General features: G+C 46.0%; 41 protein-coding genes (1 of these 41 running past the window's edge). 23 read left to right on the top strand and 18 right to left on the bottom strand.

The window, feature by feature from the left end; all coding sequences use genetic code 11:
- Both B0E43_RS28040 and B0E43_RS28035 read left to right on the top strand, forming a co-directional pair.
- Nucleotides 1-671, top strand: partial view of a hypothetical protein gene (locus tag B0E43_RS28040; RefSeq protein ID WP_139352692.1) — the 3' portion only. 118 nt of this gene lie to the left of the window's left edge; the window shows 671 of its 789 coding nt (coding positions 119-789); its start codon lies off the left edge, out of view; its stop codon occupies nt 669-671.
- A gap of 5 nt (nt 672-676) precedes the next feature.
- Nucleotides 677-1078: a hypothetical protein gene (locus B0E43_RS28035; RefSeq protein WP_077348062.1), complete on the top strand. Its 402-nt coding sequence runs from the start codon at nt 677-679 to the stop codon at nt 1076-1078.
- Nucleotides 1079-1315: 237 nt separating this feature from the next.
- On the opposite strand, the gene B0E43_RS28030 is transcribed toward B0E43_RS28035, so the two are convergent.
- Complete coding sequence (locus tag B0E43_RS28030) at nt 1316-1534, bottom strand: hypothetical protein (protein WP_139352691.1); 219 nt, start codon at nt 1532-1534, stop codon at nt 1316-1318.
- 106 nt (nt 1535-1640) lie between these two features.
- Here B0E43_RS28030 and B0E43_RS28025 point away from each other — a divergent pair, with 106 nt between their 5' ends.
- The 5 genes from B0E43_RS28025 (at nt 1641) to B0E43_RS28005 (ending at nt 17692) form a co-directional block, all read left to right on the top strand.
- Nucleotides 1641-4154 carry a hypothetical protein gene (locus B0E43_RS28025; protein WP_139352690.1) on the top strand — a complete coding sequence of 838 codons (2514 nt, stop codon included), beginning with the start codon at nt 1641-1643 and terminating at the stop codon, nt 4152-4154.
- Nucleotides 4155-4260: 106 nt separating this feature from the next.
- Nucleotides 4261-7839: a DUF6603 domain-containing protein gene (locus B0E43_RS28020; RefSeq protein WP_077348056.1), complete on the top strand. Its 3579-nt coding sequence runs from the start codon at nt 4261-4263 to the stop codon at nt 7837-7839.
- A 19-nt stretch (nt 7840-7858) separates the two neighbouring features.
- Nucleotides 7859-11014, top strand: a complete 3156-nt coding sequence (locus tag B0E43_RS28015) for a hypothetical protein (RefSeq protein WP_077348055.1) — start codon at nt 7859-7861, stop codon at nt 11012-11014.
- A 31-nt stretch (nt 11015-11045) separates the two neighbouring features.
- Nucleotides 11046-15917 (top strand): hypothetical protein, encoded by a 4872-nt coding sequence (locus B0E43_RS28010; RefSeq protein WP_077348053.1) that lies wholly within the window; start codon nt 11046-11048, stop codon nt 15915-15917.
- A 5-nt stretch (nt 15918-15922) separates the two neighbouring features.
- Entirely contained in the window at nt 15923-17692 is a 1770-nt protein-coding gene (locus B0E43_RS28005) for a hypothetical protein (protein WP_077348051.1), read from the top strand.
- 16 nt (nt 17693-17708) lie between these two features.
- On the opposite strand, the gene B0E43_RS28000 is transcribed toward B0E43_RS28005, so the two are convergent.
- Nucleotides 17709-18131, bottom strand: a complete 423-nt coding sequence (locus tag B0E43_RS28000) for a hypothetical protein (protein ID WP_077348049.1) — start codon at nt 18129-18131, stop codon at nt 17709-17711.
- Nucleotides 18128-18682 (bottom strand): hypothetical protein, encoded by a 555-nt coding sequence (locus B0E43_RS27995; RefSeq protein ID WP_139352689.1) that lies wholly within the window; start codon nt 18680-18682, stop codon nt 18128-18130. The genes B0E43_RS28000 and B0E43_RS27995 overlap by 4 nt, the downstream gene beginning before the upstream one ends.
- Before the next feature lie 324 nt (nt 18683-19006).
- Here B0E43_RS27995 and B0E43_RS27990 point away from each other — a divergent pair, with 324 nt between their 5' ends.
- Together B0E43_RS27990 and B0E43_RS27985 are read left to right on the top strand one after the other, a co-directional pair.
- A complete protein-coding gene (locus B0E43_RS27990) occupies nt 19007-20890 on the top strand; it encodes a cytochrome-c peroxidase (RefSeq protein ID WP_254423377.1) in 1884 nt (627 codons plus the stop codon).
- Nucleotides 20891-21010: 120 nt separating this feature from the next.
- The gene (locus B0E43_RS27985; RefSeq protein ID WP_217349142.1) at nt 21011-22621 is read left to right on the top strand and encodes a metallophosphoesterase family protein; all 1611 of its coding nucleotides are present in this window, start codon (nt 21011-21013) and stop codon (nt 22619-22621) included.
- A gap of 257 nt (nt 22622-22878) precedes the next feature.
- Here B0E43_RS27985 and B0E43_RS27980 read toward each other — a convergent pair whose 3' ends face one another.
- Entirely contained in the window at nt 22879-23547 is a 669-nt protein-coding gene (locus tag B0E43_RS27980) for a YiiX/YebB-like N1pC/P60 family cysteine hydrolase (protein ID WP_077348041.1), read from the bottom strand.
- Between the two features lie 574 nt (nt 23548-24121).
- On the opposite strand from B0E43_RS27980, the gene B0E43_RS27975 reads away from it, so the two are divergent.
- The 3 genes from B0E43_RS27975 (at nt 24122) to B0E43_RS27965 (ending at nt 25620) form a co-directional block, all read left to right on the top strand.
- On the top strand, nt 24122-24394 hold the full coding sequence (locus B0E43_RS27975) for a zinc ribbon domain-containing protein (RefSeq protein WP_077348037.1): 273 nt from the start codon (nt 24122-24124) through the stop codon (nt 24392-24394).
- A 51-nt stretch (nt 24395-24445) separates the two neighbouring features.
- Nucleotides 24446-25375: a hypothetical protein gene (locus tag B0E43_RS27970; protein WP_077348035.1), complete on the top strand. Its 930-nt coding sequence runs from the start codon at nt 24446-24448 to the stop codon at nt 25373-25375.
- 74 nt (nt 25376-25449) lie between these two features.
- On the top strand, nt 25450-25620 hold the full coding sequence (locus B0E43_RS27965; RefSeq protein WP_217349141.1) for a hypothetical protein: 171 nt from the start codon (nt 25450-25452) through the stop codon (nt 25618-25620).
- A 661-nt stretch (nt 25621-26281) separates the two neighbouring features.
- On the opposite strand, the gene B0E43_RS27960 is transcribed toward B0E43_RS27965, so the two are convergent.
- The 5 genes from B0E43_RS27960 to B0E43_RS27940 all read right to left on the bottom strand — a co-directional run bounded on the left by B0E43_RS27960 (nt 26282) and on the right by B0E43_RS27940 (nt 31416).
- Nucleotides 26282-27145 (bottom strand): DUF5777 family beta-barrel protein, encoded by an 864-nt coding sequence (locus B0E43_RS27960; RefSeq protein WP_139352688.1) that lies wholly within the window; start codon nt 27143-27145, stop codon nt 26282-26284.
- 256 nt (nt 27146-27401) lie between these two features.
- Complete coding sequence (locus B0E43_RS27955; RefSeq protein ID WP_077348031.1) at nt 27402-27950, bottom strand: YceI family protein; 549 nt, start codon at nt 27948-27950, stop codon at nt 27402-27404.
- A 195-nt stretch (nt 27951-28145) separates the two neighbouring features.
- Nucleotides 28146-28532, bottom strand: coding sequence for a 2-polyprenyl-6-methoxyphenol hydroxylase (locus B0E43_RS27950; RefSeq protein WP_077348029.1), 387 nt, complete (start codon nt 28530-28532; stop codon nt 28146-28148).
- A 1116-nt stretch (nt 28533-29648) separates the two neighbouring features.
- The gene (locus B0E43_RS27945) at nt 29649-30878 is read right to left on the bottom strand and encodes a hypothetical protein (RefSeq protein ID WP_077348027.1); all 1230 of its coding nucleotides are present in this window, start codon (nt 30876-30878) and stop codon (nt 29649-29651) included.
- Complete coding sequence (locus B0E43_RS27940; protein ID WP_077348293.1) at nt 30847-31416, bottom strand: RNA polymerase sigma factor; 570 nt, start codon at nt 31414-31416, stop codon at nt 30847-30849. The genes B0E43_RS27945 and B0E43_RS27940 overlap by 32 nt, the downstream gene beginning before the upstream one ends.
- Nucleotides 31417-31830: 414 nt before the next feature.
- Between B0E43_RS27940 and B0E43_RS27935 the strand changes: the two genes are divergently transcribed.
- From B0E43_RS27935 to B0E43_RS27915, 5 genes are all read left to right on the top strand, one after another.
- Nucleotides 31831-32715 carry an AraC family transcriptional regulator gene (locus B0E43_RS27935; protein ID WP_077348025.1) on the top strand — a complete coding sequence of 295 codons (885 nt, stop codon included), beginning with the start codon at nt 31831-31833 and terminating at the stop codon, nt 32713-32715.
- 276 nt (nt 32716-32991) lie between these two features.
- On the top strand, nt 32992-35679 hold the full coding sequence (locus tag B0E43_RS27930; RefSeq protein WP_254423376.1) for a sigma 54-interacting transcriptional regulator: 2688 nt from the start codon (nt 32992-32994) through the stop codon (nt 35677-35679).
- Between the two features lie 42 nt (nt 35680-35721).
- Nucleotides 35722-36186 (top strand): hypothetical protein, encoded by a 465-nt coding sequence (locus B0E43_RS27925; protein WP_168171906.1) that lies wholly within the window; start codon nt 35722-35724, stop codon nt 36184-36186.
- Nucleotides 36187-36196: 10 nt separating this feature from the next.
- On the top strand, nt 36197-37987 hold the full coding sequence (locus tag B0E43_RS27920; protein ID WP_077348021.1) for a sensor histidine kinase: 1791 nt from the start codon (nt 36197-36199) through the stop codon (nt 37985-37987).
- 71 nt (nt 37988-38058) lie between these two features.
- The gene (locus B0E43_RS27915) at nt 38059-39498 is read left to right on the top strand and encodes a sigma-54 dependent transcriptional regulator (protein WP_077348289.1); all 1440 of its coding nucleotides are present in this window, start codon (nt 38059-38061) and stop codon (nt 39496-39498) included.
- A 20-nt stretch (nt 39499-39518) separates the two neighbouring features.
- On the opposite strand, the gene B0E43_RS27910 is transcribed toward B0E43_RS27915, so the two are convergent.
- From B0E43_RS27910 to B0E43_RS27875, 8 genes are all read right to left on the bottom strand, one after another.
- Nucleotides 39519-40301 carry an MBL fold metallo-hydrolase gene (locus B0E43_RS27910; RefSeq protein ID WP_077348019.1) on the bottom strand — a complete coding sequence of 261 codons (783 nt, stop codon included), beginning with the start codon at nt 40299-40301 and terminating at the stop codon, nt 39519-39521.
- 426 nt (nt 40302-40727) lie between these two features.
- On the bottom strand, nt 40728-41309 hold the full coding sequence (locus B0E43_RS27905; RefSeq protein WP_077348017.1) for a protoglobin domain-containing protein: 582 nt from the start codon (nt 41307-41309) through the stop codon (nt 40728-40730).
- A 27-nt stretch (nt 41310-41336) separates the two neighbouring features.
- Nucleotides 41337-41969 carry an isochorismatase family cysteine hydrolase gene (locus B0E43_RS27900; protein ID WP_077348015.1) on the bottom strand — a complete coding sequence of 211 codons (633 nt, stop codon included), beginning with the start codon at nt 41967-41969 and terminating at the stop codon, nt 41337-41339.
- 6 nt (nt 41970-41975) lie between these two features.
- Nucleotides 41976-42950 carry an alpha/beta hydrolase gene (locus B0E43_RS27895; RefSeq protein WP_077348287.1) on the bottom strand — a complete coding sequence of 325 codons (975 nt, stop codon included), beginning with the start codon at nt 42948-42950 and terminating at the stop codon, nt 41976-41978.
- A gap of 105 nt (nt 42951-43055) precedes the next feature.
- Nucleotides 43056-43970, bottom strand: a complete 915-nt coding sequence (locus B0E43_RS27890) for an alpha/beta hydrolase (RefSeq protein ID WP_077348013.1) — start codon at nt 43968-43970, stop codon at nt 43056-43058.
- Nucleotides 43971-44006: 36 nt separating this feature from the next.
- Entirely contained in the window at nt 44007-44915 is a 909-nt protein-coding gene (locus B0E43_RS27885) for an alpha/beta fold hydrolase (protein WP_077348011.1), read from the bottom strand.
- A 59-nt stretch (nt 44916-44974) separates the two neighbouring features.
- A complete protein-coding gene (locus B0E43_RS27880; RefSeq protein ID WP_077348009.1) occupies nt 44975-45760 on the bottom strand; it encodes an alpha/beta hydrolase in 786 nt (261 codons plus the stop codon).
- A 182-nt stretch (nt 45761-45942) separates the two neighbouring features.
- Entirely contained in the window at nt 45943-46644 is a 702-nt protein-coding gene (locus B0E43_RS27875) for a hydrolase (RefSeq protein ID WP_077348007.1), read from the bottom strand.
- A 244-nt stretch (nt 46645-46888) separates the two neighbouring features.
- On the opposite strand from B0E43_RS27875, the gene B0E43_RS27870 reads away from it, so the two are divergent.
- The 6 genes from B0E43_RS27870 (at nt 46889) to B0E43_RS27845 (ending at nt 56586) form a co-directional block, all read left to right on the top strand.
- Nucleotides 46889-48679, top strand: coding sequence for an amidohydrolase (locus B0E43_RS27870; RefSeq protein ID WP_077348005.1), 1791 nt, complete (start codon nt 46889-46891; stop codon nt 48677-48679).
- Between the two features lie 81 nt (nt 48680-48760).
- The gene (locus B0E43_RS27865; protein ID WP_168171905.1) at nt 48761-50068 is read left to right on the top strand and encodes an alginate export family protein; all 1308 of its coding nucleotides are present in this window, start codon (nt 48761-48763) and stop codon (nt 50066-50068) included.
- A 249-nt stretch (nt 50069-50317) separates the two neighbouring features.
- Nucleotides 50318-51388, top strand: a complete 1071-nt coding sequence (locus tag B0E43_RS27860) for an adenylate/guanylate cyclase domain-containing protein (protein ID WP_077348001.1) — start codon at nt 50318-50320, stop codon at nt 51386-51388.
- Between the two features lie 269 nt (nt 51389-51657).
- Nucleotides 51658-54084, top strand: coding sequence for a sensor histidine kinase (locus tag B0E43_RS27855; protein WP_077347999.1), 2427 nt, complete (start codon nt 51658-51660; stop codon nt 54082-54084).
- Nucleotides 54085-55170: 1086 nt separating this feature from the next.
- Nucleotides 55171-56181: a HipA domain-containing protein gene (locus B0E43_RS27850; RefSeq protein ID WP_139352687.1), complete on the top strand. Its 1011-nt coding sequence runs from the start codon at nt 55171-55173 to the stop codon at nt 56179-56181.
- A 3-nt stretch (nt 56182-56184) separates the two neighbouring features.
- Complete coding sequence (locus B0E43_RS27845) at nt 56185-56586, top strand: HipA N-terminal domain-containing protein (protein ID WP_077347995.1); 402 nt, start codon at nt 56185-56187, stop codon at nt 56584-56586.
- A 240-nt stretch (nt 56587-56826) separates the two neighbouring features.
- Here B0E43_RS27845 and B0E43_RS27840 read toward each other — a convergent pair whose 3' ends face one another.
- Nucleotides 56827-57555, bottom strand: a complete 729-nt coding sequence (locus B0E43_RS27840; protein ID WP_077347993.1) for a hypothetical protein — start codon at nt 57553-57555, stop codon at nt 56827-56829.
- Nucleotides 57556-57671 lie beyond the last annotated feature (116 nt).

Here is a 57671-nt window from a genome sequence, read left to right as displayed (position 1 = left end):
AATATGAATTCAATCGGGTTTTAGAATGTCCCTGTGAGTTGTATGTGGAGGCAGACAGCGTTACCCAGATTATGTATCAGGCCATCGGGGGGTACTTTGAGGGATTGGGGAATCTTTCGCAAAATGAATTGACTACATACAGTACCGATGCAGTAGTCAATTCTATGACAGCACAGGAACTGGGGCCTCTGGCTATTGATGCAAACATGGCCAAGGCCTATTCCACACTTTCTAATATCCTATTGAGAAGTGCTACCGATTTTTACCGAAGGAGGAAAATTGCAGGGTATATAACTGAAGCTAATGAACCGCTTCAAGTCCTGCTGAGTGCATTTCAGGGGATTATCCGTACCAATCTCAAAGGGGAGCTGAGGTTTAAAAAAGAGCGGATGTACACCTACTACATGGATATGAAAATGAACAATACCCTCCAATCTGACTATGAAAAGGGCAAAGCGACTGGGGACTATTACCGGGTTCTCGAAGAAATTCAAACAAAAGAAAAGCAAATGGATCTTTTTGCCGAAGCTCTTAATGCGATTGCCAAAGGGCATCAGGTACTTTATGACGGACGGGATAAGCTCTCAGACAAGGATCTGACCAAAGCAATAAATGGTAATTCCGCTCAGGTCAAGAGGCTGCTTTCTGAATTCAACAAACTTAATCCCTAAAAACTATGGCTAATTTGACTTCTGAACAGGCAAACCAATTATCCGACGATTTTTTTTATTTGGCAATGGCTATCGGGGACTTCAGATATGCAAACTGGGAACGCTTGACTTTGGAGGAAAACAAGGAGCTAAGTGAGATACAAGGGGCTATTCTGAGCTGTGGCGAAGATATTCTTGCCTTTTCCACTACTTTGGTAATGGATGAAGTCGGGGAGTCACTGGCCAAGATCAGATCTATTACAGGGGAGATAAGAGGTACCATCAAGGGCCTCAAATCTATCCAAAAAGGACTTGATGCCGCCTCAACAATACTAATCCTGGGGGTTGCAATTTTAAAAAGGGACCCGATGGGGATAGGGAATTCAATCAAGGATCTTTTTATGGTTTGGAAGGGAAGCCCGGAATAGTATTCCAAGGCATTTTTTTCCTCCCTCACTCCAGACCTTGAGGCTCATGGGCACTGAGCGCTTGTGGTGAACTAGATAGGATGGCACTTCGAATTATGCTGAAATGTTTTCAAGAGGTAATTTCGCTACCGGTGTCAATGCGGACTTCGTCGTAAGTTTATATACACCTTAGGGTATAAGACTAAAATGAATTTCGTTTCGAAAAAAAGTTTAAAAAAAACACGGTTTTGTTAAAGATTATTTGCTAAGCTTAACATATGGGTCTAAATTAGAATCCATTACATCTTTTGATTTTTGAACTTCATTGGAGTCCTTTTTTGAATTCAAACCGGGACTTTTGATTCGGTACTGGATACCCGCCCATTTTGTTGGAATGCCTGTTTTTGTTTGTTGGGTGGATTTTGATTCAGTTTCATAGGTACAGACAATCGTCAACTTGATTTGGATTTCTTCCATCTGCCTTTTGGACAGGATTTCCTGACTCAGGTTTTTTAAAAATTTTGAATTAAAGATTTTTAATATGGCATTCCAGAAAATGATTTGTGGGCCAATCCTCCGTAGGGTGGAAAAAAACAAGGTCTCGGTATGGGCAGCGTTCATGTCCAACCATAGCATCACTTTGAAAATCTGGGAAGGAGATAACATCGAACATACGAGCGGTTCGCTTTTCACCACAAGCAATACGCCAATTGCAGAAGCGGGGACTCATACACTTCAGTTTGGAGTGAATCTCTGGATTGCGCTGGTGACTGTTGACGTTCCGAGTCCCGGCCTTGATCCCACCAAAGTGTACAGCTACAATATGGTCTACCATGAGATCGATGATCCTAATGAATCCGATTTTTTAAAGGACAAATTTCTGGAAGATGGGAAGTCGGAAGGTGAGCGACCTCAGCTTGCCTTAGGGTACAAAAAGAACGTATTACCCTCATTTTGTCTTCCTGGAGAGACTCCCGATAAGCTAAACATCATTCATGGAAGTTGCAGAAAAATGCATGGCCATGGGCAAGATGCCTTGGCATTGCTGGACAGTAAGATTAAGGATAATGTGGATAAACCGGACAAACGGCCCCAGGCACTTTTTCTCACAGGAGACCAGATCTATGCAGATGAAGTTCCGGGTTTTTTCCTGAGAAGTATTGCTTCAATGGATGGAGGTTCCCTTTTTGGTCCCAATACCGAAAAGATGAAAATCAATGCCGATGGTGGAGCGGCTCAGGAGTTTGAAGCGGATATGGTCAACTATCCGCCTTATTTTCGTCAAAGGCTGGTAAATAAATTTGCAGGATTTTCAAGTCAGGCTGCCGCCAATCACCTGCTCAGCTTTGAGGAGTATGCAGGGACTTACCTGAGGTATTGGAACATCCGGTCCTGGAGCAGTTCCATGATTACCGAACTCGACAAAATTACTAAGGCAACCCCCGAGCAGCTTTCAGCCAAATTGGATGAAGTCATCACCAAATTTGTGGATGGAGCTGGCGTCGATGCAGATACCAACCTGGTCAATCTCATCCGAGGCAACCGTCCCACAGAAGCATTTGTCTTCAGTGAAGACAGCATCACCAAAGCCCAATTCAATGATTCAAATTCTGAAAAATTCAAAGACTGGCTAAAACAGACTAAATCCTCCCTTCGTCATGAATTGGTGGATATGGCGGCTTTTATGAAAAAGCTCCCTGAGGTAAGCCGGGTTCTGGCTAATGTTCCCACCTACATGATCATGGATGATCACGAGGTGACCGATGACTGGGCTATCACTAAGCGTTGGAACAATCAGGTGCTTTCCAAACCGTTCGGAAGGGACATCATCAGAAATGCAATGATGGCGTATGCGGTCTTCCAGGATTGGGGAAACAGCCCGGATGAATACAAGGAAGCGATCAGTATGATCTTTGACGACATGACTGACAGCACAAAAAAGAAAGCACAGTTTCTTTTGTATGCAGGCGAATATGCCTTCCGCTATGCAAACAACAGTCATCTAAATACCCTTCGGACTGAGGTCATTGAGAAGATGGAAAACATGTTGGGCATGGGTAGCCAACCTACTACACTGAAATGGAACTACTCCATAAAACTTGGAGCTACTCAGGCAATTGTGCTGGATACCCGCACCCAACGACACTATGAAAGTCTCAATACTGTGCCGGAATTGATCTCTGAGAGCGGGCTATCTGCGCAGACTCCGGATACGCTGACTGATAATCCTCCCTTTGTTTTTGTCGTTTCTCCCTGTCCGATATTGGGTCTGCCCAATTTTGAAGAGCTGGTGCAGCCAGCAGCTGCTGCAGTTATAGCATTGAAGGGAAAGAGTGAGGCCAACCCTGGCATTATCGGTGGTTCATTGGATTTTGATTTTGAGGCTTGGGGCTTCAGTGTACCGGGTTTCGAACGGCTGATTGCAAGACTTGATACCTATAAGAAGGTGGTCCTGCTTTCCGGAGACGTGCACTATGGAGCAACCACGGTCATGGATTATTGGAAAGGAACTGCCGCCGCTCCTACCAGCCGGATTGTACAGCTGACTTCCAGCGCACTCAAGAACGAGTGGCTTCCTAATGTGCTCATACTGAAAAGTGCCGTAGTACAACGAATCCTGACCAGTTTCGGAGATGGACTTTCCAAGTTTGGCTGGAAAAACAAGCTGATCTCCACCAATGGAGCAGTAACACCCCGCAACAGACAAAGACTGAGACATACCACGGCTACGGTTCCAATAGAGGGTTGGACGCCGGGAAGTACAGTGAATCCCGCTCCTGATTGGAGATGGAAAGTTCAGGTACTTAAGGATAAAAAAGGACTGGAAGATGACCCCGTAGGCACAACGGATCTCGTGATCGGCAACGCCACTTCGATGAAAGATGGCTACTTCAATATCGTTTCCAGACATCAAAAAGCATACATGGAGGGCAAGTCACCAAGGATAGCCTGGAACAGCAATGTCGGCTGGATCACTTTCACCGCTGATGGCGACAGTTGGAAAGTAAAACACGAGTTATTGGGAGCAAAAATGGAGTATGAAGTTCCCTTGAAAACCCCGGCGGCAGAACAGGCCAAACCGGAATTGCCGACCTGATGGCATTTGGGTTCCGACTTAGTACCAAGTAAAATTTACTGAAAGGCAGTGTCGGATTAACATAGGATTGAAGTAAAAAAAGAGTTCGCATGTAAACTGAAACAAAATGGCAGACGACGAGAGCCAGGATTTTTTCCAGCAAATACTCAAGCTTTTTTACGATATCATCAAGCCAGGTTTGGATATTTTTTCCGACGATCAGGCAAGGAATGAACTACTTGGATCTCTGGGTCTTCCTCCTACAGGAGCACCAAGTATCCCCATTGGCAGTGGTTTGGAGGAATATGTGAACAAGGCCAGTACTGAAGTGGAGCCTTTTAAGCTGGCTGGAGCGATAGCCGATATGACGGCAATTGTAGTCGCGATCGAGGGAATAGTGCAGGCGGCCATAGCAGCCAGCGATGGGGAAGAGGAGCGGACAGCGAATGAGATCGTCACTGCCATCCTCAATCTGCTGACGCTCGAATATCTGAGACGTAGAATGCCTGCAGTACATTCGGTCATCAGCCTGCTCAATGCGCTCGACACCAAGATGGCCGCGGCCGGAGGATCCTCCAATTTTATTGTAGACGATATCGGAGGTTTTCTGAAAAGTCTGGGACGGGGACTTGAAGATGAAGAATCTGCAAACGCGCTCTCTGATTCGCTGTTTTTGGGTATTGCAGGTGGTTTGTTTTTGCTGGATCACTTTCTGAGAAAAGGTGGAGTAGAAGACCTCACCATCGGATCTAATTATGGCTACGAAGGAGTTGGGTCCAGCACAACGCCGATTGCCGACCGAATTTCCAATCGAACTTTTACTTATGGGGTGGATGCTAGGATTGCCGGTGAAGTCCCATTGAAGCTTTACAACACCTTACTTTTTGCCCCTAAAGACCATGGAGGCATTGCTTTCGTGACCAAGCTCCTCGGCAAAAGTGCCCGCACATTTAACATTGGGGAAGGGGACAAACACTCCGTTGGATATGATGTCACCGGAGACGGACTCTTCAGGATAGGGACATCGCCCGAAGCCAAGGGAGGTCCTGCCAACAAATTTATCGTATTCTATAGCTACAATACCCCCAAGCCTACCAAGATCGCGCTTCTGGATAAGCCGGTGATTAAATTTGCCTTTGGCACAGCCAAAATGGGGGTGATGGTGCAGCCGGATGACCTTCTGGTCAAGGGGATTCTCAATATCCACTACCAAGTCGGAAAGGGTGGTTTGACGGGATTTCCTTTCAGCCTGATCCCGGATTTGGACGACAAATTTCCACTGGGGATAGGCTATTCGCTCAAACATGGATTCATCGTTGACGGCAACGGAAATATCGGGATAGACGAACCGAAGAAAACCACACCAGCAGGCGATGCACCGGCCGGGGGCGATTCCTCCTCAGGTGGCGGCGACTCGTCGGCAGCCTCAGGCGGTGATGCGCCAGCAGCTTCCGGAGGTGACGCCGAACCCCTGGCCAAGATCCTCGGTACTTTGCTCAATGCGCTAAATATGCGCCTTCCACTCCACAAAAACCTCGGAGACATTATTGGTTTGGAAGTGCTCACCATCAAGGTGAATGTGAGTGAAGACATGAGTACCATCGAGCTGGAAGTGTCACTGGATTTCTGGATCAAATTCGGTCCTCCTGTGACTCTGACCATCAATCGGCTTGGGCTTAACCTTCAGGCGAAAAAGCTGGAAGGAAATGGAGGAGTCTTCGGATATGACCTGGTTCCTGCCATCAAGTGGCCAACAGGAGCAGGGATTAGAATCAATGCCGGCGTGGTGACTGGGGGAGGATTTTTATACCTGGATCCAGACGCAGGAGAGTACTTTGGAGCACTGGAGCTCTCCTTTCAAAATCTTTTCGAACTAAAAGCTGTAGGTATTATCAATACCAAGATGCCGGATGGAAGCGAAGGTTTCTCTCTGCTCATCATCATTACGGCGGAATTTTCCCCGGTCCAATTGGGCTTTGGATTTACCCTGATCGGTGTAGGTGGCTTGCTTGGGATAGACAGAAGAGCAGATGTCGAAGCGCTTCGAGTCGGATTGAAAACCAACGCATTGAAAAGCATCCTATTTCCTGAAGATGTGGTGGGCAATATCTCCCGCATCATCAGTGATATCAAGCAGATATTTCCCATCAAGGAGGATTCTTTTCTGATTGGCCTGATGGGCAAGATCGGCTGGGGTACCCCTACGCTCATTTCCATTGAGATCGGGATAATTTTGGAGCTTCCCGAACCCAAGATCATCATCTTGGGAGTGGTTAAGATGGTACTTCCGACAGAAGAAACCGCCTTGGTGAAGATCCAGGTCAACTTTTTGGGAGTAATTGACTTCCAAAACGGTTTTGTGTATTTCGAAGCAAGATTGTTTGACTCCAAGTTGGTAGGCTTTCCGCTTACCGGAAGTTTAGCTTTGGTGGTAGCCTGGGGTGGAAGTGATGCTTTTGGTCTGAGTTTGGGAGGTTTCCACCCGGACTTCAAAGACTATCCCACTGTGCCGACGCTCCCTGGGGCTTTCCGTGATATGGATCGGATCAGTCTTCAGCTCTTGAGCGGAGACAATCCCAGATTAAGTGTAGAATGTTACCTCGCTGTGACCTCCAATTCTGTTCAGTTTGGAGCAAAAGTAGAACTACTTGCAGAGGGCCCCATGGGCTTCAACCTCTATGGTGCACTTGCACTCGATGTGCTCTTTATTTTCGATCCGTTTAGTTTTATTGTCCGACTAGAAGCCACTTTGGCGATTCGTCAAGGCACCAGCATCCTCTTCGGGATCCATTTTATCGGAAGACTTTCAGGACCTACTCCTTGGAATATAGCTGGAGAAGTTTCCTTCGGGCTCTTGTTTGTGACAATCACCATAAGCTTTGATGAAACATGGGGAGATCCAGAGCCGGATGTTGCCTTGGAGACAGAAGATTTGCTCGCACTCCTGACTGGAGAGCTACACAAATCCACCAACTGGAGACCGATCATTCCAGCAAACAACCACTTGCATGTAAGCCTGCGGGCTATTCCAGAGGATGAACAGGTGGATTTGTTGATCCAGCCATTTGGCTCGATCACATTTAGCCAGCGAAGTCTTCCTCTGAACATGGATATCAAAAAGTACGGAAACAGGAAGCCGCTGAAAGCCGATGAGGCCAATTTCCGAATTACAGAAGCATCGATTGGAGCGTCCAAGCCATCACTTGTTCCATCCCAGGAGCTTTTCGCAGTAGGTAACTATCAGCCGCTTTCCGAAGATGAGAAACTCTCCAGAAAATCTTTTGAGAAACTGGAAAGTGGCGTAACTATCAATGATACCGGAGAATTAAAACTGGCCTTGGATGAACTGGATCCGGTGACTTTGGATTACGAGTTGGATTATACCTACGACGATGACCTTGCTCCACCCCGTAGGTTTATGAAGATTCCGCTGGGCGGATTTAAGCATTTGGTGCGTGGAGCGGGAGCTTCGTCTTCCAGGCTTTCCTGGAAAAATGAAGCAACCAAATCCCTCAATGCCCCGGAAAAAGTGGCTTTGAAAACTACCGGTTTCACCATCGCCTCCAATGACGATCTGAAAGAGCTCAATCCCTCTTTTAGATCGGACAGTTACGCTGCGGCAGTGGAATCCATGCGGAAAATCACAGAGAAAAACACAGGCATGAAGGCAAACTTTCAAGTGGTCGGTGTGCATGAATTGGTTTAAAAACTAAAAAGAAATTATTATGAATTTTGGTCAATACAATTTCTTTTCCTGGTCAAGGCGCGGCATTTCAGCCAATGTAATTGAACAAGATACCTTGGGTACCGCTCCTGGAGCGGAGGTCGAGCGGGCCAAGATTCCCGTGGACATCAAGCTGAATGGGACGCTGTCTGTTCCTACTATCAATTTTACGCTTCAAGGCCCCGGAGATATTACTGGGGTCAATGCGGATATGGTCGTGCGAACCGAACCCCGGGACGGGATTTCCAACTTTGAGCCTAATTATTTAGCCTATATAGAATTTTACGATGAAGATTTTCCCTGGCGGTATACGCCCGCTTCAGCCTCCGCTGATCAGCGGAAATTGAGGCCTTGGGTAAGTTTGATCGTGCTGAAAGAGACAGAATTTGAGGACACTAAAAGGCAAAAGCCTTTACGCTCAATAAAAGTTCTCGATGCAGCTGCCCTGCAGCCCCACGATGATATTCACCTGTGGGCACACATGCATACCAATATTCCAAGAACCGAAAACATATTTGAGGAAAACCTGGAGACTTTCCGCCAGGAGATAAAAACCGATCCGGATGGCGTCTATAGTCGGGTGATGTGTCCCCGCAAGTTGGACCCAAATGTGATGTACCACGCCTTTCTTGTTCCAAGCTTTGAAACAGGACGACTTGCAGGCTTAGAACGTTCCCCTGCGGGAATCCCTGCGCAGCAATCCGCCTGGGGTATGGGCTCGGATCTGGAGTTTCCGGTTTATTACCGCTGGCATTTCCGCACCGGTGCCAACTTCGATTTCGAATCACTGGTGAAATTGATCGAGCCTCGAGTCATGGATCAGCGTGTCGGTTCGCGCCCCATGGATTGCTCTGCTCCCGGTTACTTTCGCGCAGATTCCCCCGAGGAGATCCCGGCACCCAATCCGAAGACAGTCCTGTTGGAAGGTGCGGTGATGGCTCCGACCGCTGTATCTACAACTATTGTCCCCAATGCGTTTCAGACCGAAATAGGAAAGCTGGTCAATCTAAACAGAGGTCAGGTTGAAAATCCGAACGAAGATCCCATTGTTACCCTGCCTTTTTATGGCATGTACCACGCGATGCGCAAAGACTTGAGCAAACCGGGAGAGAAGATTGTTCCGGTGTTTGATCCCAACTCCGAGCTTTGGTACAATGATCTGAACAGAGATCCAAGAACCCGTGTACCTGCTGGATTTGGAGTGCAAGCCGTGCAGGATGACCAGGAAAAACTCATGGATCAGGCATGGAAGCAGCTCAATGATGTATTGGAAGCCAACCGCAAAATGCAGCTTGCACTGCTGATGGCTCAGGCCATGGAAAGAGGCTATGCCAAAAATATTCTGCCACAACCCAAGGAAAATGTTCTGTCGTTTAGCCGAAGTGTTTCTTCCAGGATTCTATCCAGTGGAATAACTGTAAAGAAAACTGTCCAAATGGGCAGGATTCCCGATGCAGTGGTGATGCCGGGTTTTCAAAAACTCATCCGTCAAAACTCATCTGTTATTCGAACTCTGCAAAAGCAGGCAGTCACACCTTCCTATACCTTGTTGCTCCAAAATACCAATAAGGTCGGGGGACTGACCGCCGCATCAATTGATAAATTCACCGGACTCACTTCCTTGAGCGGGATCAATACGGTAGCGACTCCTCCTAAGCTTGAGAACGTGAAAGTCTGGAGCCTTCAATCCAATTTGGATAATGAGGCTATTTTTTATCAGAAATCTTATCAGGGAGGACTGCCCGAAATCTCCACCTGGGACAAGCTCATCAACAAAGACCTGGTCAAAGCGGTAAGCGTACCCAGGGCTGCTCCTACTGCTGTCGGGCCGGTTGCAATAAAGAAAACCACTGCTGCATCGCGGCTTAGAATGGATTCTATCGTGCTCAAATTGGATGCAGTCTCTGCGATTAAGCCAATTGATGTGGTCAAAGACACCGGTTTCGTAGCCAATACAGCATATAAAACCGCCTTTACGGATTATGATATCAGGTATACCTTCCGTGATGTACCACCATCGCCTCCGAGTATTGACACGACCAAGCTGGCTATTGACAGCCTCCAGACCTTCAAGCCATTGAATGCCTACAAAAAATTGCTTGACGCCAGGGTTTCTTGGAGCCCTGGGACGAGAAAGCCCAGCGTCGATCCGGACTTCCTTCCGGCAATGGCGTATCCGGATTTTCCCGCAGCAGCTTATAAATTCCTGGTTGACCGGGACAAAGAGTTGCTATTGCCAAACCTGCACCTGATTCAGCCCAATACGTTTTCACTTTTGAAGACAAATCAGAAATTCATTGAATCCTATCTGGTCGGACTGAATTTTGAAATGGGCCGTGAGCTGCTCTGGAGAGAATATCCGACAGACATGCGGGGGAGCTATTTTCGACAGTTTTGGGATGTGAAAGGTTTCGTCACTCCAGACAGCACGCCGACTGATGCGGAATCTTTAAAGGATATTGCACCGATCCATAAATGGGATAAAGCAGCCCTTTTGGGCAAAAACAACGCACGGGACAAAGAGGGAGATTCGGAGCAACTGGTATTTGTGATCCGGGGAGAACTCCTCAAGAAATTCCCCAACACGGTGATCTATGCCCAAAAGGCATTTAAGAAGGATGGGAAATGGGCAATCACACAAGACTTAAATGAGACCCAGTTCAAGAAGGAAGTGCGCTTTCCGATCTATCAAGCCGAATTGCCTCCAGATATCAAACTTTTGGGCTTTGACCTTACAATCGATGAAGCTGCTGGGATAACAACGATGACTGATTTCCCGGGAAACAAAGAGGGCTGGTTTTTCATCATTGCAGAGGTGCCAGGAGAACCCCGTTTTGGAATGGACATCAAGTTTGATCCGGTCGATCCGTTGAAGTTTACCTGGAACGATCTTTCTTGGGAGAATTTTGGCCCAGAGCCAATTCCTTTTGCCACTGGTACAAGGGAACCTAAGAAAAAAGATCCCACTGCAACCAAGGGTGTTTGGGGGAGAAGTTCGGCCGATATGGCATCCATCCTGATCCAACGTCCCGTGATGGTTGCCGTCCATGCTTCCGAAATGCTGGATAAAGAGATCAATGATGAAAATCAGGGGCCTAAGGTTTCCACCAGACTGATGGCGCAGTATACCCTTTACAAGGAGACATTTTTGAAATAGCATGTTTAGCAACCGGTAAAAACTTTTCCCAATGGCAACTTTTCAGGAGCAGATCCAAAAAATCAAACAGCTGCGCGAGTCTTATACTTCCGCTGAGGAAACGAACTATACCACGAAGCTCGGCATCGTTCAAAAAACCAAAAAGCACACTTCTCTCGCTGAAAGTACGACGATTAAGCAACTGGAGCAGAATTTCAGAAATACGGAAGTTTCTCTAAACGCAGCCATTGCAGGCTTGTTGGCAGTCAATCATCGGACACTTACTAAAGAGCTCAATGGGAATCTTCCCATCGTGATGCTTCCAGTGCGGATTGAGACCCGATTTGTAAATCCTGCCGGTAGTGCCCAGGAATTATGGATCAGGATTTTTCCGGATGACATTCATGCAGATTCCCATGAGCCGCTTTTGACAGCCAACGAAATGGAAGCCGGTGAACTTTATTGGGTTAAAAGAGCAGGTTTACACAGCTTCCCTCCGGGAGAAGAGGCCGAGTCAGAAAAGAAGCTGGCCTGGGACAAGCTGAAAGCTGTTTCTATAAATCCTCAGCGGGCTATTTGGATTGCAAAAGCCACAAAACCACTCAACTGGCCTCAAACGGACGTGTCACCCCCTCCAACCTTGGATTTTCCTAAGCATTCGGCTTTCAAGGAGCAGGCATGGACACGGGCTGCGAGGACGCAGGCGCTGCCGGACAGATTTGTCGTGACCATCTTTGCCAATGGCAAAGCAGTGCACGAACAGGTCGGCAATGTCATCCCGGATACCGTGTTTCTGGGGCCTGATCCTTTCTCCAGCGAACAGGCTTTTACCAAAAAAGAAGATGAAATCATCTTTCAGGAAGAGATCGCCTGGCTCCAGAATTTTGACAAAGCGGTAGCAAAAGGACTGGGGATGAAGGTGAAAGTCAACTCCAATATGTTCTCTGCAAATGGCTCTATCGAAAGGATGACCGTTTTAGGAATTCTCCATTCTGCCGATCCGGAATCCGGCAAGAAAATCGTCGAAAGCCTTTTTGAAAATCACCATTACTCTTCTAAAGGCCTTTCTTTTTTGCCCCAAGGGACGGCTACTAACAATACTGAAAGCGAAGCCTCCGGCTATTCACGCAATGAGGACCAGTTGGTCAAAGGGTATTATGAAGAAAGCGCTTCACCAATAAACCCTCAATCCGACTTGGATTTGTTTGCCCAGGCATTTGGGATCAACAGAAATATCCTGAAGGATCTGGCTCATGCAGATCAGATGGACCATCTGAACAATCTGATGATGAACCGTGCCCTGTACGCCGCTACGTTAAGCTATTACTTTGAAGAATTGATGGAGCCTGCCATTCATGATGCGGAAGCGGCACAGATCCGGAGCTTTTTTACAGCTTTTGTTTCGGCAAGAGGTCCCTTGTCCGGCATTCGGGTTGGTGACCAGCCCTATGGCGTATTGCTGACCAGTGATCTCACCCGCTGGAATGAGGCCGCCTCCGGGAAGTTTTTTATAGGCATGGCAGAGGTGATGCGGAGGTTGCAGACGGTTTGGGACCAATTGGTGACCAAGGTTCCCAGAGTGGGGATGCCGGGTGACAGTTGGGAGATCCTGTTGAAGATATTGGGACTGCAGCCTGGCTCTGTAAGTTTCCGTCAGCGACTTGGCAATCTGCCGGACTACAGCTTGGCCTCTCCTTCGGTGAACCAGTCTTTTCTGAATATTGAGATCAAAAATCTAAATCAGCGAATTGTGGATTTTCTGACCACACTCGGATTTAATTCACTGGCAGAAGGGAATTTTTATCCTTTGATCTCCAATATGGTTTTTTACCAGTGGACCAATCCGATCCATGCCGACAAATTGGTAGTGCCGAATGTGACGGCATCTGACACGGAGTTTCTTCCCAAAATGCCCGCCTCAGGCCTCAACTATGCCCAATACATGGGGACAAAGTGTAGTCTGGCCGACTTGGAATCAGTCAATTTTGGAGGAGACAAACCTCCAAGGTCCTTGCTTTCCCTACTCATGCGCCATGCTTTATTGACTGAGTTGAAGCAGGCCGGGACCAGGGCATACCAGGCAAACAACCTTGCGATAAAATCCGCCATATTCGAAAAGAGCTTTTTCAATATGGACAAAAACAACCAGGACCTGACAAGTTTTGAGTTGTTGAAGGGTGATCCGAAAAAAATAAACGAGAGGGCTTTTGCCAATGTCAATACCAGCTTGGGTGATTTTCTCCTGGATTCAAAGGTAAAGGTGACCTGGAACCCAAATATTGCACCGATGAGAAGTGCCATGAACTATCTGGGCGGCCTTTCGACCAAAGCTCTGGAGCGTAATTTGGCGGATTTTGTGGATCTCTGTTCCTATCGCCTCGATGCCTGGCAAATGGGATTGTTTACCAGAAGGCTGCAGCAAAATAGAGCTAAAGTGCCCACCGGGGTTTATTTGGCATCTTACGGCTGGGTTGAAAACCTAAAGCCCGAGCCCAAAAAAACCTTAAACCAGCGAACTGTACCTCCACAGCTTTGGCCGAAAGACGGGAAAGCTCCCATCAAGCTTAAGCAAAATGCGGGATTTTCACATGTCCCTTCCCTTAACCATGCCACAGCGGTTGGTCTCCTTTTAGCAGGGTATAAAAACCACGCCAGTCCCGCCAATCCCAGCCTTTTTGCGATGAATCTGTCCAGTGACAGGGCCAGAAAGGCAATGGCACTCTTCGAGGGAATCAGAAACGGGCAACGGCTTGAAGTCTTGCTCGGCTACCAATTCGAGCGAGGTCTGCATGACGCCACGACCAAGAATCCTGCACATAACCTCAACCAGTACATTCAAGCTTTTAGAAATCGGTATGAGATAGAAAATCTTTCCATTCCCCAACAGGGCTCAGTCGAAGCACAGGAAACAATTGACAGCTACCCTGTTGTGAACGGACTGAAGATTGTCAAAGCCCCTGAGGCTCAAATCAGTGCCTTGGTTACAGAGGCTCCTCACAAACCTTTGGTACTAGCCATCAAGGACGAGTTGGCAAGTGCTCTGGACGCCTGCAATGATTTGCTGATCACCGAGGCTGCATATCAGATCACTCAGGGAAACCGCGATAGAACATCAGGAGTCCTGAATTCCGCACTTTTGGCGGATACCCCACCGGAAATCCAGGTAATGGATACACCCAGATCAAGCCTTCTGACCTACACGCATCGGATAGCCTTACATTTGGATACCAATGAATTTGCTTCTCCCGGCATGGGTTGGCCCACAACAGCCTCTCCTCGTGCCAGGTTTGAGCCGGGACTGAACAAATGGATTGCGGAGCTGATCGGAGATCCTCGCAAAATCCAGTGTAGAGTAACTTCAATAGCCGAGGATGGCGGGAGTCCAGCAACTGAACTCGTGTCTTTGGGGGATTTGGAACTTCAGCCGATTGACCTGATCTATCTTTTGTCGGAAGATCTGGCTGCAGGTGCCACAGAGCTGGAAAGCAGGATTGCCTTCCATTTCAGAAACTCCAATAACCTCCCGGAATCTGTCAAGATAAAGATTGAATTCGCTCCAGAGCTAGAGGCTTCCAATGCTACTTTGGCTTCTGCATTTCCTTTGCTCCGAACTATAAAAATGACCTTGGGACAAACCCGTGTGGCAGATGCAAGGGATTTTGCAAGCAGACCAAAGGCAGTAGTCAATTCGCTGGAATTGACAGGAATAGACTTTGAAGATTGTCAGAAAAGGGTCTCTGAGGCACACGGTTCACTCAGTAAAATCGCTGAACTTTTTGGTAACCTGGTTCCCAGCACGATTTTGCCTAAAGACGAACTTAATCCTCCTACAATGGCGGAATTGTTCAGTATTGCAGAATCTTCTACCGATGCTGGCCAACTGTTTCAGACCGTGTCCCTTTCTGAGGAAACATTGCTCGGAATTATTGCCTTTCAGCGATCAGCAACATTTTTTGGAGTGCAATTGGCCTATCCCCAGAGTCCGGGTCCGGATTTGCTGGAAAGTCAGGAAGAACTCCTTTCCAGAACAGCAAATCTTTGGAAAGTCATCCGTTCAAAGGTTCAGATCGGAGAGGCAAAATTGACTCAGGCCACTGCTGAAACCAACGTTATCCCAAGACTCAAACTGCTTTCTGAAGCTGCCAAGGCTGTTTTGGGAGATGATTTTGTATCAATTCCCCGTTTTCATTATTCCAACATTGACATCCTTCAAAAGTCCTTTGGTGAAGAGGATCAGTTGCTAAAGCATATCACTAAACAAAGCGGATTGACTGGGGATGTAAACAAGGAATCCTGGCTCCAGTCTGTGGCAAGAGTACGGCCTGCGGTCGCCCGCTTTGAGACCCTTCGGTTTATGAGTGAGGCACTGAACAATTCTTCCATGGACCTGTCCGTGGCGCAGGTTCCTTTTCGTCCGGAGGACAGTTGGCTGGGTTTTGAATTTCCAAAGGAGTATGATGGAAAACCATTCAATATCATGGAGGATACCGTGTCCCTCGCGTATTTGGGAGGGCAGGCAGTGAAAACAAAAGACCTACAGTCTGTCCTTATTCTGGACGAATGGACAGAGAAAATTCCTGTGGACGAGGAAATTACCGGGGTCACCTACCATTATAACCAACCCAATGCTGTAGCTCCTCAAGCGGTCTTGATGGCAGTGGAGCCCACCAACACCGGAAAATGGGACTGGGATGTGTTGCAGGGAGTCTTGAATGATACCATTCGCAGATCCAGGTCCAGAGCTGTTGAGCCGGATCAACTTATGGAACATGACGTCCTCAAGATCCTCCTTCCGATGACCATCGCCTCTTTTGACGTCAAGGAAGCCAATGTGTCCTTGGATTACCTGCTTCTGAACGACAAGTTTTTGCAGGTTGCCAAGAGTGCCAATATGCAGCTATACACCAAGTGGGATAAAAACTAAAGAAGATGCCAAATCTAAGCGAATTTTCTAAGCTAAAGGCAACTGCCAATCTGGCCACTACGGTCTTTGAAAAGCGGTTTCATGAGCCTTTTATCTCTAATCGAAACAGGCTTGAAGGTCTGCCCAGACAGGCAGAATTTGAAAAAAGTCTAAGGGCCGAGACTGCAGATCCCATGTGGATGCTGACCCGGCAATGGCAGCTTGGTGAGTTTCAGGGAGAGGATGCGGGAACAGCATGTCAGGCAAAAATCCTCTCAGAGGAACAGCGCCCCGGGGTGTTGACATTTGGCAATAGTACCTCAAAGGAATATGACCCATTCCTGACTCCGCTTGAACCCGAGGTGGAAAGTGAAGAAGTGGAGGTAAACCTGTTTCTGCAAGTACAGATGGGCAGGCAGTTTTTCAGAATTCTGGGAGAAAATGGTCAATCTGCCTACAGGGAAGCTTTTCTCGCGAAGTATCCAATTTCTGCAACAGTCAATGAGCAAGACAGGGAAGGAGTCCTTTTTGCCCAAACGGTCGTAGGTAAATTCCCCGATGGGAATGCCATTCTTCAGGATATTCGAAGTGGTGCCTACGCTGATTGGGTAAATGGGGATTTGGGATTCAATGATTCGGATCGGGGACCGCTCACCAAGGTTGTTTCCACCCAGTTTGACACTTGGTTCAAAAAACTCTATCATCAAACCGGCCCAGAGCGAAATGCCTGGATTCCAGATCGGATGGAATATAATTTCAATCTTGAAATGCCCCATCCCGAAGGAGGCAAGGCCGTTATCCTGGAAGCCGATCAGTACGCCTCAGGCAAATTGGACTGGAGCAGCTTTGATGAAAATGTAAAAAACACCCCAGTTGAAATCAACCAAGCAGACAACCTGAAAGTGACCGTGCAAACTTTCATTCCGGCACCCCTTCACTATTCCGGTATTCCAAATCCAAGGTTTTGGCAGATGGAAGACGGACAGATTGACTTTGCAAAGATCCAGTCGGGTACCACCGGTTTGCTTTCTATGCTGATCATGGAATATGGAATTACGTATTCCAACGACTGGTTTGTCTTACCCTATCCGATGAGGATCAATACCTATTGTGAGGTGAAAAACATTCTTGTCACGGATGTTTTTGGACAGCATATCCTGATTGAACCAACATTTACCGACCCCGAAGTCAGTTGGCAGGAGTTTGCGGTATTCCGTCATTCGGAGCGACAAAATCTCACTTCTCCAAGAAACCGTTTCTTCCTTGCTCCTTCTCTTTTGAAACTCCAGCAAAGTGAGCCATTGGAAAAGGTAAATTTCATGCGGGATGAGATGACCAATATGGTTTGGGCTATAGAAAATACTGTCCCCTCCACTGCCGGTGGTGGCAGGCATGTCAAACTGAACAAACCCCGTTTTAACCCACTGGAAGAACCGGAAAACCCTGAATCCAAGATCCGATATCTGGCAGGAACCTCAGTTCCCGAAAACTGGATTCCTTTCATTCCGGTTCACAAAGAAGGCAGTCAGCAGGAAATCCGGCTTCAGCGCGCCAAGATCCCCAATGCTCCGGCTCCGGGCAGTCTCTTGTTGACCGAGCACCAACCCGTTCATTTCATCGAAGAAGAGGAAGTGCCAAGATCAGGTGTGATCGTCAACCGGACTTTCAAAAGAACGCGCTGGATAGACGGCAAAACAATCCTTTGGGTAGGACGCACCAAGACAACAGGCAGAGGCGAAGGCTGGAGCGGATTGATGTTTGATAGGATTTTGCCTATTGAAAAGACGAAAACCTAAATCCTGTATCGGATTTCTACTTAGTGACTCGGTTTACTACCTGCCTGGTGGTAAACCGGGTTCTTTTGATGAATTTCCTCCAGCTGATCGCAGTCAGGACGGAGATGCAGGCAGATGTACCCAAAGCACCGCCAAAACCCTCAAAAAAGTGGCTGGAACGGGAGAAGATCACACCGAAGATGATTGCTGCCAGTAGCACGGACTCCAATCCTTTGACGTTTTTCTTGGTGCTCATGCCAATAAATGATCCCCCAATCCCTGCATAGGGTATTGGCCCGAGCCATTCCGATGATTCACCAAATGGCAGAACAGCAAGCGCGATCAGCAGCGAAATCAGAGACGAAGCCAAGACGGGACTGATCCTAAACCGGGTATGAATCCAGTAGGTGCTCGTTGCTGCGAGGACTCCGATTGCGATCCAGATCAATTCCTCAATCATAGGTGTTCAACAGTATATTGGACTACATAGGCCATCACCACTCCGATGAAAGCCATGGTTCCCAGCCTGCCGCCAATGCCGTGAAGCACCGATTTGCTGACAAAAAACAACAGACTGGTAAAGGCTGAGGCAATCAGGATAAATCCGGCCTCATTGGTGAAGTTGGTCATGGAGATAAACGCGCCGCAATAAATGGCTGAAGGTATCTGTCTGAAAGAGGGTCGGGATCGGAATGCCAGCTCCAACAATCCCCCAAACAAACCTACTGTTGAGGTTGCGATCACGGCGTCCCAACCGAGATTCCGTAATCCGAAAGTCGCAAAAGACCCGAAAAACACCCAAATAGCCACTCTCCAACGGTCAAATTCGAACTGAAATCGACGATTGGAAAAAGCCTGAAAATGAGAAGCTAGGATCAGCAGGAAAATCAGAGCAAACAGTCCAACCTCCAAGTGATTTGCCTGCTCGAATAAGATGGTGCCCAAAAACAAACACTGAATGGAAGCAAACAGCAGGAGCAAAGGAGGGAAAATCCGATTCTGTGGGCTCATCTCTTTTTTCGAAGCGGCAAAAATATGCCATGACTTCCGGTTTTTGCCCTCTTTTCCAGGAAAAATCACTGTGTCAATGGACCGGTATCCTCATCTTTTTCGCCTCAAAAGGCTCAATGTGCATCATAGTGGATACTCATATTTTGATTAGACCGAAACTAGTCTTTTGTTGGCATTTCCGGGTAAATCATTTAGGCTGGAAAGGATTTGAAGTACCATTGAATTTTGTTAGCCAATTCGAATAATTAATAGCATGCCGGCTTCCATTTGCTGGATAGTTCGCCCTTATTTTAAAAGCACACTTAGTTATGAGTGTTTTAGTTTATGTTTTCAAAACGCTTAATAAGTTCTGACGTGAGAATGATCGTTGGAATAAGTTGTGTTGCTTTTAGCTTAATCGCAGCTGGCTTTACGCGTTCTGATAATTCTGAAATAGGTGTGGAACCGGCAATTGATTTTTTTAGGACGGAATCAAAGGCATTTGCATTGGCTGCTGTGCAGCTTCAAGAGGCAATAGAAGCCATCAAAGAAAACGATCAGGAAAGTATAGCCAAGGCCAAAGAGGAATTGATCCAATGCAGGCTGCACTATAAAAAACTGGAATTCTTCTTAACCTATTTCTTCCAGAGCTCTGCGCTCGTCTACAATGGGGCCCCAAAATACGAAATTGAAGAGCCCTTTATGGAATTCAAGGAACCCGTTGGATTGCAGGTGATCGAAGGTTTGTTGTTTGAAGAAAACCCCTCGCTTCAAAAAGAAGAGATGATGCAACAAGCTGAGGTCATCCTTTCCTCAGCAGGCGATTTAAACTCCCTGCTTTTCGGCTTTGAGGCAAATGATCAACAGTTGTTGGAAAGTGTTAGGCTGCAACTCGTGCGGATAATCACCCTAGGGATAAGCGGATTCGATGCTCCTCTCCTCAAGTCAGGCATCGCGGAATCTGAAGCATCACTTACTAGCCTACAGGAGGTTTTGAAGCCTTTTCTTGGGAATGGTGCCACCGCTGACAGTGTTTCCAGATATCTGACAGCCGGTGTTGGCTTTCTTGGACAGCATCAGGATTTTGACACATTTGACAGAATGGCTTTTCTCCGAAGCTATGCTTTGCCCCTGCAGCGGCATTTGGGAAGCTTGATCAGGGAGCGGAAATTAGAATACAACACTACCTTCGGTCTGCTCAATTATAATGCAGATGACCTTTTCAGTGATGATGCCATCAATATCAATGCATTTTCGGGAACCGAAAGCAATCCGGCCCAAATCGCTCTGGGCAGGGCCTTATTTTTCGAAACCGGTCTTTCGGACAATAATGAAATCAGCTGTGCCACTTGCCATGATCCCCTTAAGCATTTTGCCGATGGGCTTGACAAAAGCTTTGCTTTTGACGGGCATTCACAGGTTGAAAGAAATGCACCTTCCCTTTTATACGCCGGATTTCAGCACGAGCAGTTTTGGGATGGAAGAGCTAAAAGCCTATCTGAACAAGTAAAGACTGTCCTAAACAATCCGAATGAAATGAATGGAAGTGAGGCCATTCTTCATTCCCTAATGCAACGCAAGCCTGAATATAGGAGGGCCTTGAATGAGCTTTTTCCGGAAGAAACCGACAATACCAAGGTGCCAGTCCAAGTAGCCGCGTCCATTGCCGCCTTCGTAAGCAGCCTTAATCCGCGCAATTCGAGATTTGATCAATATATCAAAGGGGATGAGGAGGCACTTACCCGGAATGAAATAAAAGGATTCAATTTATTTATGGGCAAAGCGCAATGCGGTACCTGCCACTTTGCTCCTCTGTTTAATGGCTTGACTCCTCCCTTGTATGGTCTTTCGGAACTGGAAGTGTTGGGAACTACCAAAACAGATGATTTCAGCCACCCTGAATTGGATATTGACCCCGGACGGTTTGAAATATTCCCGATAGAGTTTTATGAAAAAGCATTTAAGACACCTACAGTAAGGAATACCTCCGCTACGGCACCCTATATGCACAACGGATCATTCAAAACACTGGAGTCGGTAGTAGAATTTTACAACAAAGGAGGAGCTAGAGGCTTGGGATTGGAACTAAGCAATCAAAGCCTTTCATCCACACCCTTGAATCTGTCAAAAGAGGAGGTCACCGATATCGTCCTTTTTTTGGGCGCATTGGAAGATTCAGTAAACATTCGACCCTATGACATGCCGTATATCAAACCAAATCCTTGTTGAGTTCTGTCATCGAAGTTTCGGGAAAGCGGCTTTTCCTTTCTCTTATGAGGTGACTGGGATAAAATTTCAACTGGAAAAATTTATTCATTAACCAATCAACAATATAAAAAAAAGCACAAGGTGAAAAAAATAGTACTGTTTATGGCCGGGATAGTTATGATCTCGGTAGCGGAAATCAATGCGCAGGACGCGCCAAAAGCTACACCGGCCAAGGTGGTGAAACCTGAGAAAACTCCCGACGTTTTAGCCCAATTATTAAGGGGGCCATATCTGCAGGTAGCCACAAGCGAAAGCATCATCATTCGCTGGCGAACGGATGCTTTGACCCGCAGCGTGGTCACCTACGGGACCACCGAAGACGGATTGACCTTGCAGGCATCGGACCCGACTCTGACCTTTGATCACAAGGTGAAGCTCATCGGATTGAGCCCCCGGACCAAATACTATTATTCTATCGGCGGGGGCAATGGGGACACGCTTCAAAAAGGCCCTGACAATTATTTCGTAACCTTTCCGGAAGCGGGTACAGAAGGTTCCTATCGTATCGGAGTATTTGGAGACTGTGGAAAAAATTCCAGCAATCAACGACTGGTCAGGGACCAAGTGCAGAAATATCTCGGTGATAAGCCGATGGATGCTTGGATATTGCTCGGCGACAATGCCTATTCCTCTGGTACCGACCCGGAGTATCAGGAAAAGTTTTTCAACATCTACAAGGATGACCTGTTGAAAAAATACCCGCTATTTCCGGCACCTGGCAATCACGATTACAATGATTTTTACGAGTTCAAGGCAACGGCACAGGTTACGCATGATATCGCATACTACCAGAATTTTTCAATGCCTGAGAACGGTGAAGCTGGTGGTGTTCCTTCGGGAACTCCCGCTTTTTATTCTTTTGACATTGGAAATGTTCATTTTCTTTCCTTGGATTCTTACGGAAAAGAAGATAATGAATCCAGAATGTATGATACGCTCGGTGCCCAGGTGCAATGGATCAAAAAAGATCTGGAAGCTTTCAAAAATACCAAAAGAGGATGGGTGGTTGCTTACTGGCATCATCCGCCCTACACCATGGGGTCCCATAATTCTGACCGAGAGGGAGAACTTATTAAGATCAGGGAAAATTTCATCCGAATTCTGGAGCGATATGGTGTTGATCTCATCATCTGCGGGCATAGCCACTTATACGAGAGATCAGGCTTAATGCACGATCATTTTGGTATGGAGGAAACCTTTGACAAAGCGAAGCATCATATCGGTACCTCTTCCGCTTTGTATAATGGCACAGACGATTCCTGTCCGTATATCAAAGACCCAGAGACTAATCAGGGTACCGTATACGTGGTTTCCGGATCGGCGGGGGCAATGGGCAGGGGACAGGCCACTTATCCTCACAACGCGATGTATTACTCCAATTATGAACTGGGTGGGGCCTCGATGATCGAGGTAAACGAAAATCGGCTTGATTTAAAATGGATTGCATCTGATGGAGAGATAAAGGATCATTTTGTCATGATGAAAGATGTGAACAAGAGCGAGATCATCACGATCAAAAAAGGTGAAAGCTTAACCCTAAAAGCCTCTTTTGTCGGAAATTATACCTGGAATAAGTCAAAAGAAACCAACCGCAGCATTACCGTATCACCAACTGCATCAAAGACAATCTACGAGGTGGAAGATCCGCAAAGCTGTCTTAAAGACCGGTTTGAAGTAAGAGTGACCAAATAAATTCCGAAATATGCCGATCCCATTTTAAAGCCTGGTCAACCGGAGTGAAACCCAGTATTTGGGCCTCCCTTTCCGTGGTCTGTGTCTCCACAGACCATACTTTCCGTTGCCCACCTTCAACAAAGAAAAGAATAGCGGGGCAGGTTGGGCCTTTCCCAACCTGCATGATAATTTAAGTGTTAATAGAAGGCGATAAATGGCACTGTGGAAGTTAAAAACTTGAGATCAAGGGATTTGATCAGAATACTCTGGTCAGGCTATTGGTAGAGCTCAAGGTCCCCCACTTTCCTCAAATGCTCACTCGCAGCCAGGCCATTGGGATTGCAGCCTGGCTGTCCTTCTGGTACCTCCATCCCAAGCTTCTTATAAAATTCCGCCCAATAGGTGTCGGTTTGGCCTGTTTTGGGATCCTTGAAAGTCATGGGCTCCAACTGGAACAGTGCCGCATCCCGAAAGGAACGCTCCACAAAATCTGAACAATAGAGGGAAGAATCGTTGAGCACATAAGTCCAATTGTAAGGCTTGCCCAGCAAGGTCTTGGCATTGTTGATCGCTTCAGGAATGGAAGACTGGTGCTCGTCAGTGAGTCTATAGACGGCCAATTGTTTGGTTTTCGCAGTAGCTTCGGTAACCAGGCTGTCCAAGGGTTCACGGACCGATCCCTTTTTAGGACTGGCGTGGAGGATAAAGATGCCGGACTCGGACACCTCCAGGATACCGACATGGTCAAATGACGCGTTCTCATCACGCTGGGTGACCCGATTAATCGCCCCGGAGAGCTGGTCTTTTTTTGCCCCTACAAAAACCAGATCGCCTGTCTGCAACCTGAGATTGTGATAGAATATTTTCTCCTGTGCTTTTCCTGGCAGGACGAAAATAAAGTTCAGCCAAAAGAGGATCGCTATTAGACCAAAAAGGTTTTTCATAGGGCTTGATATATTTCCGGATTAACTTTTCCAGCTTTTTGGAGGTGAATACTGGGGTAGACAAAGGGATTTTTTTGTGTAAAGTTAGAATTCATCTGCTCAAAAACTCCCTTTACCAATCAGAATCCCGGGAATGGCCGAACCTCTCCGGAGTCCTGCCAGCACCCTACCGCGCCACTGCTTTTACCTATCATTTCACCATGATTTCAGTTTTTCGTGTCTTTCTTAATTTTCCGTTCCTCCTGATCCTTTTGGCTCAGGAGGAGAGCAGTTTGGATTGGATAGGAATCTCCATGTCCACCACTGTGCGATCGCCCTCTCCTAAAGAGCCTGTCCCGAAGAATTGCGGGAAGAGGGTTGGGGTGAGGTAGAAGAGAGAGGGCTGATGCAGGTCAGGCCTATATCCGACTTCAAACCTTAATTGTCGATTGTTGTCGGCTAAGCTGAGTGGCGGGAGTCAGATGTTCCACTTATTTTGCGGATATTGCTGAAATAGAGAATATTAGGAGTGACCTGATCGCAATTGTTACCTGTAATTATGACAAATGATACACTTCAATAATCAACAGGAACAATGAAAGAATACAAATTCTGCCAAAGCTGCGGTTATCCTCTAAAGAATGACAAAAAAGGCGGTGGAACTGAAAAAGACGGAACGCGAAGTAAGCAGTACTGCTCCATGTGCTATGAAAATGGACTTTTTTTAACGCCTCCGGAGATTGACACAGCAGAAAAAATGCAGAAATTCTGTATCCGGGAAATGAAGAAGGATGGGATAAATGGATTATTTGCATGGTTGGCAACCAGACCCATCCCTAAATTGGAAAGATGGAAAAAGCAACGCTGATTCCGCACTCAAATGGCGGATACTATAACTAAACCGGAAGCCAATTAGTCAATGAACAAACCACAAATCATAGCTTGGTTACTGGAAGGAGATGTATCCATACAATATCAAGTTTGGCGCGATTTGTTGGGAGTAGATAAAAAGATACTGCAAGACAAAATAGCTGCCGGGGGCTGGGGCTATCAGTTGCTATCAAAGCGTCATTCAAACGGTCATTGGGGCGATAGATTCTATCAACCCAAATGGACCTCCACTCACTACACCTTACTTGACCTCCGCAATTTAAATCTTCCCTCAAAGAATGAAATTGTGAAAGAGAGTATTGCATTGGTTCTTCAAAACGAGAAAGCGGACGATGGAGGCATCCGATTGGGACCGAGCACTACTCAGCATAGTGATTTATGTGTGAATGGAATGTTTTTAAATTACGCCTCTTATTTCGATACTCCGGAAAAGAAACTCCAGTCCGTTATTGACAGTATTCTTGCTGAGATAATGCCTGACGGAGGCTTTAACTGTCGGACAACAAGAAGTGGCGCAACACACAGTTCATTGCATTCCACAATTTCAGTTCTCGAAGGGTTCACCGAATTTCAGAAAGCAGGCTACACCTATAGAAAGAATGAAATATCTGAAGCCATAAAGTCAGGAATCGAATTTATCCTGATGCACCGATTGTTTTTATCAGACCGAACAGGTCAACTGATTGACAAAAACTTCTTGAAATTGTCTTATCCCTGCAGGTGGCGGTATGATATTCTCCGAGCAATGGATTATTTTCAATATGCGGGCCTCACTTGGGACAACAGAATGGCAGAAGCTATAACCTATCTGAATCAAAAGCAGAATAAAGACGGAACATGGAATTTGCAGGCTGCTCATCCGGGACAGGTACACCTTATAATGGAGACGGCGGGTAAACCAAGCAGATGGAACACTTTGAGAATGTTACGTGTAATGGAACATTTCAAAATTGGATAGCTACTGCTGACAACTCAGTTTTCGTTTTGGGTTGGTTAGCGATATTGCGGTAAGTGTAAGACAACCCTTAAATCATGAGCAAGTATAATCTCTTGTGGAAGCATATCAAAAACAATGGTGGACAATCGTTTAAATTGTCTTTTGATGAAATTAAGAATATTGCAGGGATTGAAATTGACCATTCCTTCCTGAATTATAAAAAGGAATTGCTTGAATACGGTTATGAGGTAAAAAAATTTCATTGAAGGATAAAACAGTTCTTTTTCAGAAGATCAATTAGCAAAAACAAACGGGGAAAAGACAAGGGGAGGTGACGATCGCGGCGGATCAAACTGCCCCCTTCCAACTAAGCCTAACGAAATCCGTGAGTTTTTTTGACCCCACCCTAACCCTGCACGTGGCCGCCCCTAGAATCTGGCCCTTCGCTAGATTAGTCCACTGGACTAATCATTGACGCTCAGTCCTCCTTAAATGCCTGTCCCGCAGAATTGCGGGAGGAGGGCACCAGTACCGTTATTGTCGATTGTTGTTGCCTAGGCTGAGTGGCGGTAGTCAGATGTTCCACTTTTTTTGCGTATATTGCTGAAATAGAGAATATTAGGAGTGTCCAGGTTGTGGTTGGTGAGCTCGGTCACTGAGCCTGTCGAAGGGTGTCGAACCACGCCCTAAGCTATTCAAGGTTGGACACCTTCAGGGTCCCAATTGCATTTCTGCTATTCCCAGTTAATAATCGGGGCTGTACTATCCAATTTTCTAATTTTCAAATCTTCCAATTCTTGCACTGAGCTTGTGGATGGGTTTCAATTCTCCAACCCGACAAAGTGACAACCTGAAAACCGGACAACTCGATAACTTGCTAACGCGCAGCAGACAACCTTTAACTTTTAACCTTTAACCTTTAAATCCCTACCTCCTCCCCACCTGAAACGCTCTGACCACATTAAACCCAAAATGAATATCTCCTTCAAAGAAATTTCCCTGAGTCGAAGGAATAAATCCGGATGGAGTCATCTCATTGGAATTGGTCAAATGAAGTTGAAAAACATGACCTCCGGTTTCTATATCCACCCCGATTCCCAGGGAATTATATCCCGGTAGGTCTTTCCCAAACCTGTAGTAATATTCCCCGGTCAGATGGACCCTCTTGGATAGCGCCACTCTTCCGCCAATCCCCAAAGCCCCCAGATTGTTGGGCTCCTCCTGGGTTGGCACCAGGTTTCGGTGGACAAAACTTGGCATCAATTGCAGGGAAACGCCCGAACTGAACTTCCTGGCCAATAGTAACTGATGGACATAGCGCAGCCTCCGCGTGAAATTCATGGGTAATTCTGGCCTTTTTAGGGTGTAAACAGATATATCACTAACCCAGGTGACAGAAATTGGCATCCCCTGGGTATTTTGCCGCAAAATCCTGGCTTTTATATAACTGTCATACACCTTGTTCAAAGAATTCCGGCCAAACCCAACCGTCACTCGGTCCGAAATGGAATACTCCAAGCCCAGCCTGACATTGGAATCATCCAAACCCCACAAATTGTACCCCCCGGAATTCAAAGTTCCAAATCGGTGGGAAATGATCACATCCAGGTTCCCCTTCCCCCTGGTTTCAACAGTTTGACCATTGATTATCCGGGTACCTTTGAATGTTCCGGCAACAATTTCGGACGCAGGTTTTTTGTCTGCTTTCAGTTGCTCTATCAGATCCTGGCCCTGCGCCGAAAATGTAACAACTGAGATGATCCAGGTGAAATACAACTTTTTCAAATCCATTATTCAGTTTTATGTGTATCCTCCTAAGTGCACCTTGCCAAATAAAGAGTCGAAAGTGTAACAATTGAAGCGGCTGTGGACAGTAGACTGTCGAACCGTGTCGACGCTTCCGTCTACCGTCTACCGTCTTCGGTCTTCCAACACTTGTGCTGAGCTGTCTGCACTGAACACTCGTACTGAGCTTGTCGAAGTATGTCGAAGCATCCGACATCCGACATCCGACATCCGAAATCCGAAATCCGACATCCGACATCCCTCACTTGTCCTGAGTCCAATCGCCTTTAAATCCAAACCTCACAGTCACCTCCACCTCCTCGGCGATATTCTGAAACATAAGCCTTGGGATTTCTACATTGTAATCTTTCAGAACAATCGGAAAAACAGCCTCAAGGATCAATTTCCCGCCTTGCTTAGTAATTGTTCCCGGGATTTTCACCTTCCTGCTGACCCCATGGATAGTCATTTCTCCTTCGGCAATGGCCTTGGAACTGGTATTTACGGGACTATAACCTGAGATTTTCCCACGGAAATAAGCCTCAGGATATTTTTCAGACTCCAGGTAATTTTCATTGAAATGCTCCTGCATCAGCGACTTTTTAAACTCAAAGCCCATGATTGGAATAAGAAAAACCGCATCCCCGCTTCCCAAGTCAAACATTGCACTGGCTTGATCATTCTCGGCACTGATATCCTCTATCAGTGCATCGCTGAAAAACCGGACATAACCCGTTTCGGAGCGCAATACTTGTCCCCCAGCCTCCATGGCCTGAAATAGCAAAAAGGACAACAAGACCAACCTTTTCATAGGATTGTAATTTGATTTTCAGGTGTTTCCGATTTACTGCACGTTGCCGTCATTGCGAGGGATCAACCCAATTATTAAACTATCCCTAAAGTCATCGATCTCGAAGCAATCTCTTTTGCCCGTCGAAGAATCCGTCTTCCAACTTCCGTCTCCCGACTTCCAACTTCCGTCTTCCGTCTTCCGTCTTCCAATTTTTTAATTGTCCTGTGCACCTTTGGTCACCCAGCAGTAGATCAATTCTTTTTGAGTGGCTGTGATGGATCTGCCCGAACCTGCGGGTGGCATAAATCCGGACTGGGTATTGGCCATAATGGTGCTAGCATACTGCAGAATATTATCCTTGATCGTAAAATCAGCCCTACCCGTACCGGAAACATGGCAGCCTGCTACTGCACAGTTTTGCTGGATGATGGGCGAAACATCCGCCGAAAGCAAGGGATTGCTAGTCTCACATCGGACAGCACTCGGCGGCGGCAACTGATCTTCCGATTCCGATGCGCAGGAAATGGAAATTAGAAGTATGGCCGCCAGGCTTGCAATTAATGCCCATTGGAGATTCTGAGAGGATCTTTTCGCTTTCATATGTAAAAGGGTTTAAAATTTTTAATTGATAATGAGCTTTTGTTTTATTTCTGGATAATGGCCAAAATCCGAAATCCGAAATCCGACATCCCAAATCCGACATCCGAAATCCACAACGCGCTACAGACAACCCGACAACTCTTCCAAATACTCACCGCAGACTGCCCACTTCAAACTGCGACTGAACACTGAACACTGCCAACTACATCGGTCTCCAGTCTTCCGACATCCGAAATCCGACATCCGAAATCCACCACGCGCTCTCCGCTCCTCGAAATTTGCAATTTCGAGGCCCTTCCATAGGATTTTTAATCCGACCAAAACACCGTCTCCGAACCTCGGCATCAACTTCTCTTTTCTCCCAATAATCCTGCGCCGAGGAATAGGCCTTTGGTCTTCCTTACCCCGGGTTACGGCTTTCGTGCCTCAACCTCACCCGGGGCTATTCATAGTTCGACCCTTTCAGGGTCAGTTTGAATCCTTGTTCCTTAGGATTTCAATCCCCGCTCCTCGAAATTTGCAATTTCGAGGCCCTTCCATAGGATTTTTAATCCGACCAAAACACCGTCTCCGAACCTCGGTATCAACTTCTCTTTTCTCCCAATAATCCTGCGCCGAGGAATAGGCCTTTGATCTTCCTTACCCCGGGTTACGGCTTTCGTGCCTCAGCCTCACCCGGGGCTATTCATAGTTCGACCCTTTCAGGGTCAGTTTGAATCCTTGTTCCTTAGGATTTCAAATCCGTTCTCTGTGCCTTCCTAAGCATCCTACATCCGCAATCCAAATTCCTTCTTCCATCTTCAGACCTCCAACTTCCTACTTCCAACTTCCGTCTCCGGTCTTCCGTCTCCCCACTTATAAGCAAAAGCATTTCCCCACACCTTTTTCAAGGAGCACTCAACTAGCTTAATAAGACTGTGGATTAGTTTATTGGAATATTTGTTTACCTACCTGTAGCCAAATATGATAGAGTTTCTGTTTTCAATTCACCGGCCATAGAATGCCAACCAATAACCATTTTCTAATAACGATTAACTATTAACTACTTACAACTGCCTACTGTATTCTGAACACTGCGACTGCCACTGCCCACTGCTACTGCCCACTGCCCACCTATCACTTCCACCTCCCCGGATAATAATTAATGCCCACAAACAACCCCGTGCTTTTAAGGGAAATATCCCCTTCACCCACTCCGCTGATAGGCACCTTGAAATAGGGTTCAACCTGGACACTCAATTGCCTTCCCAGTTTCCTTTCGTATCCCGCGCTGATATTGACTACTCCGAAGAAATGGTTATTCTCGCCACTGACATTTATTTCCTTGGTGTAGGGGTTGCCGGTTCCGGAGTCGTATTCCAGTTCATAATGTTCTTTGAGCATCAGATAAGAGGAAAGCCCCAAGCTTACAAATGCCCGCTGCAGCTTGCCTTCTACAGGGTAGTACCTCAGGTTGATAGGGATGTCCAGAATATCACATTCACCAAAGATCCAGTCCGGCTCGTCCGCAGACCCATAGTGCGTCTCATTCTCCGAACTGTAAGGCTTAAAGGAGTAAAATACCCCACTGGCAATACTTAATCGGGGACTCAAGAAGTAGGCTGCGCCTATTCCCACCGCATTTCCGGCTTTTTCAACCTGATTCATTTCGATTCCGCTGAGATCCGGAGCTGCCTGAACTGAAAGGCTGAATCTTCCGGCAAAGCTGTAAGCTTTCCTCTCACTTCCCACAGGGTCGCCTGGGTTCGATTTGGTTATAATAAAGTCCGACATCCCGTCACGAAAAGCGACCACTTCCAAAGAAGGGAGCGGATTGGGCCGCGATTGAATGGCTTTGCTTTCGGTTTTTTTTCCTTCTGAATTTCCCAAAGGCCCGGGATCCAATACCTCCGAATTCAACCCCGTATTTTCAATCGCAACAACATACTCGTTAGAATTAGAAGCTGCCCCAATAATCCCGGCACCTTTCTCCGCAGTCAAAGGTTTTGTGCCAATCAGGTCCTCAGCGGTATTTGCTCCGGCTTTTTCGGCCAATTCAGATTTTTCGGTTTTGCTGTCATTCGGTACAATTTCTGTTTCCAAATCCTTTGCAACTTGATCCTCCTCCTGGCTAACCGGAAGGAAATTCCAAACCGCCACAGAAACCAGGAGACCCAGGATTAAGGCTCCAACCCAAACCCGGTTTTTCTTCACCCAACCAGCCGGAGAAGGATTGGGCAGCTCGTCTAAACGCGCTTTCATATCCCCCCAATCCTCCTTGGAGAAAGGAATCTCTGCCGAATCGGCTATTTTTCTCAGGAGATCATCCAGCTCCTTATCGCTCTTGTAGGACGATTCCTTGCTCATGGGTTCTGGGTTTTATTAGCTCTCGTAATTTTTCTTTTGCCCGGGAAAGATTGGATTTGGAAGTTCCTACGCTGATGTCCAGCATCACAGCGATCTCTTCATGGCTGAATCCATCCAGCACGTAGAGGTTAAATACCGTTCGGTAGCTGGGCGGCAATCTCTGAATCAACTTTAGTAATTCATCGTATTGCATCACATCCAAAGCACTGGGCTGGCTTTCCTTGGATTCCGGAAGAATTTCAAAGCCTGTTTGATGGACTAGCTTTTGTTGTTTGTTGAATAGATTGATACAAAGATTCACCAAAACCCGCCTAAACCAGGGTTTAAAGGACTGTTCAGGATCAAATTTTTCCGGCTTGGAAAATAAAACCATAAAACCGTCATGGAGAATTTCCTTCGCCTCATCGCGGGTGGAGGTATACCGCAGGCATATACTCATCCCGTAACTGTAGTAGAGTTTATACAGTGCCTCCTGGGCTTTACGATTTTTGCCCAATAGCCCTTGCCAGATTTTTTTGTCCAGATTTTCAGATTTCACATCCCGCTGATTGCATAGCCCATACACAGTAATTTAACCATTGGTTGCGTGGGTTTCTAAAAAAAATATAACAGGCATGTCCGCATTGCCCATTCAACACTTGTACTGAGCTAAGCGAAGTATTCCTAATTCTCCAACTTTCCCCCGTCTCCATCCTTCGGCATTCTTCATTCCTCATTCAACACTTGTAGGTAGCTAGTCGAAGTATTCCCCATACAACACCTGTACTGAGCTAGTCGAAGCTTCCCTCAATATTTTCATGCTTTAAGTCTAAATCTCGTCATCAAGCTCAATAATTAGCGAAATATCACTAAGGTATTATGGGTGAATTTTAATTAAGTAACTGAATAACAGTGATATATAATAACGGCACTATCCTTGACCATTGCGAAGTAAGTTTTTCTAAATGTCGTCATGGAAGCTATTTTATACACTGATTTTTCATCAAGTACCCGCCAATCCTTTTTATCACACAAGGAGCCGATCATTATTTGGCCTCTTGAATCAGGAGATTTCAACCAAGCTGTAGGCATCAGTCAGCCTAAAAGGCTAAAATCTTATGAAATTTATTGGATTAGGAGTGGAGCTGCGCTGGCAAATGTCGATGCCGCAAGTTTTGTCTTAAAAGACAAGTCGGTCTATTGCCTAGCTCCGGGTCAGGTGAGGCAGATGGAGGCAAATTCTGATTGTGAAGGATATTATATTTCGATCTTACCCGACTTTTTTCATCTCCTGCAAAACCGGTTTGAAATGGCATCGATCTTTGATTTTTCGGGTGAATCGCGGGAATTGGAGATTGAGGAGGGGCTTGAAGGTGAGCTTGAACAGATTCTTTGCAAAATCAAAAAAGAGGTAAGCAGATGCTCGACCATGCAGTCCGAACTCCTGAGAGCCTGGCTTAATATTTTCATGCTCTACCTGACCAGAAATCTGGCCGACAGCCGGGCGGACATTTCCTCCACCGGTGACCGGGAGCTGTTGAAGAGATTTTTGAGCCTGTTGCCTGGCTACCACCAGACAAAGAAAATGGTGTCCGAATACGCAGAGATACTATGCGTTACGCCTAATTACCTCAACTCGGTGGTTAAGAAAATCACCGGCTCTCCGGCGAGCCATCATATTCAGCAGTACCTGGTGATGGAAGCGAAACGGTACGCGATGTATTCGCAAATGAGGATGAAGGAAATCGCAAACCGCCTGGGATTTGTGGACTATGCCCATTTCAGTAAATTTTTCAAAAATTACGCCGGTATGAATTTTTCAAATTACCTCAAGGAAATCAAATCGACGTATTCTTGATCTTTTTGAGGTCTGAGTCGAATACCTGCGTTTGGTTTTCCGGTTGAATTTTTTTGTAGTCACAGCTTTGAATTTGTCTAATTCATCGCACTAGTTGTACCATTTACTCGGATTTCCAGCAGGGCTGCAATTGTGTCTTTAAATGTTTGAATATCAGTTTTATTTGATGGGTTTATTGTTGATATTTCGCCAATTGGTGAAAGTGGACAGGCTGTTTATTTTGACATAATTTTTTGGAACCCAATGGTGTAGACCCTGCTTTTAAGAGAAATTAAAATGAACAAGAACAGTTCTCAAAATATTCAGGACTTCACTGATCCTCTCTTGTCCAAGAGCGATTCGGAGAAGAATGTACTTTTGGATCTGTATCAGAACATCTGCAGCGTCCGCGACAAGAATGATTTGCTAGAAAATGTTTTCCCGAGACTCAAGAAATTGTTTGATACACAGGCTATTTTTCTTTGCCTGGTAGATTCTGAAAGTAAGACACTGGATCCGATCCTGCGGGTTGGAGATGAATCATTTGTGGCTCACCGCACTTTGGAAGCTATACTCAGTCAGAAAATTCCGATTGGAGGAGGATTTATCGGCCGTGTTCTGGATTCAAAAAAGGCAATGATCTTCGATCTGAACGACGCTTCTGAATGGGATTACACTCCAAATACTCTTGAACTGTTGATTAGCAGCGGCTTTGTCGAAAGTTTATCCAAGAATCTGAGTTTTGGCGACAATCGCTTCGGCGTCATTACGCTCTGGTCCAAGAATCAGGGGTTTCACTCGGCTCATGGAGCCTTGCTAGATCAGATCGGTAATCTTCTCTCTATTACAGTCGGAAATATCCTGGAAGAGGAAAAGTCAAAACGTCTGAAAGTTGAGAATGAGGTTTTGCTGGAGATCAGCAACCAAATTGCTGCAATACGGAGAAAAGCCGATATAGCGATCTTCTTGTCCCAAAGTCTAAAATCCCAAATTGGATACGATGACGCTGCAGTGACGGTTTTCAATCCTGAAAAGTCGATCTATGAGATTTATAGCTACAGGGTGTCGGAGAAAAGGCTTTTCCATCCGGAATTTGAGGATGCTATCTGCAGGGCATATCCGGTAGGTGATTCTGATGATTCATTTGCCCATGTCCCCAAGGTGCTGGATGTCGCACAGGCACTTCAGTCTGGTGTCCAGTCGCTGGATTTTATCTCAAAATCAGGGATCAGTGAAATAGCGGTGGTGAAATTGGTCGATGGCAATAGTCTGCGGGGACTTCTGGTGTTGATGTCAGAGGAGCGGGGGATTTTCACCGAATCCAGGCTCAGGCTGATGCAGCGGATTTCCTACCCTCTTTCTATCGCCATCTCCAAACAGATGGTGTTGGAGCAGTTGCTGCGAAAGGAGAAGGAGAATGCGATTTTGTTGGCAATGGGAAGAGAGCTTGCGTCGATTCGAAGAAAAGAAGAGTTGGGGCCTTTGCTGGTTCAGCAGCTTAAGAATTTTTCATTCTATTCCGACATCAGTATTGCCAAGATCGACCGCGAAAATCCCACTACTTTCAGTTCTTTTTTGGTCAATGAGCAATCCCCGCGAATGATCAGAGCGGATTATCCAAAAATGCGGGACAGACACCACACCTTTCCTGATGGAGTTTTTGAAAAAGCACTGTATTCCAAAGTGCCGGTCAGATTTGACTTGGAAGACATGGTCAAAAAAGGCCCGGTCCCTTCCTATGTCAAATTCATGCTGGATACGGGTACGGTTGAAATGTTCGGGACCTCACTCCGGGACAGAAATGTTGCAATAGGTGTACTGTTTACTTTTTCGCCCAAAAAGAAAGCTATCAGTGATTTTCAACTGAATATCTTCGAGGGCATTGGTCATCTGCTCGGTACTGCGGTCGCCAATATCATGGCAAACGGACAGATCGAACAGCAACTTGGCGAAATCAGGCAATACAAGGAGCAGCTGGAGGAAGAGAAGGTTTACCTTCAGCAGGAGATCAGCAGCAATTATGCCTTTGAGGAGATTATAGGCTCAAGCGGGCCAATGAAGGAAGTCTATGAAAAGTTGGAGACTGTTTCAAAAACTGACACCTCAATTCTGATCATGGGTGAAACCGGCACAGGCAAGGAATTACTCGCCAGAGCGATTCACAATTGCTCTGGCCGAAAAAGGAGATTGATGGTCAAGGTAAACTGTGCATCAATCCCAGAAAACCTGATTGAAAGTGAACTGTTTGGCCATGAAAAAGGGGCATTCACCGGAGCGCATGAGCGGAGAATCGGCAAGTTTGAACTCGCCAATCAGGGGACCCTATTTCTGGACGAGATCGGTGAACTGCCGCTCCATCTTCAGCCAAAGCTTCTCAGGGCACTGCAGGAGTTGGAGTTTGAGCGGGTAGGGGGACAAAATACCATTAAAACGGACGTCAGGATTATCGCGGCTACCAACCGGAATCTGGAGAAAGCCGTCTATGAGGGTAGTTTCAGAAGTGACCTCTATTATCGTCTGAATGTTTTCCCCATCGTCATACCGCCTCTTAGGGATCGAAAAGAAGACATTTCGCCTCTGGCGGCCCATTTTTTACACAAGTACTCCCAGAAAACAGGCAGAAATGTGACAGCCATATCCAGCAGCGCCATGAAATCTCTGCTGGCGTATTCCTGGCCCGGAAATGTGCGGGAGTTGGAGCATTTGATCGAGCGGAGCGTGCTTCTTTGCAAAGGAAGTATCCTGAAGAGTGTCGTTCTTCCAACTGAAATGGGCTTATCCAATGTGGCAGTGTCCGGTCCTGAAATACTCAAAACCCACGAAGAGAATGAACGGGACCATATCCTCCATGTCTTGGAGCGATGCGGGGGAAAGATTTTCGGAAAGGGCGGAGCGGCTGAGACGCTTGGTTTGAACGTCTCTACGCTAAACTCAAAAATCAAGAAGCTTGGAATCCAAAAAGCAAACCCTTTTAACGAAATCTAACTCATGTTTTGCTCCCAAAAACAAAAGTCCAAACAGTCCCCTTTGCCGCATTCGGTAGCAGTTTTACTCTTGCTGTTCTTTGTTCTTTCCTCTTGCGGGAAACTGGTCAAAGTATCTCCAAATCACCCAAGTGATACAGATAATTTGAGAATTCGGGTCAATGCCACGAAAGGAAACCAGGGTTTGCTCGATTATACCGGAGATGTGTATGTTCATTTGGGTGTGATCACCAGCAAGTCTGAGCACGAATTGGACTGGCGGTATGTCAAGTTCACTTGGGGATCCCGTGATTCGGCTGCGCTGGCCACGCCGGTTGGCAAAAACAACTGGGAATATTCGATCCCCAATATCAGGGAGTTTTTTGGTGTACCCCGAGACGAAAAAATCTACCAGTTGGCGGTGCTGTTTCGTTCAGGTGCCTGCATAGACGTGTACTGCAAGGTGCTTCGCAATTTGGACGATTCGGACATCCTGATCCCGATTGATTCACAGCCAAGCACAGATTAATACGACGCATATGTCCAATTTATCAGGTCGGTATCGGATCAGCCGGATGATTTTACTCCCGATGGCCTGCTTGGGTGTGATGTCCGGAGCCTATTGCCAGACTTCTGCCAAAGCGGAGGTAAAACGTCTGGTTGAGACGCTGGCTGAGAGCGAGCGTTACGACGAGCAGAAGATGATCCGACTGGAGACCCTGGGTCAACAGAAAACGGACTCCGCGGATGCTTTTCTGTTTGAACACTATCTTGCTGTCTATCTTGAATATGAGAAGTTCAGGGCAGACTCAGCATTTGCGTTTTCCAGGAGAATGCAGGATGTTGCTTTGCGCCTGGGTGACCCGCAGAAAGTCGCCTTGTCCAAACTCAAATCATCTTTCGTACTGGTCTCTTCGGGGAAGCTCAATCAGGCCTCGGACTCGCTGGATTTGATAGATGCGGGGCTACTCTCAGGCATCGACAAGGCGGATTACTATGCGTTGCTATCGAGGTATCACTACGAAATGGTAGAGCAAACACCGGACAAACTTTTCCGCTCAAGAACGGTGGAAAAGGGAAAGGCTTACCTCGATTCCGCAATCAGGCACTATCCGGACACAGGATACCAGCAGGCATATTATCGGGGTTTAAAGGTACTGATGGATTCGGAGCTCGATTCGGCGTCAGTCCTGCTTCACCGGCTGCTTGCCCTGCCTAACCTGAGCAAAAGCCAGGTGGCGGTGACCGCATCGACTTTGAGCGATATTTATACGCGGAGAGGGCAAACAGACGAAGCGATCCGTCTGCTCGTTCAGGCATCCATCGCCGACATTGAATCATCGACCAAGGAGACCGCTGCCACCTACTACTTGGCAAACCTGCTTTTCAAGGAAGGGGATTTGGGGAACTCTGCCAAACTGATCCAAAAAGCCGCCGATGACGCCAATTTTTACGGCTCTTTTACCAGGAAAACCCAGTTGAATGTCCTGCTCCCCCTGATCAACCAAGAGCGGATCAGAGCGGTAGAGAGCGAAAAGAAGAAACTCATTACCTATGCAGTTTTGGTCACAATGTCATTCTTGATCCTGATCGGGCTGACATACATTATTTTTCGTCAAATCAAGAAAATGAAGGCCCAACAGCGGGTCATCAGTGAAAAAAATTCTGCATTGGAGCATCTCCTCTCAGAAAAGGAATGGCTGCTCAAGGAGATCCATCACCGGGTCAAAAACAACCTGCAGACCGTGATCAGCCTGTTGGAATCGCAGTCTTTTTACCTCGAAAATGATGCGCTATTGGCTATTGAAAACAGTAAGAACAGGGTTTATGCCATGTCACTTATCCACCAGAAACTTTATCAAAACAACGCTTTCGGCAAGATCGACATGTCGGTCTACATTCCCGAACTGATCCAGTATCTCAAGGATAGTTTTCAGGTGAAACAGGGGATTCGATTCCATCTCCGTGTGGAAAAGATCCTGTTGGATATCTCTCAGGCAATTCCAGTCGGGTTGATCCTGAACGAAGCGGTCACTAACAGCATCAAGTATGCCTTCGGAACCAGGAAATCCAATGAGATTCATGTGAGTTTTAGCTATGTCAGTCCGGAAACGACCCAGCTGTTGATTACCGACAACGGCATCGGGTTTCCTGTCGAAATGCAAACTAACAAACTGGACTCATTAGGGCTAAAACTGATGCGGGGACTTTCGGAGGATATTGGTGGTGAATTGGAGATGGATTCAGTATCAGGGACCACGATTAAGGTCACCTTTAAGGAGTCAATCCTCCAGGATGAAGGCTTTGTGGCCGAATTAAAGAAACAATGACCCAAGGTTTTTCAGATTTCAATCCTTTGAAAAACCGTGTGGAAAAAGAAATGAAATCTCAGAATGCAAAAATGAAAGAGAAGATACTCATCGTAGAGGACCAATTTGTCGAAGCCAATAATCTCCAGGAAATGCTGGAAACCAAGGGCTATGAGGTGATTGGCATCGCCCGATCTGTTCCGATTGCCCTGTCATTAATCGAAAAAGAAGTTCCTGATCTGGTTTTGCTGGACATTTACCTCAAAGGCCCCCTGACAGGGATAGACCTGGCCAAAACGCTCCGAAAGCAAAACATTCCATTTATCTACCTCTCGGCCAATTCGAATAAGGATACCTTGGAAGCAGCAAAAGCAACCTGTCCTTACGGGTTTTTGGTGAAGCCTTTCCGCGAAAAAGATGTGTTGGTTACACTGGAAATCGCCCGATACCTGCATTCGAACAGTCTGGAAGCGATGAGGAGGAGAGGAGAGATGTCGGATACTCATGAGCAACAGCTTGATCACAGGTACCTCGGAAAAAAACGGGAGCAAAGCGACAGCGAGGTGATTGCTTTTCAGGGAATCGTCGGCAGAAGTCAGCTCCTGAAAAACGTCCTAAGCCAATTGGCCATCGTCGCGCCAACTGATACTTCCGTATTGATTCTTGGAGAAAGTGGTACGGGAAAAGAGCGGATTGGAGCCTGTATTCATGAGCTTTCGTCCAGAAAAGGCAAGCCTTACATCCGGGTCAATTGTGCAGCATTGCCAACGGCTTTGGTCGAATCCGAACTTTTTGGTCACGAGCGCGGGGCATTTACAGGAGCCTCGGAGCGGCGGATTGGAAAGTTTGAGCTTGCTCAAAACGGAACCATTTTACTGGATGAAATCAGCGAGATGCCAATTGACGTTCAGGTGAAATTTTTGCGTGTGCTCCAGGAAAGGGAAATCGAACGTATTGGGGGTAATGCCACCATCAAGATCAACGTGCGGATAATTGCCGCCACAAATAGAAATCTGGAATACGAAGTTGCAATGGGCAAATTCCGGATGGATTTGTACTACCGGTTGAATGTGTTCCCATTGACGCTTCCGGCTCTTCGTGAGCGAAAAGAGGATATTCCTGTACTTGCCAGACATTTTGTTGATTTGTATGCCAAGAAACTTGGTCGGGGTCACATGACTGTTGCTGAATCCGCAATAGGCCCCTTGCTGGATTATTCCTGGCCGGGAAATATCCGTGAACTGGAACACCTGATGGAACGGACGGTCCTGATGAATTCGGGCGCTGTGATTAATTCGATCCCTTTGCCGGAATCCTCCAAACCTGAGATCCAAAAAAATGAGGAGTCGATTCAGACGATTGACGAGATGGAGCGGGCACATATCATCACCGCCTTGAAGCACTGCCGGGGTAAAGTTTCCGGTGTGGACGGAGCTGCCAATCTGCTCGGTATCAATGTCTCAACACTCAACTCCAAGATGAAAAAACTGGGAATCGATACCGGAAAGACCTTTTTTGTAAAGTCAAAATAGGCAGTTCAGACTTTACTGTCCTACAGCGCAGTTTTTACTCCCGATTGCAGATACATGATTTTCTTTGCCAGCAAGGGATCCTCGGAGAGAGTGGTTTTTAAGTCACTTTCAGATTCTTTGAAGTGAGTCCAGCCTTTGGAGTGGATTGGGATCACCTGTCGGGGCTTGAGCACTTGGATGGATTTTAACAAATCCTTACTGTCCATCGTGTACCTTCCAAAACCGGTCAGGTACCGAAACTGAACCGATCCCACATGCATTATCGCCAGATCGATCTGAAATCTGCGAGCAATTTCATGGATTCCCTTGAAATACACCGTGTCACCAGAGATGTAGATGACGCCGTTTTTTTGCGCTTCGAATTCAATGATAAAGCCAATCACCTTTCCGGAAAGAACTTCGGGAACCCACCAGGGTCGGTGCTGAGCAGGGGTGGCCGTGATCCGCAAACCCTGCACTGCCGGAGTCTGGATCGCAACTGACTCCCATTCCTTCAAACCAGTTACTCCCGGGATTGCCTTTGCTGCTTGCTTGGTGGACAGAACGGTAGAGACATTTGAAGTAAATTCCTTTCCTCTGTTGTCAAAATTATCCTTGTGCTGATGATGGCTGAGCAAGATCAATTCCACTCCGGTGAGGGCCGAGGACTGCAAGGACGGATTGGAAGTTTTCTTGGAAAAAGTGCCAAATCCATGGTGGTAAATCCCTCCGGCTTGATCCAGAGTAGGATCGGTTAATATTTTGAATCCATTGATTTCCAATAGAATGCATGCTGTGTCGATGTGGGTAATCTGGATATCCATACCTCGTATTTTCGAACAATATTTGACAAAGTAACTTATGGGAGAGAAAGACCGAGGTTTATTTAAAATGTATATCCGCTAGGCACCCACACAAAGATGAAAGAAGAGTAAAATTTGGAAGGTCGATAATTTTACAAAAATTCAAATTGACTTCTTATGTAGCTCCGAGGGAGCCAAACCATTCATGACCCTGTACGAAGTGCAGGGTAGCCATTGAATTCCCTTCCTTTGAGCCCTGAAAAGGTGAAACCTCAAAGTATCACCCCTTCGGGGCTCCTTTTTTTATTGAGCTGACTTTACCCCCGGCTATACCGGGGGTTATGAATTGTTATGATCCTTCGGATCTAAAACTTCCAAACTTTGACCTTCATATCTACTACTTCAATTTAATTTGCCTACTGGTATCATTGCGGACATTCATATTTTTTAAAATTCTCCCTCCCGGATATAAGGATGGGTCCAAAGGATAACGGTCAAAGTAACTGCCTTGAACCAGGCGGCAAACATCCCATCGATTTCTTCCTGAGAATGATTTTTGGCACAAAGAAAATTTCTGATTGTGGCAGTGATCGGATAGATAAATGCAATCAAATACCGGTAATGGATGATCGGAACGGCATTGGCTCCGTCGGTCACGTTCTTTTTGGTGCTATGATGCCGCTTGGCAATTTCATGTTGGTAGTTGAGCCAAGTCTGATCGTAGGAGCGATTGCAGAGGTCCAGCACCCACTTTTCAAACCGCGCTCTGACTGCGCCAAGGTAGTTCATATCCGGCTGCCCCTCTTTGGCAAAATAGTGTAGCAAATGACTGTGACTTCCCACATAGCCATACCATAAGTCCAGGATGTCCCCGGTTTGGTCTTGAAGGACTTGTCCTGCAAGCTTCAGATATTCATCATCGTCAGGGGTCCAAAGGAGGGTTTTTTTGAGTAGGTCCATCTGCTCCAATGTCACGGGGCTTTGCTCCAGGGCTTGATTTCCATAATCGTAACCTTTGATAGTTTCCATTCTTATTGGGATTAAAAATTGTAGCGTTTAAAAGTTTGTTTCTCCGGTCTCCAGAATCTGGAGGAACTCCTGTGTGCTAAACATGGCATGCCCATAGTTGGGAAAGGTGATATCTGTGACGGCGTTCACCTCTGCCCAGTTGAATGCAGCAATGGCATCTTTGATTAAAGTCACATGGTAGCCCAATTCCACTGCAAATCTTGCCGTTGAATCGATGCAAGTGTTTGCCCGCATACCCGTGATGATGAGGTGATCTATCCCATGCATCTTGAGCAGAAAGTCTAAATCCGTATTGGCAAAACCACTGCTTGTCCAGTGGTTTTGGGCAACCAGATCGCCTTTTTGGGCTTGCAAGTCCGGATGAAAATCCGCACCCCAAGACCCCTTTTCGAAGAAATTTCCTTCAAATGTTCCCTTGTGCGTTGGCGATAGGAATTTCCAGTTGAGGTAATCACCTGCCGTTGTATGGTGATGCGGAGCATAGATCACTTGGATTCCCAATCTTCGGGCGGTGGCGAGCAAGGCTTTTACATTGCTGACCAGTTCTGAACCCTCGACTGTTTCCTGAGTCCACTTCCAAAGCTTTCCTCCCTCGGAAAGAAAATCATTGAATGGATCGACGAGGATCAGCGCTGTTTTTTCTGGAGGATAGCTGTTCATATCGTTTTACTTCAGAGCGTTTTTCAACTCTGATCCGGCATAGCGCAGGGCAGATTGGATCTCCGGTATTCCGGCCAGGGGATTTAGAAGTCCATAATCATGGATCATTCCCTGATACCTCACCAGTGAAACAGGCACCCCGGCTTCATTCAGTTTGCGGGCATAGGCTTCACCTTCGTCTCGAAGCACATCGTTTTCGGCAGTTTGCACGAGGGTAGGAGGAAGACCTTCGAGCTGGTCAAGATTGGCCTGAAGAGGAGACGCATAAATTTCAGTTCGTTGACTTGGGTCAGCATAGTGATTCCAAAACCAGCGCATCATGTTTTTGGTCAGGAAGCGATCTTCGGCAAATTGGTTGTAGGATTCCGTATCCAGATTGGCATCGGTAACCGGCCAGAAGAGAAGCTGGAATTTCAACGCCGGGCCATTTTCAGCCTTGGCTTTGAGAGCTACCGCAGCGGTCAGATTTCCCCCGGCACTGTTTCCTACGACGGCCAATCTGCTACCATCGACGCCGATTTCCTTTCCGTTTGCAGCCACCCATTTGGTAGCCGCAAAACACTCGTTGAGCGCTACTGGATATTTGGCTTCAGGCGAAAGGGAATATTCGACATGGACTGCAACCGCACCGGAGCTGATGACTAAGTCACGGATAAACCGCTGGTGCGTAGGGAAATCACCGATCACCCAACCTCCTCCATGAAAGAACATAAAAGCCGGCAGATCTTCTTTGGCTCCCGACGGTTTCATGACGAAAAGCTTGACGGAAAGCCCGTCCTGGGTGATGGTTTTCTCGGAGATCTCCACTCCTGACAGGTCCACGGAGACCGAGGTTTGCGCTCCTTCCAGGACTTTTCGGGCATCTGTGGCGGACATCGTTTCCATGGGCTGTCCGCCGCTGGTATTGAGCGCCTTCAGGAATGCTTTGGTCTGTGCTTCGATGGCTGGATCAGTGGCGTAGTCGAGGATTGTGAGTTGCATGGTTGTGTCAGTTGAAAGTTTGGTTTCGGATGAATCTGTTTTTGGGGTTTCCGCACAGGCTATCAGTAGTGAAACAAGCGGAAGAAAGTGATAGGTTTTCATGGCTCAATGCGTGGAGGCGGTGGATAATTCGGTATCCAATTCCCGGGGGTTGGCGATCCAGTCCAGGATGAAATCCGCATCTTCCTTCCAAGTCGCCTGGCCCATGGCAAAGTGGTTTCGTCCCTCAAACTCCTGGTAGACGAGGACGGAGTTTTCGTCCTGGTACTTTTTGAAGTTCTTTTTGTTCAGCGAGGCGGGGATGATGTGGTCTTCCGATCCTGAGACGAAAAGAAGCGGAGCATGCGGCTCTTTGAAGTTGATCTTGGCGGCTTTCCCTATTGCTCCTCGGGCGACGCGGCGCGATTCCGGGACTGTGTTCTCATCATAGGTGAGTTGCTGTTCCTCTTCAGTCATGCCGTTGGTGAAAGCGTATTGCCACTGTTTCAGGCTCATCAGATAGGTTTTGTCCGCAGATTTGAAGGGTCCAAAGGCGGGGGTGACCGATTTGATAAAGGAGAACTTCGAGGACAGGACGCCTTTCGGGGGAACCGAATGATAGGCTACCGCAGAAACTCCCAGGCCGCGCTGAAGGAGCAGCTGCGCGATCAGTCCACCGGTAGAATGACCGATCAGAATAGGCTTCTCGGGTAGCTTGGAGGTATAATCCGCGAAATAATCCACCAGCTCGTCAAAACGGAGTGTTGCAAGTTCTGCATCAGGTTGCCTGCTTCGGAGTTCGGCCGCTGTGGCGTCTTTGTATGGCCAGGGTGGGGCAAATGTTTTGTACCCTTTGGACTCAAAATAGGCCTTCCATTCGTCCCATCCCGTATTGGTGACAAATGCTCCGGTGATGAACAGGATAGTTTTTGAACCCTCCGCTTTGGGAAGCTCACTGTCAAGCGGTTGATTTGCTTCTGTAGTAGTTGGCAAAATCAAGGATAGACAGGACAGGAAAATTAGAATTGGAATAGTTTTCATTGTGGTCAATTTTTTTTGTGGTAGAACAATAGTGGCTTAGCTATACTTGATGAAATGGTGGATGTATCGCGCAGAGAGTTTTGGGAACTCGTGCTGGGGACCATGCCCGGCCATAGGGAAGACGATCAACTGTGCGGTCTCAAGCTTTCGGACCAAGGCATACCAGTTTTTCACCGGGAAGCTGATGTCGTGATCCCCCATCAAGACCAAAAGAGGGACTTTGGTTTGGTTGATTTTGCTTCGGATATTTTCAGTATCCTCAAAGCATTCTACAAAAGCCATCGTATAGTGTCCCCACAGCTTTTCAGGGATTTTGATGTCGAGATCAGCCTTCCGGCTATGAATCCTTCGATGGCTTTTTACAGCCGCCTCGCGACTTGCTTCCCATTCCGGTTCGAAGAACAAGATCATTTCATCTTCCAGACTGTTTTCCAATTTTTGAGAGACTTCAAAGAAAATCGGCTCTATTGGCATCTCATTTTTACCCATCGGACCGGTGCCGATCAGAATGCCATGGCTGACTGATTTGGGAGAATCGGCGATGTATTTCTGGGCGACCAATCCTCCAAAAGACCAACCGCCTACCACACATTTCTTGATGCAGAAAGCTTCCATCAGGTCTCTGAGATCAGCCACAAATCCATCGATGGTCGTTGGTGCCGGACCGGTAGAGAGGCCAAATCCGGTGTAATCAAAGATGATCACCTGGTATTTCTGCGCCAGAGCATCCAAAAATGCCGGATCCCAGGTGTCCAGATTTCCCCGGAACCGGTTACAGAGGAAGAGGTTCTTTCCGGATCCAATGCACCGAAAGGCAATCGTCCGGCCTTTGAGCTCGGCAAATTGGGTGGGCGCTTCCAATGCGGGATAATTGAGATGGCGATCTTTGCTAAGTTTTGAACCAGTTTGAGTGCCGGAGGAAGTCTCGGTTGAGAAATTTTTCATAGCAGTTAAATTTTTTGTTGGTTTTGGGTATTTGAAATGGCAATCGGAAAAGATTTTGACTAAACCTTTGCCAACCAGCTTAAGATGTAGTCAGCGTCTTCTTTCCAGCTCGGCAATCCCAGGACAAAGTGATTTTTTCCGGGAAACTCCTTGTATTCGAGAACGGAGCCGTTTTGCTTGTACTTCTTGTAATTGCGGTAGTTCAGGTGCGCAGGCATGATGTGATCTGTACTGCCGGAGGTAAAAAGCAAAGGGGGATGGGGTTTGTCGTAGTCCACCTTGGTGGCGTCAGTCAGTGCGCCACGGGCGGCGGTTTTTGACTCCGGAATAGTGTATTTGGAATAAGCTGCACGCTGATCCTTGGCATCCATTCCGTTGACAAATGCATACTGCCAATCCTTGAAGGACATCATGTAGGTTTTTTTCATAGAGGTGAAAAGCCCCAAAACTTTCCATCCCGCCCTCAGGAATGAAAATTCATAGGGAAATACTCCCTTGGGCGGTGCCGAATGGATGGCCACACCCGCCACTCCGAGGTCACGGTTAAGTAAAACCTGGGTGATCAGTCCACCGAATGAATGCCCGATCAGGATGGGTTTTTCGGGAAGACTTTTGGCAATATTGGCGTAGTGATCAATTAGTTCATAGGTAGTCAGTGTCGCCAAATCAATGTCATTAGGCTGGCGATCCCGCAGTTCTTGAGCGGATGCATCCTTATGGGGCCAAGGCGGCGCAAATGTATCATAGCCTTTGCTTTCAAAGTATTCTTTCCATTCATCCCAACAGGTATGACTCACAAAAGCACCGGTGATAAATAGGATAGTTTTGGACTTGATAGTTTTCATTTCGCTGAGTAGTTTATGTTAGATTTAATTGTCTTAAAATGTCCGCTAAAATATGTTTTTCGAATAGCTAACATATCAAAACTAGCTCTATGTAATAGGGAATACAATGTGCAAGTGCTATATTAAAATGTATATATCAACGCTTTTATTGGCTGATTTATAATTGGTAAATAAGCGGAGTTCTAGTGCTTGATGACTTTATGAGCGTACTGAATCCCTATCCCATAGGCTCCGCCATATTTTTTGAACAGGGAAGTTACCGGGCCATACGTTTCGCTTCTTGCCCAGTCCCGCTGGAGTTCCAATACGTATTGAGTTGCGGTCATCGGCTTGGCGCCCTGCTGAACCATCCGTTGGATGGCCATCTCGTGGGCTTGCTCACTGGTATCACCGCAACCGTCAGTAATCACATACACTTCGTATCCGTCCTGAATCGCAGAAAGAACCGGCCCGACGATGCAAACACTCGTCCAAAGCCCTGCAATGACGATTTTCTTCTTTCCAGCTCCTGTTATGGCTTTATGGGCTGGCCCGTCTTCCCAGGCGTTCATGGTAGTTCGGTCGATGTAATTGGAGCTGGCTTTTGGATAGATTTCCTCGATCTCAGGAAACACCGGACCACTGAAAGACTCCTCAGCCACAGTAGTGATAATCGTCGGAACCTTGAAGATCTTGGACCCGCCCGCCAAAAGGCCAACGTTGTTTCGGAGCTCCTCGATGTCAATATTTTCAACCGGGAAAGCCATTTGGCTCTCGTGATCGATCATAACCAAGACGTGATTACTTGGTGTCAGGAGTTCCGCTGAAGGCTTCTGTGCAAATGCGGGTGGCGCTAGGGTAATTCCTAAAAGGAATGTACATGTTGATAAGATGGGATTTTTCATAGTTTTTCTATTTTGTTAGATTTGAGAAATTGTGTCTGTAAATTTGAATCGAATAGAGTTGCCAATCGATTGCTGGATTATTTATTTTATTGTATTTCTTATTTTATGTTTTTCAATTAAATAATAGGCCAAAAGGTAGTTGTATAGTATAAATTGAATTGTACATGTATAGTGTTGATTTGTCTATTTATTGAAAGTGGATGCCTCTATATATTGAGTGGTAAATACAAAACTGTTCACTCAAATGAGACATGACCTATTACTTGGACTGATTACGCTGTCGATGCTGACAGCCTGTTCCCCAAAATCAGAAAAACTCTTGCCCGAAGACTTTCCGGACATGATCGTCTATAATGCCAAAGTGACTCTGGAGACAGAGGGCGTATTCGCGGAGGCCTTCGCTGTGAAGGATGGCAATTTTCTCCAAATCGGGACTTCTGAAGAGATCTTGAAACTAAAAGGCGACAGCACCCAAGTCCTGGATGCTCAGGGCAAGACGATTATCCCCGGGCTGAATGACTCGCATACACACCTTATTAGGGAAGGATTAAACTATTCGCTTGAATTAAGATGGGACGGTGTAAGAAGTATAGCCAAGGCGCTGGAGATGCTCAAGGAGCAGGCGGATCGAACTCCGGAGGGGGAGTGGATTCGGGTTGTCGGTGGTTGGGGAGAATTTCAGTTTGAGGAAAAGCGCCTGCCAACCTTGGAGGAAATCAATGCCGCCGTTCCGGACAAGCCGGTTTACATTATGTATCTGTATTCTCTTGGTTATCTGAATCAAAAAGGAGTGGAGATCCTGGGATATGATCAGAATACCAAGTTTCCCGGAGGTGAAGTGGAATTGAAAAACGGAAAGCCAACAGGGTTTTTGATTGCCAAACCAAGTGCTTTGGTGCTCTATAAGACCCTGACCCTCCTTCCAAAACTCAGCAGGGAAGACCAGCTCATTTCCACAATTCACTACTTCAGAGAACTGAACCGACTGGGAGTGACCAGCGCCATAGACGCAGGAGGAGGAGGCCAATATTTTCCGGATGATTATGCGGTGGTCAAGGAGCTGGCTCAGCAGGGAAAGCTGTCCGTGCGTACCTCCTATTACCTTTTTGCTGTGGACAAGGGCAAGGAACTTCAGGATGTCAAATCCTGGACCTCTCAGCAGAAGCTCCATGAAAACCAGGATATGCTGAGACCCAACGGCTATATGCTGCATGGCGCAGGAGAAAACCTCACCTGGGCGGCGGCTGACTTCGAAAATTTTCTGGAACCCAGGCCCGAACTGAGCCGGGAAATGGAGCAGGAACTGGATTCCATTGTCAGCGTTTTGGCTAAAAATAAATGGCCTTTCCGGATTCATGCCACCTATGACGAGAGCATCACACGCTTTTTGAAAGTCCTGGAAAAGGTGGATAAAAATCAACCTTTTCTAAATCGGGTCAGATGGATCATCGACCACGCGGAGACAATAAGTGAGGAAAACCTCCGAAAGATCAAACGCATGGGCGGCGGTATCGCGGTGCAAAACAGGATGCTTTTCCAAGGAGAATATTTTGTAGATCGGTATGGTGCCGAGGCAGGGGGACAAGCTCCGCCAATCCGAAAGATGATTGAAATGGGCATTCCTGTGGGTTTAGGAACAGACGGGACGAGAGTTTCCAGTTACAATCCCATGTTGGCGCTTTACTGGGCAGTCTCCGGCAAGACTTGGGGCGGAACTCAGCTTTATGACGAGTCGGCAAAAATCAGCCGGCATGAAGCACTGAAACTCCTGACCATAGGAAGTGCCTGGTTTTCCTCCGAAGAATATGTCAAGGGGTACATCAAGGAAGGAATGTATGCTGACTTTGCAGTGCTTTCGAATGACTACCTTTCGATCCAGGAGGAAGAAATCAGGCAACTGACTTCCGAACTGACTGTCGTCGGCGGGAAGATAGTCTTTGCCGATGGCATTTTTAAAGATCTGGATCCGACTCCGGCAGCAGTTAGTCCTGCCTGGTCGCCGGTGAATTTTTACGGTGGCTATCAGAATCAGTGAGTTGTGAAATCATGCTAAACCCATTGATTCATGGCTATACCGAGAATTTTCCTTTTGTGTTTTTGTATCTCAAACCTGGCTATGGCTCAGCAAAATAAGATCAGAAATGTTCGCTATGAAGAAGACTATGGCTTTTTGAAAACTGATTCCTCACATCGGTTTCCTAAGATCAAATATCTGCCAGTTTCGGAAAATAGCTTTCTAAGTCTCGGAGGGGAGATCCGCTATCAAGCCCAATGGTTCAAGAATGAGGATTGGGGTGATGGACCTAAGGAAGAGTATCTGGCCTTTTACACCCGATTTATGTTTCATGGGGACATGCACATCAACCGTTTTCGGGCCTTTGCGCAGTTGAACAGCACATTTGCAGTGGGGCGCCCAGACCCAAACCGGCCTATTGATGAAAACAGGCTGGGCGTCCATCAGCTTTTCTTCGAATATAAACTCTGGGAAAACCCAAGCAAGTACCTGACTGCCCGTGTGGGACGGCAGGAAATGAGCTATGGCTCGGAAAGACTGATCACGGTGCGTGAGGGACCGAACAACCGGCTTAGTTTCGACGCGGCCAAGCTGTTTTACAAATCAACCCGCTATGGAATTGATGCTTTTTATGCACGACCGGTGCAGATCTTACAGGGTGTTTTTGATGATGAAATCAGCGGGATAAAAGCACTTTGGGCAATGTATGGGGTGTGGAATATGAATCAAAACTCCAAGATGGACCATTATTACATCGGATTTGAAGATGAGTTGGCTTCTTTCAACGGCTTTTCTCCTGAACAGGAAGTCAGGCATTCCATTGGTTCCAGGTGGTCTGGTGTCTGGCGGAAGTTGAGCTTTGATCTGGAGGCGCTGTATCAGTTTGGTAGCTTCGGGGAGCAGCGGATAAGTGCCTATACCGCTTCCGCAAATCTGTTTTATTCGCTGGATCAGTTTAATTCCAAGCCTGGCTTTGGCTTGAAAACTGAAGTGATCAGTGGGGACAAAGTCCGTTCAGACGACATCCTAAATTCCTTTAATCCCATGTTTCCAAGAGGGGCCTATTTTGGCTTGGCGGCGATTATCGGCCCGGTAAATCTGATTGATGTGCATCCTTCTTTTCAGGTCAGCTTGGCTGATGAGCTTGTTTTTTCGATGGATTATGATCTTTTCTGGAGATTCAGCACTCAGGACGGGATCTATGGTCCCAATGTCCGGATTTTATATCTCGCCGAAAGTGAAGAGAGGAAGATCGGCAATCAGATGGGAGTGAATCTTGAATACAGCCCGAATGATCACCTCTCCATTGTGCCGGAATTCACTTGGTTTCAGGCGGATGAGTATCTCAAAGAAGTGGGAGCAGGCAAGGATGTGCTGTTTGCAGCACTTACTGTACAGTATAGATATTAGAAAAGACTAAAATGAATATCTGTTTTTACACCAGCATTAAAAAATTTACGATATGATCTCGACAAGCTCGACCACCGAAACAATGTTTTGATTGAGGGAGGGGGAGGAAAGGCGGCGAAGCCGCCTTTCCTCCCCCTCCCTAAAGACAATGGGTTTTCGGACACCGAGCTTGTCGAGGTGTAATCGAAATAAAACTTGGTTACTGGTGTCATTGCGACAATCATAAAGACTAATTAGGGAACCAAATTCATGATAAAACTTAAAAAACACCTGCTAATTGTCACCAGCTGGACAGTCATTGGATTGATCCTGACCGTGTATGACTACCTGACGATCTCCTCATTGAGTTCTGCCGGATTCAGCGAGGGATATGACTTGAAATCGAGCTTGCTTCTCAACGGAAGCGTTGGCTTTGCCGCAGGCGTATTGGGTGGGGGGGTCTTGGTTTACTATGTGAACGAGCGATATCGGGATGGTCCCTATTGGAAGTCCATCGCGCTGGTGATTGTTTCGTTTATCCTGGTCAGCTCCAGCCTAGTGGTAATCGTGTCCCTGGTTTGGGCGCTACAAAAGTCCAATTCCGTCGGATTTACCGAATCGTTTACCGCTTTTTTAGGAGATTCCATTCATTTGAAAAATGCCATGGCCTGGCTGATCGTCCTGGTCCTGACCCAGTTGACCCTACAGGTCAATGACAAGTTTGGGCAGAATAACTGGATAAATTTTTTGCTGGGGAAATATCACAGGGCCAAAGAGGAAACCAGAATATTCCTGTTTGTTGATCTTAATTCCTCGACTAGGATCGCTGAAAGACTGGGAAATGAGACCTACCATCGCTTCTTAAAGGAGTACTTTACGGATATCACCGGGCCGATTGTAGATCACAGCGGGGAGATCTATCAGTACGTCGGTGATGAGGTGATTATTTCCTGGATGCTGTCGCAAAAAGGAAGAAATGACGATTGCCTGAAATGTTATTTCGCGATGAGTGGAGTTTTCACCGGCTTGGCAGACAAATACCTGTTGAAATATGGCTTTGTTCCGGAGTTTAAGGCTGGAGTACACTTCGGAAAAGTAATTGTCGGTGAAATTGGTGTGATCAAGCGAGAGTTGACTTTGTCCGGTGACGTGCTCAATACCACTTCCCGGATTCTGGGGATGTGCAACGAACACCAAGTCAGAATTCTGGCTTCGGACGAGCTGCTTGCCATCCTTCCCAATGATGGGTTCTATCAAAAAATCCCCCTTGGAGATATGGAATTGAGAGGCAAAGCGGAGAAGGTCGGTATCAGCACCTTGAAGCTCTCTGGAATTTTTTAAAGTGATCGAAGTGGAGAATCCTTAGGAGAAAGCTGCTCTTTAGGTGAAACTTTAACCCGAGCAAAAACTCTCATCCTAAACACAATATTCTGGACTGTTTATCCTGTCAATTCCGGTCATCAAAACGGTGCTCAATTCTGAGAATACTCCTGTATATTAGTCAGACTAATGCAGAGATTCGGCAGACCCTGGGATTTTTTGCTAACTAACCGGGAAAGGGAATACTTCCGGAAACGGAATATTTTGTACAGGTAGGACCACTGCAACTTATGAAGAAAAAAAGGGAGTTACGTTTGGTGTGCAGGTTTTGGATGCCGATGATTTTTTTGATTTGTTTTTCACTGCCTGCTTCCGGGCAGGTCACCCAAAACCCCATACCTTCTAGCTACGACGGCCCTTTGAAGCGCTTTCTTGCGATTAGTACTGGCAACTACCTGTATAGTATCTCCCAAGGTCAGATTGATCTGGACAGCGCGATGATTTTTGCCTGTAAAGTTTATAATCTTAACCCCATGCTACCCTACAACGGAGCGTACAATGATGGGTCGGACTCTCCCGGCTCTGTGTTGATTCAGGAAGGTAAGTTCAAGGAAGTTCATGAATTGCTCAGTAAAAGTACCGGCGATAATCACCTCCAGTTGCTGGCAGAAATGGGCAGCCATTTCCTGTTTAGGCCGGGACAAGAGCAGCGGGATATTGACAGCGCCACTTACTATTTGGAGCGACTTGACCTATTAAGCTTGGAGTCATCCAGCCGGAAGTGGCAGATCGAAAGCTTAAAACTCCAAGCTAGATTGGAGATTCAACGCGGAAATAGCGAAAAAGGGAACGGATACTTTCGAAAGGCAGCTGACCTTTGCCGAGAGGACAAGGATGAGATTTCTCTTGTCCATGTCCTGGCGGAACAAGGGGCAAGCCTGCCACTACGGTCTCCCGGCAAAATCCAGTTGTTGGATGAAGCTCTGAGGCTCAGCAGAAAAAATAAAATGGCGATCAACGAAGTTCTGATTTTGGAGGATCTGTTGACTGAGCATTTTTTTACGGATCATAGTCTGGCAAAAGAAGAATTACTTAAGGTTTTGGAGTTGCTAGACGAAATAGGATTTAAACATAAGCAATACACCTACAATGTTCTGGCTTACATTGAAGTATTTAAGGGGGATTACCTCCAAGCCTTCACCTTTGGCGAAGCATCAATCAAAAGTATTGAGGAGACTGGCGATGTTGCTTTTGCCCCTTTGTGTTACATGCGACTCTTCCAAATTTATGGCGCTGTAAACGACTATGAGTCAGGATTAAAGTGGATTGAACGAGCGCTTGATGCTCCCAGGACAAAGGAGACAAAGATTTTGTGGTATAAGCCGTTTCTTGAATTTAGCTATTATATGGCCTTCGAAGAACCTCAGAAGGCACTCGATGCGATTGAAGAATCTGAGGCTGGGTTTCCTCCAACCAATCACTTCGAGTCCCTGCGACTTACCATTACCAAGGGACTGGCCTATTTCAATCTGAAAGACATGGACAAGGCGAAGGAATATTTTGATTCCTATGTTGCATTGACTGACAATTTGGGGCCTGAACATCGCTTCGCTGTTGTTCCCTCCGATTATACCAACCTTTCAAAATTCTATTATGAGATAGGAGATCTGAAGGGGTCACAGAGGTTTGCCGAGAAAATAACTGTCACTTTTAAAAACATGCCGGTATGGGCGCTCAGTGACGGGTACCATTCTCTCTACAAGATCGACTCTGCGCAAGGCAACTACCAATCCGCTGTTTCGAATTTTGGAAAGTACAAGATTTACTATGATTCAGCAGTTGCTTTTGCACAACGAAATAAACTCAGAGAGTTGCAAATCCAATATGAGACTGTTCAGAAGGACCAGGACATCCAGCTTCTAACCAAAGAGAGCGAGTTGAGAGAGGCGGAATTGTCGCGGGCTAATCTTTTGAGGAACATTTCGATCGGAGGTCTGGCTTTGCTTTTGACCATTTTGGGGCTGCTGTATAGCCGCTATCAGGTCAAACAGAAAGCCAACGACCAGCTGAAGCACCTGCTGACAGAGAAAGAATGGCTCCTCAAAGAAGTCCATCATCGGGTCAAAAATAACCTCCAGACTGTGCTGAGTTTGTTGGAATCTCAGTCTCGGCATTTAAGCGAAGAAGCCCTCTATGCGATTCAGGACAGTCAGAACAGGGTGTATGCCATGTCTCTCATCCACAAGAAGCTGTATCAGTCGACGGACATTGCCTCTATCAATATGGAGGAATATCTCCGTGAGCTGATCCAGCACCTCCATGAAAGTCTCATGGTGTCCAGGGTCATCCCTGTTTCTCTGGATCTGGATCGGGTTGAATTGGATGTGTCTCAGGCGGTTTCTTTGGGACTGATTGTGAATGAGGCGATCACGAATTCTATGAAGTATGCTTTTCCGGATGATATGACGGGTAGTAGAATCTCCATTTCGCTAAAGGAACTCGATAAGCAACAGATTGAGTTAAGAATTTCCGATAATGGCGTAGGTATCCCTGAGCATAAAAAGAAGAACGCCGGAAGTTTGGGATTGAAATTGATGCGGGGATTGACAGAAGATATCGATGGTGTTTTTTCGATTGCATCGGAAGCTGGCGTACAGGTTTTTGTGAGGTTTGTAGCTAACGTGCCTTTACAAATGCTGAGTGAAAAGCGGTACTAGAATATCGGAAGACATAGAAACGGCTTGTGGCATAGAGCTTACCAAAAATCGCTAAATCCCACTTTCCCAGATCCGAACCACTCCCGGAAAAAGTATTCCTAGTAAATCAAAACGGTTTCAGTCGTTGCCCTTAACCCGAATAGCTTTGGCTTGCGTCGGTCTCTGCAAATATTTTTCCTTTTTCCCTGTCCCCACCCTCACTGTAGGCTGCGGAGTTAAGCACACTATCCGCTTTAATAATCTATTTTCCTCGCGAGCGTTTCTGCTTGCTTGGTTAAAAGGAGGGAACTGTCAAGATCGACTTTTTCTTCATCTGGTTTAAATATATAATGCATAGTCCCCAATTGATTCCTACGTTTTTTGTCAGTACTACCCATACAAAGGTGAAATCATCATCGCAGTTTCAGATTTAGGAATAGGGATTCCTTATTCAGTAAATTCTTTTATGCAAAGGAAAGGGGAGAGTCTTTTGAGTCCTGAAGACACTGTGAAGTGGGCTTTGAAGTTGAAGAAAACTACTCAGTCAATGCCTTACAATGCAGGAAGAGGATTGGATACAATATTGAAGTGTCAAAAGTGCTATTGAAAGTGCTATTGAATTACAGCGAAGGGTAGGTTAGAAGTGTGGTTTTTCTAAAATGGTAAAACCTATTAAAACAAGAAAACCTGTCAGAAATGAATCTAACAGGTTTTTTATCTTTTTAGAGCTCCCCCTATCAACGATAGTTGCAACCAGAGTAAAGTCCCTTCAATTCTAAAAGAGATTCATAATCAAACACTTAATTCAAGAAATTAACCACAATTGAATTGACTTCCTGTTAAAAAAAGGAAGGAAGTACTTTCAGAAATAATTGACTTTTTGACTCAGAAGAGTAAGGCTTTACCTTAGAAAACATCAAATATCTTGGGGTTCTTAAAACTAAGATTTAAATATTTAAAGATCCGCTTTATCCCAAAAAATTCATCCCTGACTCATGAAATGGCAGAAGACCAATTATCAGGATTTCAACCTATAAGTAGGGGAAAAAGAATATCGATTCATGAATTCGGTATTTATTCCTTATTTTTGTCAAAGATTTGTTCACTGTGATTTCTTCAAAAAATCAACTTAGAAAAGAGCAATCAATTAGCTGCTCTGGCTTGTTGTTGAATGAGAAGAAAATACCATTTCTCTCACCTAAAGATTATTTTGTTGAAAATATCCCTCTCGATGGAGATGCCCCAAAACAGTTTATTAGGGTGTATGAATTCTTCAAGGAAAGTGGGATAAGAAGGAAGAATCCAAAAACTTGGATTCCTTACATCGCAAAAACTGCTGAGAAATGGTATCCACATGAATCCGTTATCGAATACATGATAAACAGGATTGGTCAGGAACTAAACCTGACTTTGAATGATGTGGCGATCTTCAAAATCAATGGCCAAATCAGGTTTCTGAGTAAATATTTTCTTAAAAAGAATGAAACACTTGTACACGGTGCTGAAATTTGTGGAGAATATTTGGATGACATGGAAATGGCTGCCAAAATAGCCAATGAAAGAGCCACGTCTCGTCAATTATTCACATTTGAGTTTATCCAGCGTGCCATTGAATTTAAATTTGGAGATCAAGGAAGTGATTTGATTAAGGAGCTTGTAAAAATGATTGCATTTGACGGGCTGGTTGGAAATAATGATAGACACTTTTACAATTGGGGGATTATTGCTAACACTAAAAAAGTCGGTACTATTCCCAGATTGGCACCACTTTATGATTCGGCAAGAGGTTTGCTCTGGAACAATAGTGATGAGTGGATCATCAAACATTTGGAGGCGATGGGCCATGGTGGCAGAAAAGTGGAAAATTATATCGAGTCTGCATGCCCAAGGATCAGTATTGATGGGGACAGTGAAATCAACCACTTTGGGTTGATTAAATATTTAAAGAACTTGAATACTGAATTCAAGGTTATAATCAGTGAATTGGCTTCAGAAGAAAACGAGCATCAGGTTCTAGAAATGTTAAAAATGGAGTTTTTCTGTTTTTTCATTCCAGAAAGGTGCAAATTGATTGAACATATTATAAAAGAGAGATTTAAAAGGATTAGGGAGGAATAAAATATGTTAAAGCATTTCAAAAAACTGTTTTCAAAGTCGAATGATGACAGCGAAATCGAGATTCACTTGCCTGCAGATGCCAAAGCAACCTTTGAGCTGAAAATTGACAAGGTTGTTATTGGGAAGCTTGTTTGTGAGGAAGGGGAGTGGAAATTTATGTATACGGATGAATTTAAAGAGCTCCGTAACCAATACAATCATATTGCGGGGTTTTCAAATTTGGACAAGGTTTATTCGAATGATACCCTTTGGCCATTTTTCCAAACCCGAATTCCTGGATTAAAACAGCCCGCAGTAAAGGAGATTCTGAAAAAAGAAAAAATCAATGAAACCAATGAATTGGAATTGTTAAAACGATTTGGAAAAAAAACGATTTCCAATCCATATGAGTTGGATTTAGTCTAAATAATTTAAAAAGTTAAAGGCCTTGGGAGAATTCTCTCAAGGCCTTTTTGTTTGTCATTTTTTTTATGAAGTCCATTTTGGAGATACAAAGAGAAATTTTCAATGATTTTATTCCAAACATCTTAGTAAATAATACAATTAGTTTCATAATTTAACTTTTAAACATCTTTTTCGAGGGAGCTTACCCATGTTGATTCTTCCTTTAAATTGAAGAAGGTTTTGACTTTAATCAACCTGGTTTTAGCCCAGATATTCAATCTCAACATCCTGAAAATCAATGTCCATGAAATCCAGAAGTATTTCATGCTGGCCGTATCTCGAAAAATATGCTAGTACTTCTCTTTTTTGAACTTCATACTTGAATAGGATGGGTACACCAGTGGACTTTTTTGCATGAAGTTTGGCAATTTCAAGATCAAGAGTCCAGCTTGTGGATAAGTAATCTTCAACATCGTGCTGTTTATCATTTAAACCTACGCCTCTAAATACTGTAAAAGATTCTGGAAGCTTGTGAAAATTCCCCAATTCTTCTGCTTCCATTAAATGTTTTTGACTATGATTACCTAAGTTGATCAATTCTAAAACATCATACTTCCAATCCCCTATAGTTTTCATTGTAGTAATGATATCAGCTAAGATTTGGTAGTAATATTCTTTACCAAGAAATTGATAGATGTCTTCTGCCATCTCTGCAAATTTTGCAAGTTTGGCTCCTTCAGGTAGACTAATGAAATGGGCAATCCAATCAACAGATTGAAATTCTATTTTTAGGTTTTCATGATCCCAATTTAATTCATGAACCTCCTGAAGACTTGAAATTTCCCTTTCCAAGAGCGTGTTGAGAACCTTTAATTTCCCGTTCCGAATAGTACAATCACATTTTAATTCACTTTTTAAGGCTTTCCAAAGTTGGTCTGGGTCCTGTTCGTGATTTGCGACAGATTTTTTTTCGTTTTTTTTAGGTGGCATAATTTTAACTTTTTGATGAATAATAAATATTTGGAGAGGTTTGATTTCTTTTTTCTCCTGTTTTAAAATTATAACCCAAAAAAATCACAAAAAGAAATTTTTACAGAATATATTTT

It is taken from the genome of Algoriphagus sp. A40 (assembly GCF_002002735.1).
Lineage (GTDB): Bacteria > Bacteroidota > Bacteroidia > Cytophagales > Cyclobacteriaceae > Algoriphagus.
This window is presented reverse-complemented; position numbering and strand designations above follow the sequence as displayed.

Coding starts and splice junctions, on each gene's coding strand:
- B0E43_RS27950 (WP_077348029.1), bottom strand. CDS start 28,532: ATGAAAGCGAAAAGATCCTCTCAGAATCTCCAATGGGCATTAATTGCA.
- B0E43_RS27980 (WP_077348041.1), bottom strand. CDS start 23,547: ATGAAAAACCTTTTTGGTCTAATAGCGATCCTCTTTTGGCTGAACTTT.
- B0E43_RS27960 (WP_139352688.1), bottom strand. CDS start 27,145: ATGGATTTGAAAAAGTTGTATTTCACCTGGATCATCTCAGTTGTTACA.
- B0E43_RS27905 (WP_077348017.1), bottom strand. CDS start 41,309: ATGGAAACTATCAAAGGTTACGATTATGGAAATCAAGCCCTGGAGCAA.
- B0E43_RS27910 (WP_077348019.1), bottom strand. CDS start 40,301: ATGGATATCCAGATTACCCACATCGACACAGCATGCATTCTATTGGAA.
- B0E43_RS27845 (WP_077347995.1), top strand. CDS start 56,185: ATGTTAAAGCATTTCAAAAAACTGTTTTCAAAGTCGAATGATGACAGC.
- B0E43_RS27945 (WP_077348027.1), bottom strand. CDS start 30,878: ATGAGCAAGGAATCGTCCTACAAGAGCGATAAGGAGCTGGATGATCTC.
- B0E43_RS28030 (WP_139352691.1), bottom strand. CDS start 1,534: ATGGAAGAAATCCAAATCAAGTTGACGATTGTCTGTACCTATGAAACT.
- B0E43_RS27920 (WP_077348021.1), top strand. CDS start 36,197: ATGTCCAATTTATCAGGTCGGTATCGGATCAGCCGGATGATTTTACTC.
- B0E43_RS27935 (WP_077348025.1), top strand. CDS start 31,831: ATGGAAGCTATTTTATACACTGATTTTTCATCAAGTACCCGCCAATCC.
- B0E43_RS27855 (WP_077347999.1), top strand. CDS start 51,658: ATGAAGAAAAAAAGGGAGTTACGTTTGGTGTGCAGGTTTTGGATGCCG.
- B0E43_RS27915 (WP_077348289.1), top strand. CDS start 38,059: ATGAAAGAGAAGATACTCATCGTAGAGGACCAATTTGTCGAAGCCAAT.
- B0E43_RS27955 (WP_077348031.1), bottom strand. CDS start 27,950: ATGAAAAGGTTGGTCTTGTTGTCCTTTTTGCTATTTCAGGCCATGGAG.
- B0E43_RS27885 (WP_077348011.1), bottom strand. CDS start 44,915: ATGAAAAATTTCTCAACCGAGACTTCCTCCGGCACTCAAACTGGTTCA.
- B0E43_RS28035 (WP_077348062.1), top strand. CDS start 677: ATGGCTAATTTGACTTCTGAACAGGCAAACCAATTATCCGACGATTTT.
- B0E43_RS27995 (WP_139352689.1), bottom strand. CDS start 18,682: ATGAGCCCACAGAATCGGATTTTCCCTCCTTTGCTCCTGCTGTTTGCT.
- B0E43_RS28020 (WP_077348056.1), top strand. CDS start 4,261: ATGGCAGACGACGAGAGCCAGGATTTTTTCCAGCAAATACTCAAGCTT.
- B0E43_RS27865 (WP_168171905.1), top strand. CDS start 48,761: ATGGCTCAGCAAAATAAGATCAGAAATGTTCGCTATGAAGAAGACTAT.
- B0E43_RS27975 (WP_077348037.1), top strand. CDS start 24,122: ATGAAAGAATACAAATTCTGCCAAAGCTGCGGTTATCCTCTAAAGAAT.
- B0E43_RS27890 (WP_077348013.1), bottom strand. CDS start 43,970: ATGAAAACTATTCCAATTCTAATTTTCCTGTCCTGTCTATCCTTGATT.
- B0E43_RS27900 (WP_077348015.1), bottom strand. CDS start 41,969: ATGAACAGCTATCCTCCAGAAAAAACAGCGCTGATCCTCGTCGATCCA.
- B0E43_RS27970 (WP_077348035.1), top strand. CDS start 24,446: ATGAACAAACCACAAATCATAGCTTGGTTACTGGAAGGAGATGTATCC.
- B0E43_RS27870 (WP_077348005.1), top strand. CDS start 46,889: ATGAGACATGACCTATTACTTGGACTGATTACGCTGTCGATGCTGACA.
- B0E43_RS27880 (WP_077348009.1), bottom strand. CDS start 45,760: ATGAAAACTATCAAGTCCAAAACTATCCTATTTATCACCGGTGCTTTT.
- B0E43_RS27840 (WP_077347993.1), bottom strand. CDS start 57,555: ATGCCACCTAAAAAAAACGAAAAAAAATCTGTCGCAAATCACGAACAG.
- B0E43_RS28015 (WP_077348055.1), top strand. CDS start 7,859: ATGAATTTTGGTCAATACAATTTCTTTTCCTGGTCAAGGCGCGGCATT.
- B0E43_RS28010 (WP_077348053.1), top strand. CDS start 11,046: ATGGCAACTTTTCAGGAGCAGATCCAAAAAATCAAACAGCTGCGCGAG.
- B0E43_RS27895 (WP_077348287.1), bottom strand. CDS start 42,950: ATGCAACTCACAATCCTCGACTACGCCACTGATCCAGCCATCGAAGCA.
- B0E43_RS27965 (WP_217349141.1), top strand. CDS start 25,450: ATGAGCAAGTATAATCTCTTGTGGAAGCATATCAAAAACAATGGTGGA.
- B0E43_RS27875 (WP_077348007.1), bottom strand. CDS start 46,644: ATGAAAAATCCCATCTTATCAACATGTACATTCCTTTTAGGAATTACC.
- B0E43_RS27860 (WP_077348001.1), top strand. CDS start 50,318: ATGATAAAACTTAAAAAACACCTGCTAATTGTCACCAGCTGGACAGTC.
- B0E43_RS28005 (WP_077348051.1), top strand. CDS start 15,923: ATGCCAAATCTAAGCGAATTTTCTAAGCTAAAGGCAACTGCCAATCTG.
- B0E43_RS27990 (WP_254423377.1), top strand. CDS start 19,007: ATGTTTTCAAAACGCTTAATAAGTTCTGACGTGAGAATGATCGTTGGA.
- B0E43_RS27930 (WP_254423376.1), top strand. CDS start 32,992: ATGAACAAGAACAGTTCTCAAAATATTCAGGACTTCACTGATCCTCTC.
- B0E43_RS28000 (WP_077348049.1), bottom strand. CDS start 18,131: ATGATTGAGGAATTGATCTGGATCGCAATCGGAGTCCTCGCAGCAACG.